At 35.6% G+C, this 57671-nt stretch carries 56 protein-coding genes (1 of these 56 running past the window's edge); 30 read left to right on the top strand and 26 right to left on the bottom strand.

The window, feature by feature from the left end; genetic code table 11:
* A protein-coding gene (gene katG / locus CC99x_RS12840; RefSeq protein WP_102134524.1) for a catalase/peroxidase HPI crosses the window boundary here: on the top strand, positions 1 to 1846 show its 3' portion. 377 nt of this gene lie to the left of the window's left edge; only the last 1846 of its 2223 coding nucleotides appear in the window; the start codon falls outside the window, past its left edge; it ends in the stop codon at positions 1844 to 1846.
* Positions 1847 to 1957: 111 nt separating this feature from the next.
* Here katG and CC99x_RS12835 read toward each other — a convergent pair whose 3' ends face one another.
* The 4 genes from CC99x_RS12835 to CC99x_RS12820 are packed head-to-tail and all read right to left on the bottom strand — an operon-like array spanning position 1958 to position 8331.
* Positions 1958 to 3829: a hypothetical protein gene (locus CC99x_RS12835; RefSeq protein ID WP_057625407.1), complete on the bottom strand. Its 1872-nt coding sequence runs from the start codon at positions 3827 to 3829 to the stop codon at positions 1958 to 1960.
* Between the two features lie 11 nt (positions 3830 to 3840).
* A complete protein-coding gene (locus tag CC99x_RS12830; RefSeq protein ID WP_057625408.1) occupies positions 3841 to 4530 on the bottom strand; it encodes a hypothetical protein in 690 nt (229 codons plus the stop codon).
* Positions 4527 to 5642 carry a hypothetical protein gene (locus CC99x_RS12825; RefSeq protein ID WP_057625409.1) on the bottom strand — a complete coding sequence of 372 codons (1116 nt, stop codon included), beginning with the start codon at positions 5640 to 5642 and terminating at the stop codon, positions 4527 to 4529. The genes CC99x_RS12830 and CC99x_RS12825 overlap by 4 nt, the downstream gene beginning before the upstream one ends.
* On the bottom strand, positions 5635 to 8331 hold the full coding sequence (locus CC99x_RS12820; protein ID WP_057625410.1) for a hypothetical protein: 2697 nt from the start codon (positions 8329 to 8331) through the stop codon (positions 5635 to 5637). The genes CC99x_RS12825 and CC99x_RS12820 overlap by 8 nt, the downstream gene beginning before the upstream one ends.
* Positions 8332 to 8636: 305 nt before the next feature.
* Between CC99x_RS12820 and CC99x_RS13005 the strand changes: the two genes are divergently transcribed.
* Positions 8637 to 10463: an ATP-binding cassette domain-containing protein gene (locus tag CC99x_RS13005; protein ID WP_057625411.1), complete on the top strand. Its 1827-nt coding sequence runs from the start codon at positions 8637 to 8639 to the stop codon at positions 10461 to 10463.
* A 12-nt stretch (positions 10464 to 10475) separates the two neighbouring features.
* Here CC99x_RS13005 and CC99x_RS12810 read toward each other — a convergent pair whose 3' ends face one another.
* From CC99x_RS12810 to CC99x_RS12790, 5 genes are all read right to left on the bottom strand, one after another.
* Entirely contained in the window at positions 10476 to 11177 is a 702-nt protein-coding gene (locus tag CC99x_RS12810) for a VIT1/CCC1 transporter family protein (protein ID WP_057625412.1), read from the bottom strand.
* A 221-nt stretch (positions 11178 to 11398) separates the two neighbouring features.
* The gene (locus CC99x_RS12805; RefSeq protein WP_057625413.1) at positions 11399 to 11737 is read right to left on the bottom strand and encodes a tRNA-binding protein; all 339 of its coding nucleotides are present in this window, start codon (positions 11735 to 11737) and stop codon (positions 11399 to 11401) included.
* A gap of 90 nt (positions 11738 to 11827) precedes the next feature.
* Complete coding sequence (gene lipA / locus CC99x_RS12800) at positions 11828 to 12829, bottom strand: lipoyl synthase (RefSeq protein WP_057625440.1); 1002 nt, start codon at positions 12827 to 12829, stop codon at positions 11828 to 11830.
* A 237-nt stretch (positions 12830 to 13066) separates the two neighbouring features.
* Positions 13067 to 14911: an ATP-binding cassette domain-containing protein gene (locus CC99x_RS12795; RefSeq protein WP_077065489.1), complete on the bottom strand. Its 1845-nt coding sequence runs from the start codon at positions 14909 to 14911 to the stop codon at positions 13067 to 13069.
* A 251-nt stretch (positions 14912 to 15162) separates the two neighbouring features.
* Complete coding sequence (locus tag CC99x_RS12790) at positions 15163 to 16041, bottom strand: SDR family oxidoreductase (protein WP_057625415.1); 879 nt, start codon at positions 16039 to 16041, stop codon at positions 15163 to 15165.
* Positions 16042 to 16172: 131 nt separating this feature from the next.
* On the opposite strand from CC99x_RS12790, the gene CC99x_RS12785 reads away from it, so the two are divergent.
* Positions 16173 to 16901, top strand: coding sequence for a complement resistance protein TraT (locus CC99x_RS12785; protein WP_057625416.1), 729 nt, complete (start codon positions 16173 to 16175; stop codon positions 16899 to 16901).
* A gap of 38 nt (positions 16902 to 16939) precedes the next feature.
* Positions 16940 to 17167, top strand: coding sequence for a hypothetical protein (locus tag CC99x_RS12780; RefSeq protein WP_057625417.1), 228 nt, complete (start codon positions 16940 to 16942; stop codon positions 17165 to 17167).
* A gap of 72 nt (positions 17168 to 17239) precedes the next feature.
* On the opposite strand, the gene CC99x_RS12775 is transcribed toward CC99x_RS12780, so the two are convergent.
* The 3 genes from CC99x_RS12775 to CC99x_RS12765 all read right to left on the bottom strand — a co-directional run bounded on the left by CC99x_RS12775 (position 17240) and on the right by CC99x_RS12765 (position 20808).
* Complete coding sequence (locus CC99x_RS12775) at positions 17240 to 18376, bottom strand: hypothetical protein (RefSeq protein WP_141651937.1); 1137 nt, start codon at positions 18374 to 18376, stop codon at positions 17240 to 17242.
* A 151-nt stretch (positions 18377 to 18527) separates the two neighbouring features.
* Positions 18528 to 19286: a hypothetical protein gene (locus CC99x_RS12770; protein ID WP_057625419.1), complete on the bottom strand. Its 759-nt coding sequence runs from the start codon at positions 19284 to 19286 to the stop codon at positions 18528 to 18530.
* A gap of 139 nt (positions 19287 to 19425) precedes the next feature.
* Positions 19426 to 20808, bottom strand: a complete 1383-nt coding sequence (locus CC99x_RS12765) for a RimK family alpha-L-glutamate ligase (protein ID WP_057625420.1) — start codon at positions 20806 to 20808, stop codon at positions 19426 to 19428.
* A 397-nt stretch (positions 20809 to 21205) separates the two neighbouring features.
* Between CC99x_RS12765 and CC99x_RS12760 the strand changes: the two genes are divergently transcribed.
* A complete protein-coding gene (locus CC99x_RS12760) occupies positions 21206 to 22669 on the top strand; it encodes a hypothetical protein (protein ID WP_057625421.1) in 1464 nt (487 codons plus the stop codon).
* 23 nt (positions 22670 to 22692) lie between these two features.
* On the opposite strand, the gene CC99x_RS12755 is transcribed toward CC99x_RS12760, so the two are convergent.
* The 6 genes from CC99x_RS12755 to CC99x_RS12730 form a co-directional block, all read right to left on the bottom strand.
* On the bottom strand, positions 22693 to 23313 hold the full coding sequence (locus CC99x_RS12755; RefSeq protein WP_158003235.1) for a DotI/IcmL family type IV secretion protein: 621 nt from the start codon (positions 23311 to 23313) through the stop codon (positions 22693 to 22695).
* Between the two features lie 324 nt (positions 23314 to 23637).
* Entirely contained in the window at positions 23638 to 24465 is an 828-nt protein-coding gene (locus CC99x_RS12750) for a mechanosensitive ion channel family protein (RefSeq protein ID WP_057625423.1), read from the bottom strand.
* Between the two features lie 19 nt (positions 24466 to 24484).
* Positions 24485 to 25567, bottom strand: coding sequence for a cell division protein ZapE (gene zapE, locus CC99x_RS12745; protein ID WP_057625424.1), 1083 nt, complete (start codon positions 25565 to 25567; stop codon positions 24485 to 24487).
* Between the two features lie 3 nt (positions 25568 to 25570).
* Entirely contained in the window at positions 25571 to 25978 is a 408-nt protein-coding gene (locus tag CC99x_RS12740; RefSeq protein WP_057625425.1) for a hypothetical protein, read from the bottom strand.
* Positions 25979 to 25980: 2 nt separating this feature from the next.
* A complete protein-coding gene (locus CC99x_RS12735; RefSeq protein WP_057625426.1) occupies positions 25981 to 27123 on the bottom strand; it encodes a ParB/RepB/Spo0J family partition protein in 1143 nt (380 codons plus the stop codon).
* A complete protein-coding gene (locus CC99x_RS12730) occupies positions 27111 to 28109 on the bottom strand; it encodes a ParA family protein (protein ID WP_158003236.1) in 999 nt (332 codons plus the stop codon). Before CC99x_RS12730 ends, CC99x_RS12735 begins: the two co-directional genes overlap by 13 nt.
* A gap of 293 nt (positions 28110 to 28402) precedes the next feature.
* Between CC99x_RS12730 and CC99x_RS12725 the strand changes: the two genes are divergently transcribed.
* The 4 genes from CC99x_RS12725 to CC99x_RS12710 all read left to right on the top strand — a co-directional run bounded on the left by CC99x_RS12725 (position 28403) and on the right by CC99x_RS12710 (position 32953).
* Positions 28403 to 28561, top strand: a complete 159-nt coding sequence (locus CC99x_RS12725) for a hypothetical protein (RefSeq protein WP_158003237.1) — start codon at positions 28403 to 28405, stop codon at positions 28559 to 28561.
* 1350 nt (positions 28562 to 29911) lie between these two features.
* Complete coding sequence (locus CC99x_RS12720; protein WP_057625428.1) at positions 29912 to 30670, top strand: hypothetical protein; 759 nt, start codon at positions 29912 to 29914, stop codon at positions 30668 to 30670.
* Positions 30671 to 31035: 365 nt separating this feature from the next.
* Complete coding sequence (locus tag CC99x_RS12715; RefSeq protein ID WP_057625429.1) at positions 31036 to 31749, top strand: protein kinase domain-containing protein; 714 nt, start codon at positions 31036 to 31038, stop codon at positions 31747 to 31749.
* A 19-nt stretch (positions 31750 to 31768) separates the two neighbouring features.
* Positions 31769 to 32953 (top strand): multidrug effflux MFS transporter, encoded by a 1185-nt coding sequence (locus tag CC99x_RS12710; protein WP_057625430.1) that lies wholly within the window; start codon positions 31769 to 31771, stop codon positions 32951 to 32953.
* 578 nt (positions 32954 to 33531) lie between these two features.
* On the opposite strand, the gene CC99x_RS12705 is transcribed toward CC99x_RS12710, so the two are convergent.
* Positions 33532 to 35385, bottom strand: a complete 1854-nt coding sequence (locus CC99x_RS12705) for an alpha/beta hydrolase family protein (protein ID WP_057625432.1) — start codon at positions 35383 to 35385, stop codon at positions 33532 to 33534.
* A gap of 143 nt (positions 35386 to 35528) precedes the next feature.
* On the opposite strand from CC99x_RS12705, the gene CC99x_RS12700 reads away from it, so the two are divergent.
* From CC99x_RS12700 to mscL, 6 genes are all read left to right on the top strand, one after another.
* On the top strand, positions 35529 to 35762 hold the full coding sequence (locus tag CC99x_RS12700) for a hypothetical protein (protein WP_141651938.1): 234 nt from the start codon (positions 35529 to 35531) through the stop codon (positions 35760 to 35762).
* A gap of 125 nt (positions 35763 to 35887) precedes the next feature.
* A complete protein-coding gene (locus tag CC99x_RS12695; RefSeq protein WP_057625434.1) occupies positions 35888 to 36364 on the top strand; it encodes a peroxiredoxin in 477 nt (158 codons plus the stop codon).
* A 121-nt stretch (positions 36365 to 36485) separates the two neighbouring features.
* The gene (hemB, locus tag CC99x_RS12690; RefSeq protein ID WP_057625435.1) at positions 36486 to 37496 is read left to right on the top strand and encodes a porphobilinogen synthase; all 1011 of its coding nucleotides are present in this window, start codon (positions 36486 to 36488) and stop codon (positions 37494 to 37496) included.
* A gap of 9 nt (positions 37497 to 37505) precedes the next feature.
* Positions 37506 to 38024, top strand: coding sequence for a GNAT family N-acetyltransferase (locus CC99x_RS12685; protein WP_057625436.1), 519 nt, complete (start codon positions 37506 to 37508; stop codon positions 38022 to 38024).
* Positions 38025 to 38263: 239 nt separating this feature from the next.
* Positions 38264 to 38683: an alternative ribosome rescue aminoacyl-tRNA hydrolase ArfB gene (gene arfB / locus CC99x_RS12680; RefSeq protein ID WP_057625437.1), complete on the top strand. Its 420-nt coding sequence runs from the start codon at positions 38264 to 38266 to the stop codon at positions 38681 to 38683.
* A 116-nt stretch (positions 38684 to 38799) separates the two neighbouring features.
* Positions 38800 to 39207 (top strand): large-conductance mechanosensitive channel protein MscL, encoded by a 408-nt coding sequence (gene mscL, locus CC99x_RS12675; RefSeq protein ID WP_057625438.1) that lies wholly within the window; start codon positions 38800 to 38802, stop codon positions 39205 to 39207.
* Positions 39208 to 39541: 334 nt separating this feature from the next.
* Here the strand turns inward: mscL and CC99x_RS12670 are convergent, their stop codons facing one another.
* Together CC99x_RS12670 and CC99x_RS12665 are read right to left on the bottom strand one after the other, a co-directional pair.
* Positions 39542 to 40387 (bottom strand): IS3 family transposase, encoded by an 846-nt coding sequence (locus tag CC99x_RS12670; protein ID WP_259596692.1) that lies wholly within the window; start codon positions 40385 to 40387, stop codon positions 39542 to 39544.
* The gene (locus CC99x_RS12665) at positions 40384 to 40698 is read right to left on the bottom strand and encodes a transposase (RefSeq protein ID WP_259596534.1); all 315 of its coding nucleotides are present in this window, start codon (positions 40696 to 40698) and stop codon (positions 40384 to 40386) included. Before CC99x_RS12665 ends, CC99x_RS12670 begins: the two co-directional genes overlap by 4 nt.
* 74 nt (positions 40699 to 40772) lie before the next feature.
* Between CC99x_RS12665 and CC99x_RS12660 the strand changes: the two genes are divergently transcribed.
* The 4 genes from CC99x_RS12660 (at position 40773) to CC99x_RS12645 (ending at position 45276) form a co-directional block, all read left to right on the top strand.
* On the top strand, positions 40773 to 41393 hold the full coding sequence (locus CC99x_RS12660) for a hypothetical protein (RefSeq protein WP_057625596.1): 621 nt from the start codon (positions 40773 to 40775) through the stop codon (positions 41391 to 41393).
* 292 nt (positions 41394 to 41685) lie between these two features.
* Positions 41686 to 41865, top strand: coding sequence for a hypothetical protein (locus CC99x_RS12655; RefSeq protein ID WP_057625597.1), 180 nt, complete (start codon positions 41686 to 41688; stop codon positions 41863 to 41865).
* Positions 41866 to 42812: 947 nt separating this feature from the next.
* A complete protein-coding gene (locus tag CC99x_RS12650) occupies positions 42813 to 43961 on the top strand; it encodes an adenosine deaminase (RefSeq protein WP_083477427.1) in 1149 nt (382 codons plus the stop codon).
* A gap of 88 nt (positions 43962 to 44049) precedes the next feature.
* Positions 44050 to 45276: a GNAT family N-acetyltransferase gene (locus CC99x_RS12645; protein WP_057625598.1), complete on the top strand. Its 1227-nt coding sequence runs from the start codon at positions 44050 to 44052 to the stop codon at positions 45274 to 45276.
* A gap of 75 nt (positions 45277 to 45351) precedes the next feature.
* Here CC99x_RS12645 and CC99x_RS12640 read toward each other — a convergent pair whose 3' ends face one another.
* Positions 45352 to 46437: a fatty acid desaturase gene (locus CC99x_RS12640; RefSeq protein ID WP_057625599.1), complete on the bottom strand. Its 1086-nt coding sequence runs from the start codon at positions 46435 to 46437 to the stop codon at positions 45352 to 45354.
* Positions 46438 to 46822: 385 nt separating this feature from the next.
* Here CC99x_RS12640 and CC99x_RS12635 point away from each other — a divergent pair, with 385 nt between their 5' ends.
* The 10 genes from CC99x_RS12635 (at position 46823) to CC99x_RS12595 (ending at position 54428) form a co-directional block, all read left to right on the top strand.
* Positions 46823 to 47416: a DUF938 domain-containing protein gene (locus CC99x_RS12635; protein ID WP_057625600.1), complete on the top strand. Its 594-nt coding sequence runs from the start codon at positions 46823 to 46825 to the stop codon at positions 47414 to 47416.
* Between the two features lie 69 nt (positions 47417 to 47485).
* Positions 47486 to 47914, top strand: coding sequence for a hypothetical protein (locus tag CC99x_RS12630; RefSeq protein ID WP_057625601.1), 429 nt, complete (start codon positions 47486 to 47488; stop codon positions 47912 to 47914).
* Positions 47915 to 48218: 304 nt separating this feature from the next.
* The gene (lepB, locus tag CC99x_RS12625) at positions 48219 to 48962 is read left to right on the top strand and encodes a signal peptidase I (protein ID WP_057625602.1); all 744 of its coding nucleotides are present in this window, start codon (positions 48219 to 48221) and stop codon (positions 48960 to 48962) included.
* Positions 48963 to 49177: 215 nt separating this feature from the next.
* Positions 49178 to 49651, top strand: a complete 474-nt coding sequence (locus CC99x_RS12620) for a pyrophosphohydrolase domain-containing protein (protein WP_077065498.1) — start codon at positions 49178 to 49180, stop codon at positions 49649 to 49651.
* A 15-nt stretch (positions 49652 to 49666) separates the two neighbouring features.
* Positions 49667 to 50191: a transcription elongation factor GreB gene (gene greB, locus CC99x_RS12615; RefSeq protein ID WP_057625603.1), complete on the top strand. Its 525-nt coding sequence runs from the start codon at positions 49667 to 49669 to the stop codon at positions 50189 to 50191.
* 172 nt (positions 50192 to 50363) lie between these two features.
* Positions 50364 to 51818 carry a protein adenylyltransferase SelO gene (locus CC99x_RS12610; RefSeq protein WP_057625604.1) on the top strand — a complete coding sequence of 485 codons (1455 nt, stop codon included), beginning with the start codon at positions 50364 to 50366 and terminating at the stop codon, positions 51816 to 51818.
* Between the two features lie 366 nt (positions 51819 to 52184).
* A complete protein-coding gene (locus CC99x_RS12605) occupies positions 52185 to 52739 on the top strand; it encodes a hypothetical protein (protein ID WP_057625605.1) in 555 nt (184 codons plus the stop codon).
* Positions 52740 to 52742: 3 nt separating this feature from the next.
* Complete coding sequence (locus tag CC99x_RS13070; RefSeq protein ID WP_083477428.1) at positions 52743 to 53069, top strand: GNAT family N-acetyltransferase; 327 nt, start codon at positions 52743 to 52745, stop codon at positions 53067 to 53069.
* 208 nt (positions 53070 to 53277) lie between these two features.
* Complete coding sequence (locus tag CC99x_RS12600; protein ID WP_057625606.1) at positions 53278 to 53652, top strand: XRE family transcriptional regulator; 375 nt, start codon at positions 53278 to 53280, stop codon at positions 53650 to 53652.
* 2 nt (positions 53653 to 53654) lie between these two features.
* Positions 53655 to 54428 carry an RES family NAD+ phosphorylase gene (locus CC99x_RS12595; protein ID WP_057625607.1) on the top strand — a complete coding sequence of 258 codons (774 nt, stop codon included), beginning with the start codon at positions 53655 to 53657 and terminating at the stop codon, positions 54426 to 54428.
* Between the two features lie 103 nt (positions 54429 to 54531).
* On the opposite strand, the gene CC99x_RS12590 is transcribed toward CC99x_RS12595, so the two are convergent.
* From CC99x_RS12590 to CC99x_RS12580, 3 genes are all read right to left on the bottom strand, one after another.
* Positions 54532 to 54831: a hypothetical protein gene (locus CC99x_RS12590; protein WP_057625608.1), complete on the bottom strand. Its 300-nt coding sequence runs from the start codon at positions 54829 to 54831 to the stop codon at positions 54532 to 54534.
* A gap of 420 nt (positions 54832 to 55251) precedes the next feature.
* On the bottom strand, positions 55252 to 56097 hold the full coding sequence (locus tag CC99x_RS12585; protein WP_259596692.1) for an IS3 family transposase: 846 nt from the start codon (positions 56095 to 56097) through the stop codon (positions 55252 to 55254).
* Positions 56094 to 56408 (bottom strand): transposase, encoded by a 315-nt coding sequence (locus tag CC99x_RS12580; protein ID WP_259596534.1) that lies wholly within the window; start codon positions 56406 to 56408, stop codon positions 56094 to 56096. Before CC99x_RS12580 ends, CC99x_RS12585 begins: the two co-directional genes overlap by 4 nt.
* A 78-nt stretch (positions 56409 to 56486) precedes the next feature.
* On the opposite strand from CC99x_RS12580, the gene CC99x_RS12575 reads away from it, so the two are divergent.
* Positions 56487 to 56879: a hypothetical protein gene (locus CC99x_RS12575; protein WP_141651933.1), complete on the top strand. Its 393-nt coding sequence runs from the start codon at positions 56487 to 56489 to the stop codon at positions 56877 to 56879.
* A 6-nt stretch (positions 56880 to 56885) separates the two neighbouring features.
* Here the strand turns inward: CC99x_RS12575 and CC99x_RS12570 are convergent.
* The coding region (locus tag CC99x_RS12570) for a hypothetical protein (RefSeq protein WP_141651934.1) at positions 56886 to 57671 on the bottom strand (786 nt) is incomplete at its 5' end.

The raw sequence follows: 57671 nt of genomic DNA, 5'->3' as shown, positions 1-57671 counted from the left end.
AGACAATGCAAGCCTTGATAAAGCACGACGTTTACTTTGGCCAATCAAGCAAAAATATGGCCGAAAGATTTCTTGGGCAGATCTAATGGTTCTAACAGGCAATGTGGCTCTAGAATCAATGGGCTTTAAAACGCTTGGTTTTGCGGGTGGGCGTGAAGATGATTGGGAAGCTGACTTGGTTTATTGGGGACCTGAAACGCAATTCCTTACCGATAAGCGACACAGTGGCAATAGAGAGCTACAAAAGCCACTTGCAGCGACGGAGATGGGCTTAATTTATGTAAATCCAGAAGGCCCGAATGGCAAACCAGATCCACTTGCTGCAGCCAAAGATATTCGTGAAGCTTTCGGTCGCATGGCAATGGACGATGAAGAAACGATTGCACTTATCATAGGCGGACATACCTTTGGTAAAGCACATGGCGCAGCTAATCCATCAGATTGTTTAGGCCCTGAGCCTGCAGCAGCAGATATTGAACAACAAGGTCTTGGCTGGCAAAACAAATGTGGCAAAGGTAATGCTGGCGATACCATTACCAGTGGTTTGGAAGGTGCATGGTCTGTCACACCCACTGCTTGGAGCACACAATACTTGGATAATCTTTTTGGTTTTGAATGGGTACAAACGAAAAGTCCAGCGGGTGCTATCCAATGGATTCCCAAAGAAGAATCCGCATCAAATCTCGTGCCAGATGCTCATGATCCATCAAAAAGACATGCTCCCATCATGTTCACAACAGATCTTTCTCTTAAATTCGATCCTGTCTATAAAGAAATTGCCAAACGTTTCCATGAAAATCCCAAGGAATTAGAGCTTGCTTTTGCTAAAGCTTGGTTCAAACTCACACATCGCGATATGGGGCCACGTGCACGCTACCTTGGCTCAGAAGTTCCGAATGAAGAAATGATTTGGCAAGATCCTGTCCCTACCGTTGATCATGCATTGATTGATGCCAATGATATTGCAGCACTAAAATCTACGGTTCTTGCGTCAGGCTTAACTGGGCCAGAACTTGTCAGAACTGCATGGGCATCAGCCTCTACTTTCCGTGGTACAGACATGCGGGGTGGTGCAAATGGAGCACGTATTAACCTTGAACCCCAGAAAACCTGGGCAGTCAACAATCCAGTGGAACTAGCAAAAGTACTAAAAAGCTTAGAAGCCATTCAAAAAGACTTCAATGCGAAGCAATCAACTGGAAAGAAAATATCACTTGCAGATCTTATTGTGCTTTCTGGTTCTGCTGCTATTGAACAAGCAGCAAAAAATACTGGATACGATGTACAAGTGCCAATCATGCCTGGACGTACAGATGCATTGCAGGCACAAACAGATATAAGTTCTTTTGCAGTACTTGAACCAACGGCAGATGGATTTCGTAATTACTTTGCCAAAAAGAATACTCGATCACCTGCAGAAATGCTCATTGATAAAGCAAGGTCATTAAACTTAACCGTACCTGAGATGACTGTTCTAGTTGGTGGCCTGAGAGTTTTGAATGCAAATACTAAGCAATCTGAGCATGGTGTATTCACAGAACAACCAGGGTCTTTGAGCAATGATTTTTTTGTAAATCTGCTTGATATGTCCACACAATGGACCAAGTCATCAACTCACGATGGTGTGTATGAAGGTCGCACACGTGGAATAGATACACTCAAGTGGACAGCCACTCCTGTTGATCTTATCTTTGGTTCAAACTCTGAGCTACGCGCCGTTGCAGAAGTTTATGCAGCCGCTGATGCACAAGAGAAATTTGTACATGACTTTGTTAATGCTTGGATAAAAGTTATGAATCTAGATCGATTTGATCTAAGCAATTCCAAGGCAAGCAGCGCATCTTGATCGGAATTAACACAGTACTGTAAAGGCGCTGTGTTAATTTTTCATCCCTCATCTTATATGATGGCGACCTTTAATACGTCGCCATTTTTATTTTTATCATTGTGAGTGATGCTACATATGAATATAGTTAAAAGCATTCGCAGCCTGCTCTAACTCTTGTGTATGTGAGCTACAATTTGAACAACTAAAGCCCCCCATATCATTTCTTTCCAGTAATGTACCATCTGCTAATTGTATGCTTGAAATGACAACTTTAGCAGGTGCATCCCCCTCACTTAGAAATAATGAAGAGTTCCCAAAGTTTGAAGTATTTGAATCATAAAATACATCAGACATATTTATTTTATTGTTTGAATGATACTCTACCAATACAAAATCTTGAGAATAATGCGTAATCCCAGCAGTCATAAAGTGCATAAATGACTGACTAAAAAGATTCATATGATAATCAGTAATTGCTTGCTGTTTTGCCTGAGCAACAACATCATACCAATATGGATTATACCAATTTATATGGCCAGGCGTATTAAAAAGCTCTGGAGTAGAATACAGTATATCTATCGTTGATTCGTGAGAATAATGGCCAATATCATCAAACAATGGAACGGTTAATGGCACGCCTGTATTTGTGTCAAAGATAAAAGGAAATGTTATACCACGAACCTCTCCATCAATTGGATAATATAAAATATCCTGCACATCATATACCACAATATAAGTACTATTATTCAAATAGGGTAATTGTGGATTAGAAAGAGCAGTTGCATAATACCATGGGCTTTTAAAATAATCGCTGGAGGCCAATAATTCTTCTGGTGTTTCAGCAATCACCTCAAAACTAGGATTCATAGAAAGAAATGTGGCTAGAGGATCTATGGTTATTTTAGAAATTTCTTTCTCACCAGAAAATACACTTGGAAAAATACTATGGCTACCATTATCAATAAAACTAATATCCGTATTATTATGAAATAAAGCCTCTTGATTGACAATAAAGTTTTCGGTCAGAAAACTATCTATTGGTTTGATAAAATCAAATCTGAAACGGTGTGACTGAATATTATTTACACCACCCTCAGAATTTGCATCAAAATGATAAGGGTTAATTCTATTAAAAGAATCAACAAAAGCATGATCAACATCAAAAAGAAATTTTTTAAGTGTATCGGGAAAAAGATATTGCTCTTTGATCGCTGAAAGTACGCTCTTGAAATATTCCATTCTTTGGGATATATCAGAGGGATCTTTTATTTGAGCGAATGAATAATATTGACCTCCGACAGTTACCCCTGTCAGCTTCAGTAACTCTGCTATATTTGTAAAATGCTCGTTTTTTAAAGCAGCAGTAAAATCCGGCTGATACATCTTCTGCACAATATTCTGCTCATGCTCGATTAGAAACAGTGCTGCTTTATAAGCGCAATCCAAATTTTTCTCATCTGCAAAAAGCGCTTTCGTTACGCTTGGGTCATTTATTTCAAGGCCAAGCTCATTTGCTATATCATTGGCCTTTTTTGATAGTGAATTATGCCCTACAAATGCATCAAAAATATTATCTGAAACAACACTCATATTGCCGTCAGCAAGATGAAGTAAATTCAATCCTTCAATTCCAATTTCTTGATAGGTTAGATATAAAGGGATTATATTTTCGAAAATAGTTTTGTTTCCCTCAATTAAGCTGTTATAAAGTATTTGTAAATCACCTGTATTGATGGGTGTGTTATTGGTTATTGCACTTGAGAGAAACTCTGATTGTTCAATAATAGCGCCAGAACCTGAGGCAAGAATATTCTTCCCGACTTGATTAGAGGCAATCGCTGCCCCCTGAAACCATAAAAAAGTCGGATCCTTCTTTGATAATTGCCAATACACACTAGTAATGGCTGCATTAGCATGTTGTGGATCATCATATTTATTTATAAATTCCAAAGTCTGATTTTGCTTTTCTTTGAAGACAGCGTATGCTTCAGTTACTTCCATAAGTGAACATCCTATAACCGGGTTGTTTGTTGCAAATTATATATGTAAAAACGAATATTATATTTTGGGATACTCAGATCATCATTGCGCGGGCGAGTAGTATTTCTTTCTACTTGAATATAAGCTTTATATTTATTTTCTAAGCTCCACATATCGTATGCTATATAAAAAGAACTATCTATATCAGGCCTTGGTATCATATGAAACCCTGATGTTTTAGTGCTCATTGATACCCAATGTGCTTTCCTCATCAAGTCTTGCCATTTTTCTAAATACGGCAACAGCTCTGCTTCTGTTTTCCAATTCGCTGGAATAAAATAAGGCGTAAAATTAATACTTTTCCAAACATGCGTCTTTTCATTAAAGCTAATACTCACAAAATAAACTTCATCTGCTATAAATCCTACTTCATTGTCTTCAAGCGTGAATTTATGTGGTTTTAAGTCAATCGGCGTTGTCATAAAACGAATATTTTTATCGTCTAGCTTCATGGCTTGAAAGTGAGTTTTATGGCTAGAGTCTGCAAGAATATCAAAGGCTGTACTATTTTCTTTGACAACAATCCCCACATTGGGATCAGGATTTCCATCAGGCTCATTGCCAATGGGCGTATCTTTTTGGGTTAAGGCGAAGCCCGTCAAGAATAGAAAAAGGCAAGTGAATAAGAAACTCTTCATTAATAAGTGATAATACTTCATCATTTTAAACAACTCTTATATTTTGTTGGGGTCGTTTTCTCTATTGCTCGTGTTTCATCCATTCTTTGTTTGGCTTTTAAGACCATAAAGCCTCCCAGTAATAACAAAGATGCCGGCGCTATCAATGGCGCTACAGCGGCCGATGCAGCAACAGCGCTGGAACCTATCGCGACTCTCGCCAAAGAAGCACCCGAATAAGATGCAGCAGCACTACTCAAGCTTGTAAATCGAGGCGCAAATCTAAGCGCTGCTGTAACACAGGTTATGCCTGAAAGAACACCAAAACTATACTTCTGACGTTGTGCTTGACTCTCTATATTCGGTGTGTCTTTTTTAATACGATTGGTTCCTAAAATATCTAAAAACTCTGGATGTTTACTTCCTGTCGCACTCACAGAGCTTTTTAATAATGTTTCAGATTGCTGGGTAAGTGGTATGGACTCAGTAGTATTTTTCCAATTGAGATAAAGCTCATCTTTTAGCGCTGGGTGTTGAACTAAACAATATTCTCCCATTTCAAATCTTAGAGAATGACTTTGCATGAACAGTAAAATACCTCGAGCAAATTCAATATCTCTTTTGGCTATTGATTTAAATGCGGCTAATGGCAAGGAAGAACAAGAAGAGACCAATTCTTCTATCACATCTCGTATTTGTTCAATGCCAGCATTTTCTAGAACAGTAAAATCAAATTTGTCAAAGGGATCATTCAATGCTTGTTCTTGTAGATGACTTCTGGTTAAAGCAATTAACCCATAAAACAAAAACTCATCACTTGTACTCAGTTTGATAATATTCTCTTGCGTTAAGCGCGTAAGCCATGTTTTTTGACTCATAAGCTCTATTCGGAAAGCTTTAAAAGATTCTACTCTGTCTTTATCGAGTAGTAATCTTTTATTATTCTCCAGCTTAATCATACACGCAATCAGTTTATCAAGTTGCACAACTGAAACCAATCTTTCAATCTTGTTTATAGCATGATTTGCTTGCACTGAGTCATTGGCAACAAGCAATAAATTACATAAGGTATACAGTGAAGATGGAGGATTCTTTTCAATTGCATTAAAAAATTTCTTAGTTTCTTTCTGCGAATTAATCGTCTTTGATTTAGGCACAACGCACCCCTGGTACTGCTTTTGTTGAGAGATTTGTTTTTTTCTCGGTATTTAATTTTTTCTTTTTGGTGTGATTTTTTAAAGCCGGCGCCACTACTTTAGCATTTTTTTCTAAAAAATCTTTGACTCTTTCATTCATTGCAGCATAATCTGAGAACAAATCACCATCATCAAAGCCATTTTGAGTGCATTGTTGTAGAAATCCATCAAAAATCTCAGACCATGGCTGATTATATTGTTTGCTATCTCTAACAATTTTCTCAAATGAAAAATTATCACTTAAAGCTGGATACTTAAAAAGCTCCACATCAGCCTCATCAAAGATATTCTTATTAATGGCTTTCAGATTAGCCATGAGCCATTTTAATCGCAATGTGGCCATTCTAAATGAATAACTTTCCTTAAGATGTGGCGGCAAAAATTTCAGAAAATAAGTCAATCGTGAAGCGCTACCATCATATTGCTCCAGCATTTTACGAACAATATTCTGATTACTATTCTTTTCTCCTCTCACTGTATCAAATCTTTCAAGCCCTTCAAGAGCTTCAAAGTGCTCAATTAATGCATTATCCGGTATTCGTGCAAGTATACTTTGAATATTTTTGAGTTGAGACAGTTTACCTACAAAACTTCGTGCAGCTCGTATTTTTCTTAAATTTTCCTTCCCCCAAATGACAACTAAATTCTTTTGCTCTATAGATAATAATTGCGCATGCTTACTAGGACGCTCATCTAATGTCAAGAAAATATGTTGTTGGATATTGCGCATGAGTTGTCGCCTATTCTCTTCTTCTGCAACCTCAGAGACCCAAGCACTAAGCTCTACAATAGTACAATGCTTCTGCCCTGTTAAAACATCAATAATATTTAGGGCAGCATTTCTTTTGTGATCATCTAATACATAATGCTCTATCAGTGTGCGCCAGCCATTGAAGCTTGGAATATTGCTTTTAAAACCACCCCAAGGTTGATTGAGCTGCGTTTTAAAATTTGTACGACATCTTAATGTATTGCTAAGCAAGGCAGCAGAAAATAGCGAAGTTAAACGAGCACTTTGAGAAAATTTTTTTTGATCTTCAAAACTACCATATTTTTTTACAAAATTGTTTAAATGATTGATTTGTAACTTAGGTATAACGGGTTTTAATTTTGAATCGCAAATATCCTTATGCAAATTTGCCAAGCTTTCAGATAAACGCTCACTAATATGCGTGGCATATGTTTTCAATCGAGCGTCTATTAAACATCTTTGTGATTTAAGCTCTTTTAATACCACTTCATTTGAACGCTTCAACTGTCCCCAATAAACCAATCTACTTAAACCTTTGGTGCGTTCTAAAGTCTTAATCATATTATCAATATTTTTAAGAACAGTCTGAGCGCTTAGTTCAAGGCTGGCAATATTAAAAAAAGCCACATCCATAATACCAGAAGAAAGCTGCGATGAAATAAAACGTTGATTAAGTTTTAAAATTTCCAAAGATTGCTGTATTTCTTGAGTCTTCCAATAGCTCATTTTTTCATGTAGAAACTTCCCTATAGAATTTATTGCCTTTATCCCTACAACATAAATAGGAAACAATGCGATGCCATAGAATAGAAAATCTAAAACAAGTTGCGCTGCCCATCCACCTACTGAAAGACCAACAAAAGTAATAATTGTAGGCGCAAGCCAAAGATATGTGCCAAAAGTCACGACAAAAGCCAAGAACCATCGATAACGCCATATTCTGAAAAGATTCTTTGAAAATGTAGTTGAAAAAATATATTGACTAAATAATGGAGAAAATTTTGCTCTTAACCAAGATTCAGTTTTATCTTTTTCTTGTTTTTCTTTTTTAAATTTTGAGGTAGATGTCAACTGTAAATCTATTTCTATCAAACTCGAAAATTTAGCAATATTTTCTAATTCATTTTTAACCTGTGCAGGTTTTATCGGAACCTTATAAGGTGTTTGACTGATTGGTTCAATAATCCTCTCTAAGTCACTTATTTTGATTGCGCTATCCGTACTCAAATAATCAAAAATAGCAGTCCTGGTATCATCATCTAATGCAGATGATATATTGATGGGAACAGCCAATTTAGTTCTAGACCTACTTAATTTATTTGTTTTTTCAGCAAAGTATAAATAAAGATCATCTACGCGCTTTGGTGTACCAAGATACAAAACTAAATGAGTTTTCAATAATAGACTTGATTGTAATTGCTTTTTAAGACTCAAAAAGATTTGATATTTATTATTCAATTCATCTATTTTTGCTTGATGCCAAGTAAGCATCCAAGCAGGCCTCCAGGCATTATGCAATTTATATCTTTGCAAATCGCTTTGTAATTCTTGTAAAGCCCGCAGAATAGCAAGCTCATAGACATCAAACTTATCTCGTTTAAGCTGCATCAGCTCTTGGCTTGAAAAATCAGCAAAAAGACAAACCTGTTTCCATTGTGTTTTTAAATCCTCCACCTCTTTAGAAAAGCTATTTTCCTCTTCCAATTTCTGCCAAAAGTCTTGGCTATTCAGTTGATTTTTAATGACTGTATTTGCATGCACACGACTGGGCTTTGTGGATGTGATAGATAAGAATTGTTTATCAATCTCAATGACATTTAGGCTTTGATACTGCCATGAAAGGAATGCTTGCTTAAATTTTTCCTTGATCTCATCCGAACGAGATAAATTGGATGCCATTCTTATACTACCTTGTCTAGCACTTAAAAAATTTTAGTTGTTAAGCTCAACTCAAATACGAGTTACTCAACTTTTGTTTAAATTCATTTCTCTTTTAATTTAAAGTGTGGAATTCTCTCATATTTTTGCTACAGCCTACGCAACTAATATTAATTTTTTTGATATTAGAAACATAACATACATTTTTTATATAAATAAATGTGGATTTTTGACTTATAAATGCGTGTAACTCTATAATCCCATCTCAAATTTTTCAAATAAATTTGTTCTTGACTTCCTATACCAAGAGAAGGCTATAAAATCTTGTGTTAAATTTTGAAAAATTAAAAAAAATTGCTTCTATCTTAAAGCCTTATATTGGATTTTCTAAAAAGAATTTAGTCAGAACATCCACCATCTTCGCTATTGTCATAAGCAATATTATTGAAGCAATATTGCTTGTATTTATAAATACATCCATGACAACACTATTTGGTGCTATTGCTACTCCAGGCATTACGTATACAATATTTTTCGGCGCTATTTTCAATAGCTTATTTTACATTGGTCTCTATGCAGCCACATTAGTCATTAAATATGCTTTTTGTGATTATCTCATTGAATCTCTATCTCGCATAATGAGTAAAGAACTTGCTACAAAATGGCTCAACCAACAAAGCTTTTATGGTCTCAAATTTGTATTAACCGATCACCAATCTAAAAAACTAAATATTGGAAAAATACTCAAAGACGATAGCCATGAAATCAGTAATTCTGCAGTGTCTCTAGCAGAAAGTGCATTAAATTCATTTTTTTATTTTATAAATGGTATTTACCATCTTAGCATTATGTCATCCCAACTAACCTTCACAGCACTTGGCAGGAATTTTGTAATACCAGGTTATATGGCTTTAGGGGCATTATGCTACTCCATTTCTTATAATTTTCTGACAGGAAATTACAACCAATCTTTAAAAAATGCAAAAAATTCCAAAAGAAATCAAGAAAATCGTGTTTTAAATCTAGTTGCACATATCGAGACAAATGCAGAAGCCATTGCTTTTCAAGAAAATAATAATAATGAAAAATCTAATATTATCAATAATCTACAAAAATTAATCGATAGGCAACGAATCACAACAATGCTCTCATCAAAGCTAAACATCTTTGAAAGTATTCATTCTAAATTATCAACTGTTTTTGGGCTGATTCTGTCTATCCCAAGTGTTATTAATAATACTCTATCTTCTACAAAAATATTTGAGGTAAATCAATATTTCGAAAATGTGGTCAAATTCTTTACTTGGCAACAAGCAAATATTGAAGATATCCTTGCACTCGAAATATCTATTGATAGAACAAATGAATTTAAAGCGATCATGGAGAAATGGAGTAAAATAAAGGAAGAATGTGTCTTAAAACAGAATTATGGCCAGAACCTTGCACTAGAAAACCTATACATATATACCCCCAATGGCGATACATTAATTGAAAATCTTTGTATCCAGATCCCCAAAAGAAAAGTTACTTTAATTTCCGGTCGATCCGGAGCCGGAAAATCCACCTTACTTCGAACTTTAGCCGGTTTGTGGCCTTTTGCTAAAGGAAATATCACATACCCAGCCTCATCTGATGGATTAAAAAAACAAACCTTATTTATTCCACAAAAGCCTTGTTTTCCCTTCCATAGTACTCTATATGAAGCTGTCATTTATCCTGAGAAGCTAGAACCAACCGTAACACGAATCAATCGAATAAAAAACTTAATGAAGCAATTAGACTTTAGCGACTATTTTCTTAATAATTTAAATACACAAGGTCAATGGGGAAAAATATTAAGCCCAGGCCAACAACAACGCTTAGCCATTATTTCCGCGATTATTCATAAACCGAAAGTACTTTTCATGGATGAAGCAACTTCTGCTCTGGATTGTCTCACCAAACAAAAAGTAGAGCGTTTGATAAAAAAAGAATTACGCACAACAACAATCGTATATGTTGATCACAATCCAAATAGTGTCACCAATACAAAAACCAGTTCATTCACACCATTCTACGATGAAGAAATTAATGTGTACAACGCAAAACCAACCTCAAAACAGTCAGCCTCTTTGAAAGAAGATAGTGGGGAAAAGAAATATTTTAGTCCTTAATATCATTTTTATTTATATCATTGCAGCCCCAAAAATCTTACCCACTAACGCTGTAGCCAGCATAGCAAGCGCTCCCCAAAAGCTAACTCTAATCACTCCCTTTAAAATAGGTGCCCCTCCCACAAAGGCGGCCACGCCTCCCAGCAAAGCAAGAAAAAATAAACATGATATTGTTACGAATACAATGATAGTTTCTATAGGCGCAAAAAACGCCACACTCACAGGAAGACCTGCTCCCAAAGAAAATAACAAAGCAGAAGTAATTGCAGCTTGCATGGGGCGTGCTTGAGCTATGTCTGTGATGCCTAATTCATCTCGCAAATGTGCTTTGAGTGCGTCTTTTTCCACAAGCTGCGTAGCAACTTTCTGCGCCAAATCTTTATCAAGTCCTCTCTCTACATAGATAGAAACGAGTTCTTTAAATTCGTATTCTGGATTTGTCTCAAGTTCCTTTGCTTCTTTTGCAATATCTGCTTTCTCGGTATCTGATTGAGAACTAACAGATACATATTCTCCTGCCGCCATAGACATGGCACCTGCCACAATACCAGCAATGCCCGCAATCATGATGTCTGCGTGTGATGCATTAGACGCCGCTATTCCGGTGATAAGACTGGCCATTGAAACAATACCATCATTTGCGCCTAAAACAGCGGCTCTTAACCAAGGCACACGCCCTATTAAATGATGCTCTAGATGATGTGTATTTCGCATGAAATCCTTTTATTATTATAAATTTTATAATTCTTTTAGTATGTGAGTGCTTATGATTATCTGACCATAATAGCATCTGTATAATTTCATCTTCACTAGTGAAATTATTTACAGCTTCCACATTAAAATTTTTAGTTATTTGCAATATATACAAATCGACAAGAAGCTATGGAGGAGGATTTAATAAAGTGATCATTGTTCAATAACTAGCACTAGATATCTCAATGCAATTTGTTTCCATTTGGCACTTTAGAATCAATGGTCGCGATACAAATAGCATTGTTTTCATCAGAAAATCCAACCAGCAGAAATTCAGAGATAAATCCTGCTATATTCTTTTTATCTAAATTCACACAACCAATAATAGAGCGTCCCAGCAATGCTTCTTGTGTGTAGTTTAAAGTAATTTGTGCTGACGTTTGTAAAATACCTATTTCTGTACCAAAATCTGCCCATATCTTATATGCGGGCTTTTGAGCACGAGGAAAAGCTTCAACTTTAATAATGGTGCCTGATCGTAAGTCTACTCGTGCAAACTCTTCATATGTGATTATTGACATCTTTCTCCCTGCAAGTCTGGCCTATTTCATCCCTCATATAACAAAAAGAAGCTAGAATATCTGGCGCAGCACAAGTCCGCAACATCATACTTACTCATTCATCCCTAAATTATTCTTTGCGAAAATTCGATCTGCACGATAACTCGAACGCACCAAAGGACCTGATGCAACTTCAAAAAAGCCTTTCTCTAATCCTATTGCTCGATATCGCTCAAATTCTTCTGGCAAGACATAACGTTGAATAGGCAAATGGTTCTTAGTAGGCTGCAAATATTGTCCAAAAGTTACCACGTCTACGCCTATAGCACGTAAATCATCCATCGTTTCAATAATCTCTTGCTCTGTTTCCCCCAATCCCAACATTAAACTGGTCTTTGTAATTACGTCTGTTCTATATTTCTTGGCAAACTCTAAAACAGATAAGGTTTGTTCATAACCAGCGCGAGGATCTCTAACAGGGTGTGTCAATCTACGAACTGTTTCAACATTTTGAGCAAATACATCAACACCAGAATCTAAAACAGTCTGTACATCTTTTAGAATACCTTGGAAGTCACCTGTTAAAGCTTCAACTTTTGTTGAGGGCGAAAGTAATTTAATCTGTCGTATTGTGTCTGCGTAATGTGCAGCACCGCCATCTTCCAGATCATCTCGATCAACAGAGGTTAAAACAACATATTGAAGCCCCATAAGCTGTACTGACTTAGCGGTGTTCAGCGGCTCATCTCTGTCCAACCAACCATTTGGATTGCCTGTATCAACAGAGCAGAATCGACAAGCACGTGTACACACATAACCCATTAGCATAATGGTTGCTGTGCCATGCGCCCAGCATTCATTCATATTTGGACATTTTGCTTCTTCGCAAACAGTACTCAACCTATGCTCTCGCACAATTTCACGTACTTCTTGATATTTGGGAGAGTTTGTATATGTAATTCTTAACCAAGGCGGTTTGCGAAGATAGGGCTCTGATGAATGTCCATCATGAATCGTTTGTTTAATTCCATCGCGGATTGCTTTGAATCCTTCTTTTGTAGTGTATTTTTCACCACTTTTGACAACAACAGGCGTAGATACAGGTTTTACCATGGCATAAACTAATTTTTTCATTTTTATATGCCAACGATTATAGCGCAATTGAAAACGCAGCTCATCTTAAATTAAAAAAGTTATCTATACGAATATATAACTAAGACATCAAAAAATTTGTCAGAAAACAAAATATGTTTGACAAAGATATTTCTATAAGCAGGAAAACACGCCTTAGTTACACAGCTCAGCCACCTATATATAAGTGGCTTTTACCATGCTAAACGCTTATTCAAATTACAGACGAACTCTTGAAGCAGGCTTCTTCTTTTCTTGCTGCATTTTAACAAGACCAAAAGATCGTTTACTGACAGGCTGTCTTTGAGGAACACTTGCCTTTAAATTATAATCGAAGAACATATTCTTGGGTTGCACAGCTGCTTTTTTCTGTTCTGTCTGCACACCATGATCTATGGCTATAATTGTTGCGGAGGGTAACTTTTGTTTTAAATATCTCTCAACCAATGCTTTACTCTTTTGATCAAGTGCATTGGTACCTTCATCAATAAAAATAACATCTGGTCGTTTGATGAGAGCGCCAATAATGGCTATCTTTTGCTGTTCACCGCCGCTTAATTTCTTATTCCACTCATCATGAACATCAAGATCTCGGATCGTTTCTTCTCTAAAACCAAAAGCTTTCATCAATTTAATAATTTCAGATCGCTCAGCCTGATTAATCGTATCTTGATTTTTTGTATCTGGGTAGTAAATCGCTTCAAGCAATGTGCCTCTATAGGGGAAGTAAGATTGCTGTGGAATACAATAAACTCGTTGTTCACTGCCTTTAGCACCACTCGGTATTAATATCTCGCCTTGAGCAAAAGGCCATAACCCTGCAAAACAACGAAATATTGTAGTTTTACCGATACCAGATGGGCCTGTAATAACTGTCGCTTTTCCACCTGGTATTTTAAAAGATAAATTATGAAAAATAGCTTCTCCCTGTGGATTGCTCACAGACAGACCCCTCACGCCAAACCCAACTTCATTGTCGTTTAGCTTTAAACCATTTTTCTTCTGAATCTCATCCCATTCTTTCATCATACTATTAAAGGCTTGTATTCTTTGCATAGATACTTCTAAACTTGCTAAATCAGTTGTATTCTCTTTATGCCAACTAAAGAATTTAACAATATTCGCAAAATACTGAGACACAGAAAAAGCTTTAAATATATCAAATTTCCCAGCAATGGCACCAGGCGCTGATAAAATCAAACCAAACATGTAAGCTGTTTTACCAGAAATGTTCTGAGTAAAGCTTAAAATAGATTGAGACAACATACTCGTCTCTTCAACTTTATCAATTTCAGACAATTTTCCTAATAATCGATCACGTTCTTTAGCACCGCCTTTCTTAAGCGCGATAGCTTCAGCATATGTTTCAACATGATGTAAATCAGCAATGTATTCTGCTTGTTTATTGCGGAATGAAGAATCATTGGCAGTCAAATCTTTATCAACATAACCAACAATCACAGAATATATAATTGAATAACCAAATGCCAACATAAGCATATAGCCAGGAACAACAAATGACATTTGAAATACATTCACTGCCAAAGGCGATGATAAATACCAAAGTTGATAGGCACCAACAAAGAAATTGGCAATAGTACTAACAGCAGAAGAAAAGAGCTTGATGGTGGTATCTGATGCCTTTTTCAAATCACTACTTAATACCTCAGCAGGATTAACATTCTTATCGCCTTTATTAATAAACTTGAAGCCATAATAAGACTTTCCATCAATCCATTTTGTAATGAGTGTTTCGCTAAGAGAATGTGTTAATTCCTTGCTTAACCAAGTTGACATAACATGTGTAACCGCATTAAACCCAGCAAAAATACAGGATGGACCAAGGCAACCCAGTACCCCCCATGCAACAACGGAGAACTGGGCACCCGGTTGTATTAAGAGCAATTGTAACGACGTGAGGGCATCATAAACATAGACTATTGAAATAGAAGAAATTATGCAACTTAATGCCACGGCTGCTAGAACGAAAATTCGTTTTGCCCCTTTCCGTCCAAAATTAAAATAAGGAGAGAATAATGAGTAAATCTGATTGATGCTTGCCAAGGGAGCTCTCCGAATAAACTAAACATTTAAATAAAAATTCGTTTGACTTTCTAACTTTAGCCAGATGCACAACGGATTATAGCCAGTTACATCACAACCCACAATAGAAATTGCTCTTTTAGCCTCCGAAACATTCATTATTTTCTGTTAATTTCAGAAAATTTTATATTCTCATTTCCCCCTATTTTCATTGCCTCTCATTTTCTTAGCATTTATATCAATGTATTATCATAGGCAACCAAAAAAGTTTATCAACCAACACAATTTTGGAGCAATGCTCTCAAACCTTCACGATAGCTTGGATATTTAAGCTTTATGCCTAAAGATTGCTTTATCTTTGCATTACTCACTTTTCTATGGCTGTTATAAAATTCTTGTGTCATCGGAGATAATTTCGCCTTCTCAATAGACAGCAACTTTGGCGGAGATACTTTAAGCAACGTTGCCGCGTATTGAATAACCTCATGAGAAGGCGTTGGTTCATCATCTGCTAGATTATATATTTCTCCCATTTGCGGAGCATTCATCGAAGCAAGCAACACTTGTACAATATCTTCTACCTGTATACGTGAAAAATAATGCCCCGCTTTAAAAATACATGAGACCTCTCCCTCAAGCAGCTGTCTCAAAACATTGCGAGAAGGGCCATAAATAGCTGATAATCTAAAGATCTGCACAGGCACAGAAATATCTTCTCCTAATTGCAACCAATTTTTCTCAGCTCCCACTCTCAAGATAGCTCTTTCATTATCAGGCTTAAGCATTGAGCACTCATCAACCCAATTGCCATCATGATCACCATACACGCCGGTTGTTGAAAGATAACCTATCCATTTTAAATGAGGTGCAAGCTCTTTTAAGATATCTGAAAAATCAGCAATAACGACATCCCCTACTTGCCTTACAGGCGGTATAGAAATTAACAAATGCGTTACGCTTTTAAGATTTAAACAAATCTGCGCATAGTCCATATAATCTATCAAGCAAATATTTGATGATAAATATTTATCTCGAATTTCTTGACGTCTTGAAGTGCCAGCTACTTGCCACATAGATAAATTTAACTGGGATGCCAAAAACGCAGCCGTATACCCAAAACCAAAAACAAATAACTTATTTTTCTCAAACATTAATTATTTCTTCCACTGATAATGAAATGACCTCTCAATCAGTCGAGCAACTCATTTCTGTTTAACATTTGTCACTCTTTGCACATCATGGTAGATTGTGCCAGTTTTACCTGGATCCCAAAGAGATAAAAATGAAAATAATTACTCAATTTACAAGTTTAAGCCTCATTTTAGCAACATTATGTGGTTGTGCAGCTACACATACGAGCATTAGCAAAAGAAATTTAGATGTACAAACAAAAATGTCTGAAACGATATTCTTAGATCCAGTTTCTCCACAGCAAAAAACGGTATTTATCCAAATACGCAATACATCTGGCAATAATCAGCTTGATATAGAAAGCCAATTAGCCCGCAATTTATCTAACAAAGGTTATACAATTGTATATGATCCCAAAGTTGCTCATTATTTAATTCAAACCAATGTGTTGCAAGTTGGTAAAGTAGATCTTAAAGAATCACAAGACTTACTATCGGAAGGATTTGGTGGCGGGTTACTCGGCGCAGGTGCAACCGCTGCACTGGGTGGCAATGGAAGAGCAGCACTGGGCGTAGGTTTAGTAGGCGCAGCCGTAGGCGTGGTTACAAATGCTATGGTCAAAGATAACTTCTATACTATTGTTACTGACTTGCAAATTTCTGAACGCACAAAAGAAGGCACTGCGGTAACAGAGACACTTTACGCTAACCTTAAACAAGGTACTGACGCAAATAAAACGGTTAGTTCTACAGAACAAACTGACTGGAAGAGATATCAAACGCGTGTAGTAAGCACTGCCAATAAAGTGAACCTCGAACTTGAAGAAGCAATACCTGATTTGGTTGCAGGCCTATCAAACTCAATTTCTGGCTTACTATAAGAAAGTAACTGAAAACTTTGCTTACCAACGGAGAAACTGTGGAGCATAGATTCTTATATACACAATCTGAACTAGCAGACTTTGGCGCTGATGTGTTATCTGAATATATGGAAAATCCTGGCTGCTGTCATGAATTGATAGACAGGCTTTATTCCGTTGGTCTGAGTATTTTGTATAGATTTTCTGGCACAGATAGAGCAACTCACTCTAGCGATGCATTAAATATACAAACATCACCAATGCAGCCAAAGCATAAACCTGAATAAAAGAGAGGGAATCAATTTCCCTTTCTTTTTACATGCCAAATTATATTTTAAACAACTTATTAAGATATAGTCTTAGTTCAACCTGTTTTGTGTAATATAATTCTGCGTAGACCTTCTATTTTCAAAGAAGCTATCCACACTTTTACTTCGGTTATGACGTTTGAAAACAACCATTGGCTTTTCCATTTTTATTTCATTCAACGCTATAATCGCTGCAGGCTGCACTAACAACATCGCTTTCTGATTTCCATCTGATACATGTTCAACTTTATCCTCACCTAAAGGATAAGATTGCAGAAAACCATTCAAGCGTTGAGATAATCTCATCGACTGCGGATCTTCTATCGAACAACTGTCTGAAAAATCTAAGTCTTTCAGACGTTGAGTAATTTCTATAAGCTCTATTTCTACCTGATCGTCACACAATTGTATGCCTGGTCGTTCTGTCTTCTTAACAGAATGATGACTATTTATTTTTCTGCGAGAAGCTTTCTTTGCCTCTTTATAGATACTATGCGTTTTAATACCGATACATTTCACCACGTCTACTGCTTTATGATAAAGAGAACCACCTATAATATTCACCGTCCAAGGCGCCCATTGATATGCCAAATTACCAACATGCTCTCGTCCTGGAAAATAGCTTATCCAATACATTGGGTTCCATTGCGAGGGAATACCCCACAAAGTACCATAAGCCTGCTCATAAATAACTCTAGCAGCACTCGCAGCAATTGGCCCAGAAAGCCAATGCACTGCAACAATACCTGCAATAGTCAAGCCAACTCTCATCGCTATTTCTGTTTTTGATGTATTACTATGCCTTTGATTCAAATCAATATCTGCAGTATGTAAATAATGCTTCACTCTATTTTGATCAATCTCTCTGCCATGTGCTTGTCCAAAATCAATCAGAAAATGCACAAGATCCTTTTCTGTGTTAATTTTAGACAAATCTTGATTGCGAAGATCGGCTATCAAAGCACCTAATATTTCACGATGGATGCTCTCAGACAATGCGCTCTCTAGCTCATCTTTTATGATGGGGGCAGCATTATCAATTCCAGAACTTATTTCTAAATTACAGATCTCGTCACAAACAGTATAATCTTCATGGTGTTCGTTAAAATTTTTTGCTTCAATATTATTTATAATATCTTGTTTCTTGTTGTCATTAAAAAAGAAGCCCCACATAAATAATGCTCTCATGTATGTAATCACTCACAGGATGTGCAAGTTAACACACCAGATTTGAATTACCCATTTGATAAAGACAATCTGTTCAGAAGAGCCGACGAGCGAGATTTTCACTCGCTCTGCGTATCGTCGCTAGAAAAGAAATTAAGGAGAATTTTAAAAATTACTTAAATATTTTAGGCTTCTTAGCCTTCTCCGCTTGCATTCTCGCTTTCTGACCACTTGCTTGATCCGCTGCTTGCTGTTGGTGTTCTGCTTGACGCATCTGCCAGTATTTTACTTGAGCAGAGTCATATTCAGTCTTGTCTGCCAATGTCTCTTCTCTTATCCCAACAGCAATCGCAAGTCTTTTGCCAAAATATTGTGCATCATTTGCTAAACGACAAGTAGCTGCAAAAAACGATTGTGCAGCGATCACAACACTTTCACAAACCTTTGTTAATCGATCAATCAAATTATGATGTCGTCCCTTAGAGTGCGTTCTAAGGGACTCCATGCTTTTTTTGATAACATCACACTGTTTTTCAATTGTTTCCATTTTATTCTTAAAAGAAGAGGAAAGCTTAATACTAATGCTTGCTTCCTCAATGGGTGATTTTCCTTTGTTGAAGGTTGTCAATCGTTCATCTAATTTTAACAATGCTTGCTCAGGGGTAGGTAAACTCCTTAAACGATCGGTAATTCGTTGTAAAGACTCACAAAGTGCTTTTATTTGATCTTTGCTATATTCAAGATCTCTTCTAAGGATCTCTTTAAATGCCAATAATTCAATTTGAGCTTTTTTAATATACTCCATCGTTTTTGGATCATCAAAGCATGCTGCTAATAACTCATTAAGTTTACTGAAATCCTCAATCAACTTCATTAATGCAACACTTTGCTGTGCTTCATCTAAGATACTATTTTGTGTCTCATGCCCCATGACCATACCCTCTCGATAATTATCAGAAATACGTTGAAGTACTCATGAGGTAGGACAAAAAAAGTGTAAATAAGTTCTGTGGAAATGGGATTTTGTAGATTTAAGAATAATGTTTATATACACATATAGTAGATATTACTCATTTTGACAGCGCAATGCTTGCAACTGTTGGCCTAGCATGGTGTTCTATATATTCCACCAATGTACTAGCAATATCTTTTTTAGTTAATAATTCAATTTTTTTGAATGTAATGGCTGTACTAACATCCATCACTAAACATCTATCTGATGTTCTTAATAATTCAACAGCAGCATATTTCAAACCTAAGATACGCACTGCTCTCACAGCAACTTTTCTTTCTTCAGCAGTTAATTTTAATATTTTTTTAGTTTTTATTTTACTATCACTCATCTTAGTGGTTTCTTGTGCAGCGTCTATCGCTGCAATAACTTTTCCACCTAATACAATGCATCGAATAAGTTTACACATATCCTGTGCTATATATTCTTGAACAATAAAGTTAGTTTTGAGATTACTAAAAACTTGAATTACGGCATGAGCAGCCTTGTTGGTTTCTACCAAAATACTACTCGCTACATAGGCGTTATTAAAAGATTTGATTATCAAAGGCGCCCCATGAACAACCTTAATTAAATCGTCAATATTACTAGGCGCATTCCCATAAGCAGTAATAGGTATACTAATATTTCCTCGGCTGAGTAACTGCTGAACAAGCAACTTATCTCTTGCATTAGAAATTGCTTCAGATGTATTGATACAATAACTCCCAAAACACTCAAGCTGTCTAATAATGGCTAAACCATGTGTCGTAATTGCCTCACCTATTTGAGGAATAATCACGTCATATGCCCTTAATAGCCTTCCCTGATAACTAACGCCTTGCTCATAAGAACCAACTTGTGCATAACATTTTTCAGGATTAATAATATCAACTTGATACCCCTTACTTTCTGCTACAGAAGCAATCCGTGTTGTAGAGTAATGATTAGGCGCTTTACTCAAGATACATATTTTTAAAGCACGATCATGCTTATATGTCTTTATGCTTTCATAAAGCTCAGCCGATAAACTCCCTAATAAAAAAGATTGTTCAGGAACAACAAGTACCTTACCTTCCATTGCACTTCTGCCAATCAGCATTCGATAATTCATTGTTTCTCGATTGGTAAGTGTAATCTCAATCGGCCACTTCTCTTTACCAAATTGCGCCATGACTTGAATCACATATCGCAGTTCAGTCTGACCATTTGAACTGGTAACTTCGCGCTCATCAACCAAACGAGCAACAGAATAGACCTCTATTTCTGGTCTTTCGGGTACAGGGTGAATACCAAACTTTACTTTCTCTATACCATCATCTACAAATTTTTCTACCATAAAGGCATGTAATGCTGAAGTTTTAGCACCAGTATCAATTTTTGCCCTAATAGCAGGTAAGTTTAATTCGGGTAACGCTATCCATTCTTCCCAACCAATTTCAATTAATTTTTTAAACTTCATCGTAACGCCATTTAAATGATATCTATATTTATTTTAGCATGCTAATTGCATTTTTGACTACGTCAACGATTCTCAAAATGTCATACTAATTCAGGCTAATTATACCCAAGTAAGCAGCACAACAAGGCTAAACATGCATCTAAAATCTATTAATGAGAACCATCGTAATAGTATTTTCTATATGCTTATTCCATCCCTCACCAAGAACTCAGCTTACCAACTACATCATTCCTTACGAAATAAAAAATCCCCTGCATTATCAATTATTACCAGCAGATCTTAGGAAATGGATGATTCTCTATCTTTAATATCACTCAATTGCAGCAGAGATCATCCATTGCTGAGTAATAATCATAGGTTTAGGGTGAGATATAGGTGCTACCAACAGAGAGATTTTATGATTGCATTCCATAAAACCAACGACCTTATCGCAAGCGCAAAATCAGACATTCAAGAAGCCCGTATTATTCTTAGTGATCCAGCAAAATTTGGCCAATTAAGCTTCAAAAAATTTCTCAGTATCATTGCGGAACATGAAGATTTAGCGCTTGCAATCTTATCAGATACAGGCATGCAAAATGTTCTGGATGGCTTAGCTTTATCTATTATTGGTAACAAGCATGAGTCTATTGCACGCAAAATCCTAGAAAATCCATACCTTAAAGGAAAACTCTATGCGCCCGATCTCGTTGCACTGGGAAATAAATATGAGTGTATTGCCCTAGAACTACTAGAGGATCCATATTTTTTAGAGCTATTTAGAGAAAACAAATTGAGGGGAGAACACATTGGTCTGTTGGGACAATATTCTAAATTAGTTGCATTAAAAATTCTAAATAACCCAGAATTCATTAGAAATATGGATGGAAGCCATATTGCTCAATTAGGGTTATGCGATTTAGAAATTGCAAACCTAATTTTCACAGATGAGAAACTCTTGTCTAAATTAGACATTGACGATCTCTCAATGATAGGGAAAGCCCATGAATCTATTGCAATAAACATATTAAGTAACCCCAAGCTCGCAAGTTTCTTAGAAGGTGAGAATCTATGTCGTTTAGGTAGGTATCATGAAAATATTGCTGATGCAATATTAAAGAGTGAGCAAGTCAGAGCATTAGGCAACAATATTGGCTTAGCGAGACTTGCTTTAAACAATGTAAACATTGCTATGAAAATATTACACAGCCCTTTTTGGAGTCAATTCTTAGATGGCGTTGCGCTCTCTATTATGGGTGAATCACATGCTGAGATAGCAGAAATTATCTTTGCTGATAATGCGCTGAAATCAAAATTAGATCATCATCAAATCGTTGCACTCAGCAAACACAGCTTAGCAACAGCAGAAAAAATTATTGGTGATACTGAATTATTATCAAAACTGAACAGTTCAGATTTAAAAGTGCTTGGGCAAAATCATGCAAGTATTGCGGCATATATTTTATCAAAATCTGAATTATGGACGAGATTACAGGCAAATGATATCGGTTATCTGGGATTAAAAGACATAAATTTAGCAAGAAAGATATTTGAAAATGATGAATTACGATCCAAAATAGGTGTACATAGCATTGCTGTTTTATGCGCTCAATTCATGGAAATTACTCAGTTTGCTTTGAAAAATAATGATATTTTGAATAATCTGGCACCAGAATATCAATTTCTCCTAAGGCGTAGGCTGGCTTCTGTAGAAGGTGCAGCTCAACTAATAGAGCACGAGGTAGCATTATCCTCTTCTATAACAACACTTTGCTTTTCATTTGATGCCATGTCCACTACCAAGAAAAACCCTGATAGCACACCATCATCAAGTGAAATGGATCCTAAGCCAAGTGCTAAATCAAAATTTGAATATCATTAGTTTATAGTGACAATACATGCATTCTAGCTACCAACCTCGAAGCTAGAAATAGCCACCCCATCTGGTGATATCTGTCCCTTGACTCTGGTAATATGCACAAGCACATTAATTTTCTCTTTCTTAATCCGGCCTAAAACTTTCATCTCAATAAGAAGCGGAATGGTTAAGCGCCAAGTGTAATTTTTTTGCGCATCAACACCTTGGAAGGTTATTTTTGGTATAGATGCAATACTAGACCGAAGGTATAAATCCTGCTCTCTTATTATTAATTCTTGATCTTTCTTTATAAGATAATTCTTTAGATAAGAATTGATAATATCATCTGAAACTTTAGAAAAAGCACCGGGTAAATAAAATTTTCTAACACTTTCAAATTTTTTAAATGTTTGGGCAGTAACTTGATATGTTTTTAAAAGTGCATTAGATGCCCAAAGTATTACTTCGTTGTCATCCATATTTGCTCTATTCAATGGAATATCTTCACCTACTAATGGTATAGATATTTTCGTATCTTGCTTTAGATTTTTTAGAAAATCGCTCTGAGCAATATTAAAATTATCTGTTAATTTAATAAATTTGTTAGAAATCTCTGGTGGACACTCGCCTTTAATTCTTAACAAAAGACTTTCAGCTTTTTCTGTCATTTGAGGTTGTATCTTCTGAGGCACCGTTTTAATGTTTGGCTCAACAAGCAGTAAAAAAAGATAATGCTCATGGATTGCGCCTACACAAATATCAGAAACTGCTTGGTTTGCCCGAACAGTACTTGTCATAGCTATCAATATTAACAGTAAAATTTTTCTCATGAATGTTTTACAGCGAAATGAAGTAATTAAATATACATAAAATTTTAGCATATACCCCTATTGTAAAAATAGGTTACATGTACTTTCTCAGCTAAATAACAATCTTTGCGCCCATAAACGTACATAAGAATTGTAAGATAGCGAAGGCTATATCACAATTTCTTATATTAATAAGGGCTGCTCAGATGCCTGAATCGTTTCTAATAATGTGTTGCGAATGTATGAAGAAATATTTTTTTTATCTTTTATCAAAGAATAGAATTGTATACAAAGCTTGTAGCCTTTTACTTCTCCTTGCTCAAATTTTATATCCAAGGAAGGATTACTCACTTTTTCACGCTTAAGTAATTTATCGTAAAGCCTTTTTTCTTCCGTATTATATGTCTTCTCAATTGTGATAAGGTACTCTTTTAAACCAAGCTCAATGGTAGCCATTACTTGTCTAACATGAGCGTAACTAATACTGAATGGAATAATCACTGTCTCTTCATGAAAAATAAAATCTTCATGATTAAATGTCACAACAGGCTGTAATGTTATTATTGAGTTAGGCAGTTTGACAAGCTTCCCTGTCTTTCTGTAACCCCATTTGGGATCAACTTCTTCTAATGTAAAATAAAATAAACCCAGTATTTTTACAAAGCCTTGATGATGCCCAATTTGAACAAAATCACCCTCACCAAATGAATTACGCAAACTGATAATCAACCAACCCGTTAGATTTAATATATTTTCTTTTTGCGCAATGGTAAGTGCCGCAGATATAAAGCCTATAAATGCTAATATATGCCCAAATCCTTCAACCCATATTTTAGCCAGAATCACAATAATGGTTACGAATAATACATAGCGCAATGTAACTTTTGCGCGCGCCCTCTTTTTATGGTTGCGAATCTTTTTAAAAATAAAGAACTCAAAAATTATATCTGTTGCAATAACAATGGCTATTCCAATCAAGGATTTTATTAAGCTTATATCTAGAAAATTCATAGGCGTCTATTCTCTCTCGTCAAATATGCTCTTGACCTAAATATTCTTTTGATGTCATTTCTTTTAATCTGCTCATTGTCCGTTGATATTCAAATGCTAATTTTTTACCAGTATAGATAACATCATAATTTGTTTGTGCAGAAATAATAAGTGTTACATGATGATCATAAAATTCATCAATCATCATGATAAAGCGTTTTGCAGTATCTTCTTTATATTCATCCATTATTTTGATACCACTAATAATAACGGTACGATATAACTTTGCTATGTCAATATAATCATATTGACTCCTCGGACTCTCGCAAATCTCAGAAAAATCAAACCAAACAATGCTATCAGCTTCCATCACACTTTTAATTTTTCTATCTTGAATGCTAATAAATTTATTATGCTCTCCCTTATTAGGCGCCAAATGATTGAAGTAATTTAGCAAATGTTGCTGCGCACGCTCATCTAGAGGATAATGGTAAATTTGCGCATTTGTAAGGAATAATAAACGATAGTCAATACCATTATCGAGATGAACAACTTGCGTATATTTCTTGATCAATGAAATTGTGGGTAAGAACTTGTCTCTTTGTAAACCATTCCCATATAAATTTTCTGGCTGAATATTCGATGTTGCAATTAACGTAATACCTTGATGAAATAAATGCTCAAAAAAATTAGCCATAATCATAGCATCAGCAATATCGCTTACATAAAACTCATCAAAACAAAGCACTGTAAATTCTTTGCGCCATTTCTTTGCAATTTCTCTTAGAGGATTTTTACTGCCTTGATAAATTTTAAGTTGCTGGTGCACCATCATCATAAAATGATGAAAATGTAACCTCTTTTTCTTTTTAAAGGGTATCGATTGATAGAACAAATCCATTAAATAGGTTTTACCTCTACCAACCCCACCCCATAAATATGCACCTTTAACAGGAGTATCTTTCAAATTTAAAGCCGACAAAAATTTTCTTTTAATCTTCTTTTCTTCTGTAACAAGATTATCAAGAATTGCTTGTAATACATATACAGCATTTTTCTGGGCTGCATCTTCAACAATTTTTTTATGTTGCAAATCTAATTGATAACGATGTATCAGCGTCATATTTTATAACACACCACACCGTATTAATGCAGCTGTTATGGCAACCCGAATGGTTGCACTTAATATATCTTTTCGACCTGAACATTCTTCTTTCAATCTATCAACAATTTTAATTAATATTTCCTCTGCTTCCTTTGTTAAAGTTACTTGCAAAGGCACATTGTTCTTTCTCTCTAACCATTCTTCTTTGATCAGCTCAACATAATCTTCATCATAATACAGATGCTCAATTGCTTGAGAGATCCACTTTCCTTTTTGGTGCCCATTTTTACCATCTCTAGCAAGAAGTTCATTCACTTCTTCTAGCATCTTAACAGGAATGCGTATTGAGAAACGACGTGTAACAGCACCAACTACAATTTTGGGAAGTTTTGATTTCCGTCTAATCGGTGGATTCAATGCTTTTACCATTTTTAACTAGCCTTCTTCATTTGTTCTTTTATTTTTTCCCAAATATGCGTCATCCCTAATTTTTCAGCACCTTCTTGAAACTGCTTTATTTTTCCAGCTTGGATTGCAATATGAATTAATTTCCTTAGCAAATGTATATCCTCTCCTTTAAATACAATTTGCTCATCCTTCTTAGCTGAATTATTTTTCTGAGCAGCCATCTCATTGCTGCCAACGATTCGCTTAACAATGAGTTCTTTACTTTGAAAGCTATTTGTATTTATCTCTTTAAATATTTCTTCAATCCCTTTTCCTTTTAATAAGAGATTACAAATATTAGAAATAGTATCCGCATCGTTATTTTTAATAAGATTATAAGCGTCCTCGGGAGATGTTAAAACCCCAGTCTCAATTGCTTTTATAAAAAGGATATTTTCCTCTTTGCATATTTTTGCGTATTTCTGAGCTTGAGATTTAGAAAGTTTTAGAATATTTGCCAAAGATCGAACAGAAATGGTAGTACCATAATACTGAATTATTTTTCTAATGGCATTAAATTTATCTTTTAATGATAAATCTTCTCTCGCAGAATTTTCTATGTATTGCATTACCGCCTTTTCTTTTGCATCCGGCTCATCAATAATGTTGGCAGCAATATATTGAGCATTCATTACATAATGCGCTAAAGTTCTCCTTTCTCCTGCTAATACAATATATTTACTTGATTTCTCATATACACAGATTGGCTGCATTAATTTTTCTGGCGCGCGAATTGTTGAAGCAAGCAAAGCGATGGAGAAATAATCCTGTATTTTCTGTTTTTTATTCTCATCTCGCTCGAAAAACTGTTTTAATTGCTCCTTAAATTCATCTTGTACTTCATCATCAAATGGCTTTTCAGGAAGCTTGGGGCCAGCAACGATATCTTTGATGTCAATAGCCAACTCTCGAGGATTATTAGGATCAAGTGCAATAGAGGATATAGGTAAATATTTAGCATTCAAAAAATTTATTTTAGAAAGTTGAGCATTGAGGCTTTCAACAAACTCAGCAGCCCCCTTAGCATTCCCTGCGGTCGAAGAACTACTCTCTACCTTATTGGGTGCACGCGCCAAAAGAGGTTTGCGTTTTTTTGATTCTTTCTCAGGTTTCGCTATGCTCGACATGATTCTTTCATCCCTAATGCTTCAAAGCCATCTTCAAACACACTCATAACCTCTTTAATTTCTTTTGTCATTCCCAAATGATGACCAAATATTTTCTTTTCAAGATAAAGACACATCGCTGTTGCTTGAGCACGAGCGGTATCTGTTTTGGGCAGTTGGAATATACTTTTAGGTTTTGCACTAATACCATCTCTTGTTGGAAAAGCGGTTAAAAGGCTTAACCAAGAAGGCCAAGGAAACAGAAAATCTTCATGCCTTTCAGAAAGTTCTGCCAAATACTCTTTATGTAATTTAAGATTTCTCACCTTATTTGGAAGCAAGCCAACCAAATTCAATTGTGTTTCTCTGTCTCTAGAAAAATTCTCCCTTTTTATAGCATTCAACATCTGTGTAATACCTTGTATCGCTTTATCTTCTGGCTCAAAAGGCACAACAACATGAGTTGCTGCATGCAAAGCTGATCGGAACATTACATTTTTGCTAGGCCCTGTATCTAGCAGGAATATATCATATGCATTTTGCACATCTTCCATTTCAAAAAATTCTTTCAATCGTTCTTTGGCATTCGGATTTATTCTGCCATCCTCTTTAGAAATCAGCGCATTATTAATCTCTTCAATACGCACAGGATGTCCACACAACACATCGACTAAACCACCTTTAGCGAAACCGTCATGAATCCATGAAGGGTAAGGCAAAACAGCCTCACCATAAAAAATATCTGCAATAGACGAACGTTCATTAGCACCAAGATCTTCTGAAAAATCAGGATGCTTTTTTATTAAAAACCCAGCCTCATTATCATCATTAATATAATCTACCCCAACAAAATGTTTTGTTGTATTACATTGTTCATCTAAATCAACAAGACATACTCTCATTTTCCGAACAATTGAAAACCATTCTGCTTCAGTGCTTGTAACTGTGGACTTCCCTACCCCACCTTTCTGGTTCATGGTGGCAACAATTGGAATTTGTGTTGGCATATTCTCTCCGCCCATTCATGATGCAATGCAAAAAAATATTTAATGCATACGTATGCATTTAGTATAATCGCTTTTCATGTATATACAAGCCCCTTCTTTCACACAATATTCTATATCTACTCAACCAATACCCTCTTCATTTAAACACAAGCTTAATTTATAAAACTAAGGTGTGTGTCCAGTCACTGGACAATCTATCTAATAGGCATAACACCTATAGCTACACTATATTAATAATTAAATAAACGATCCTCTAAAGAAGCTGTAGCAATAAAATTATCGACGCCTGTCCAGTGACTGGACAAGCCGCAAAGCCAAATCCTTTGGCCACCATTATTCATCATGACTATATTGAAGCCTTAAATCGATTGCTCAAAATTACTCAGCACTCCCATCCTTTCCTCAACAATTCAACACAAATGTGTCTAACGAAAGAATCAAAATATGGCTAGCGCTATAACACAAGGCTGACATTGTTTGATGATGTCCAGTGACTGGACAATTTGATCAAGCCAAGAGCATCATTTACCATATTTTAATGACTCGGAGGCATACATTCCGATCCTTTATTGCCGAGCCACGTGGAGAAAATTATACGCAGATACTCGGTATGCTTTCTGCATTTCTTAATGCCAAACTGTCCAGTCACTGGACAATCTGATAAAACCAAGAACATCATTCCTCATATTTAAATAGCTTGGAAGCAAATACTCTGCGCCTTTATTGCTAAGCCACGCGGAGATGCCCATGTACAGATACCTGGTACACTTTCTATATTTCTTAATACCGCGCTGTCCAGCCACTGGACAATCTGGGTGAAACCAAGAGCATCATTCCTCGCATTTTAATGACTTGGAAGAATACATCCCTATCCTTTATTGATAAGTCACACAGAGAAGATTATGTGCATATATCTTGCGCATACTTTCCTAAATTTACCATGCCAAGCTGTCCAGTGACTGGACAGCTCTCTGCAAATACAAAATAGGCTCATTACCGTATACATTACTCTCAATGAGTAGCAGCTAAAATTTCCAACAACATAGCAATAAGTCAATTCACAAAAATGCGGGCAGGGCTGTCCAGTCACTGGACAATATAAAACATGAAAAGGCTTATAAAAAAAATGACAAATGAGATCAGTAAGAACGGCTTGATGCAGACAATAGATAGCATTAAAACTTCCAAATGATACTCATGCATTTAACAAGCACTATTCACAACAAAGAAGATCGATACCCCAAAAGCAATTGAAATAGCAGCTCGTGTCCAGTCACTGGACAATAACAGATATATCGAATTTAGAATTAATTATGAGTGTTCACTAAAAAAATTCTATCTCATGGTATTGCGATTAGAGTATTCAGAAGAAACAGGTAACTGTTCTGTAATCATATATAAATCTCTATTTATTGTATGAGTAATAATCATTAAAAAATAGTATTGCAATTATCGTATGCATTTTTAAAAAATATAAAAAAATTAAACTTTTGATAATTTTCATAAAATTCTCAAATTTTAGATATTAATTTTATAAAAATTATTGAAATTAACAGGAGATACTTTTGATTTTTTTTTTGAAATTTTGATTTTTTTTCAAAGTCTTATACTATAAAAGTAGAATTTATGAATGCTATATCAGAGGAATATATGATTTAAGGAATTGTAATTAAAAAAATACATAATATTTAAGCCCAGCTGGCACTAGGCTTAAATCATTTAATTCGCTAAGAAGCGAACTGCATACTTAGACTTTATGAGCGTATCAGTTTCAATTCTTGGCGTCAAAGGAGTTTTGCGCCTTGAAATTGCAAGTATCATCTGACACTAAGAAAAAACCACAAATATTAGCCATTGCTTCTAATAGAGTAGAGGAGTGGTTCAATGAATCATGGAAATGGTTAGCACGCCTTAGAACCGCTATATTGATTCGCGTTTCTCATAGAAAACGCTTGTCTACACGCACTATGCGTCATGATCAGCGCCAAGCAATTTCTAAGCTACTTCATGTTTTGCTTCATTATCTTGATCTCAAAACAATGCAAATAGGTTTCTATCACGATGAATCGCAAACCTTTGTTCACTTAACTTTAGAGTTTCTTGCTAAGAAAGCAAATTTACCATTAAGGCGTGCTCAGCGCGCCATGAGTTGGTTATATGAATCTGGATATGTCAGTGGTTTTAGACAATCATCTTTTGATATACAAACCGGCGAATATACTCATAAACCCTCTATTCGAAAGGTCAACGAGAAATTATTATTTGATCTAGGAATAACCACATATGCATTACAAAAGGCACGAAAACGTTCCAGTCAGCAGCAACAAAGAAAAATGCTAACCCGCATTATTCCCAATCAACTTACCTCTACCACTACAAACCAAAATAAAGATTATCTACAAAAAGAAGTCGATCATTTAATAGCGCAATTTACACAGCAATCATCAGAAGAAAGAAATAAAAAAATAGCGCTTCGCCAGTCAAAATTACATAAAATGACACTACTATTTCCGAATTTAAGTCAAAATGAAATAGAGTCTATGCTGCCAGCCTCCTACTAAGATACTTCTATACACAAATCTTTATTCCTAATCTATTTTCTATTTATATACACTCATTTTAAAGAAAGTTATTGATGTTTTCTGACCAATTCCTCTTTTAATCATAAGCAGTCCATTATTACTAACAAGTTATCTCTGTTTATTGTCGCCCTTAAAGCTGATGTATATCTAATAATTAATCATATAAATATAGATTTATAATTTGTTATTAATTATAGTTCGCTCTTAACATAATAATTAATGCCACTCTAACGTATCAGATAATGTGCTAATTCTTTATAATTTCTAAAAAAGCATGTTACTAAAGCATACTCCCTTCACTGTATCAAGTTAACTAAATATTAAAATGAACAAAGGAAACATCAATGGAAAACTCTCGATTTAAGTTAGTTCCCGGGAGGATTTTAGGTCGTAATTATCGAGTACTAAGCTATTTGGGTAATGGCTGGGAAGGAGAGGTTTATAAAGTAGAGGAGTGTAGAACAGGGATCATACGTGCAGCAAAACTATTTTATAAACATTGTTATGATTTTAGTAAACCACATATTTACTACGCTCAAAAATTATACCGTTTAAGAACATGCCCAATTATCATTCAATACCATAATCAGGATGTTGTAACAGTCAAAAAAGAACTTGTAGATTTTTTAATATCAGATTATGTAACAGGGGAAGTATTATCAACTTTTATCAGTAAGCAAAAAAATAAACGACTACAGCCATTCGAAGCTTTGCACTTGTTTTATGCTTTAGTGCAAGGCATTGAACATATTCATTTCCAAGGTGAGTATCATGGCGATCTGCATACTGATAACATTATGGTTATACGCAAAGGACTCAATTTTGAAGTAAAATTGATTGACTTACTACATTTAGGTAGACCAACCCGTGCGAAAATACAGCAAGATGTTTACGATTTAATCCAAGTACTGTATGAAATGATTGGGGAACAAAAATACTACCATATGATGCCAGATTATATAAAAAGCATTATATTAGGAAGAAAGAAAAATTTGATTGCTAAAAAATTCAAGATGGCAGGGCATCTAAGGTTACATATTGAAAATGTAGATTGGTAAGGTTTAGGTAAATAAAAATATGGCTAATGTAAGAGTTTTATTATTTCCGCTATCTTTGGTTTTTCTAGAGATTGCGACTTACTTAGCCAATGATATGTATTTACCAGGATTACCAACCATTGCAAATGAATTTAATGCATCGCAAGATTTTGCCCAGTATACTTTGCTCGTATGGTTTTTAGGCTCATCCTCTTTGCAACTCATAACAGGACCACTTTCAGATAGATATGGCCGTAAAAGTATATTACTCCTTGGTAGCTTATTATTCACTTTCTCATCATTCATTTGTGCAGTGACTGTTGATATAACCATCTTGTTGATAGCTCGATTTATTCAAGGCAGCACAATATGTGCGGTTGTGGTATCTGGGTATGCTGCTGTGCATGAGCTTTACGATTCCAAAAAAGCAATAAAGATAATAGCTATTATGGGGGCTGTAACTGTTTTGGCACCTGCTTTAGGGCCATTAGCGGGAGCTATTATTATTGAAATAAGTAATTGGAGAACAATTTTTTGGATATTATTTATCTGGGGCGCTTGTGCAACTTGTTCTTTAATATTTTTTATGCCGGAAACAAATACCCAAAGGCTTACAATAAATGTCAAAGAAACTATAAAAGATTATCTACGAATATCTTTCAGAAAAAAATTCTTAACGTATATGTTGCCCTATAGCTTTCTGTTACTTGGCTTTATATCTTGGATTGTAGAAAGCCCATTTATTATTTTAGAGACGTTAAACAGAAGTAGTATTGAGTTTGGATGGATACAGGTTCTTGTGTTTTGTGTCTTTATTATAGGTGCCCAGATAACCCGCATTTTGATTGAAAAGACCAGTTCAAATTTTACGATTACAATAGGCCTAACGTTGGCCTGTGTTGGAGGAATACTATTAGCACTGTGTGGTATTGCATATTCTGAACATTTATATTTCATGGTTCTTTGTATGATGATAATTTCACTGGGATCATCTATTGCATTTGGGCCATTAAATAGAGGTGCAATAGATGCGTGCAATGAGCCAATGGGTAGAAGAACGGCCATTTTTTCAACCTATGTATCGTTATTCGGCGTTTTTTCTGTATTATTAGTGACAATATTTAATGATAAGACAATATCAAATCTATCCTTTCTTATCTCTGCAACTATATTACTTGCGAGTGGCATTTATTTGAAAATGAATAGATCATTGATGCAAGACTAGTTAAATTACTAGTGTATCTAGAGAAAAGAGAAGGTGAGGTAATAAGACGACTTAGGTTTTGCTTAAGGTGCAACTGAAGCACTCTTTGTAATCCTGCCGGTGAAACTTAGATTGTCACCATAGGCTTCAGTTGCTATGTTAAGTCTAACAAATTATTTTCAAGTTTCCAAATCATTCATGTAAGCTAGTTGAGGTTTTATTGTATCTGTTAGCTAATCTTGCAATATCTCAAAGAAAGGAATTACTCGTTATTGTTCATATTTTTTTATGAAGACCAAGCTCAGATCTGAGGAAAACATGATTGATGATTTTGTTAAAATAGTTTTTTAATTCTGGAATTTGATCGTTCTTTATCCCCAAAATATTTTTATGAGAGTATAAATACTCGTCCTTAAATAGTCTTAATGCAGTAAATATAATCAGTTCACTTTGTTTAAGTTTGAAAGGGCTGTAATGCCTATCATTCCTTTCCATAAAATAGCTGTTCACCTTATGTAGAAGCTGATTCTTGGTTACATCTTGATTTTCTGAAGAGCCAGATATGAAAGATAGGCATAGTAATAGTACAAACAAAATATTTAAGCTAACTCTAAGACAGAGATAAAAAACTTTCTTTGCTCTTCTAAGGCTGCGACAATATTTTTTGCGTCCCTAAAGCCATGCGATTCTCCTTCAAAAAGAACATATTTTGTTTTAATTCCTTTTTCTTTTAAAGATAAATACATTCTTTCAGATTGTTCTGGTGGAACAATTTTGTCCTCTGTTCCTTGAAAAAAGATAACAGGGCTTGATAATTTTTCTGTGTGATAAATAGGCGATCGATCGTAGTATTTTTGTATAGCTTCAGGATAAGGTCCGATGAGTCTATCTAAATATTTGGACTCAAATTTATGTGTTTCAGTTGCGAGTGCTGCCAAATCACTGACGCCATATGAGCTAGCACCTACCTTAAAAAAAGTGCTAAAAGTTAATGCGGATAATGTTGTATATCCACCAGCACTGCCGCCACTAATGGCAATTTTATCGTGAGCAACTCTTTGGGTCTTGATCAAATACCTTGCTGCTGACACACAGTCTTCAACATCATATATGCCCCAATTTCCTTCTAAACTTAATCTAAATGCTCGACCATAGCCTGTGCTGCCGGCGTAATTAACATCAATATAAGCAAATCCTCTGCTTGTCCAATATTGGATCTGTAGGTTTAAACCTGTAGAGGCGCTGGCTGTGGGCCCGCCATGACTTTTTACTATGAGAGGAGGGAGAGTATCATTATTGAGATATTTTTTATTTTTAGGTGCATAGAAGTAAGCATAAGCAGTCCGCTCTGAAGTGCAAGGGAAAGAAATATGTTCAGGTTTACTCACATAATCTGGATCAATCGAAAGCGTGCCACTGGTTTTGATTGTCTTATATGTAAAATCAGGGTTAAGAGAAATAATCTGTGTTGGGCTCTCAGAATTTCCAGCTATCATAAATAATTTTTTCTGATTGGTTCTTATTTGTGTAAGCTGGGTAAAAGGTAATTCAATTTGTGTAAGGTGGTCATCTTTAAAATGCCATAACTTATTTGTACCACCCTCTGTTGAGATGCATAGGATGTTATTTTGAAAATATACCCAGGTGGACATATTTAAGATCCAAAGAGGTAAGCCTATCTCTGCTTTTATGGAAAAGAGAGGGGTAAGAGAAAGATTTTCTACTTTATATAAATTCCACCAATTTTCTTTATCGCTCACAGTGATTAAATGATTATGTTTGTCCCACTGCGGTTGAAAAAATGATTGATTGGCGTTGTTCGCTTCAATTCTTTGTACATGAGATAATCCTGCATTGCTAAGCTTTGCTATCCATAATTCATTATTATTCCAGGGCATATTAGGGTGATTCCATGATATCCATGCAATATGTGTACAATCTGGGGTAATTGAGATATGTGCATAAAAGTCATGTTTTGAATGTAGAGGTGTAATTTCTCCGCTACTAATATTAATGCAGGCTAAATAATTTATGGGTAATTGATTGGGGGTATGTTGTTCTGCAATAGCGATTATCCCATATGGTGTTATATGTAGATCTGCAAAGCGAGTTCCTGGCTCTGTGATAGCGCTTGGAGGCATTCCTGGTAGCATTTGATAGATTCTTTGGTCTCTATCATTCACAAAATAGAGTATATTCTTATCTACGGTAAAGGCTTTACCGCCATACTCATGTACACGAGTTCGAGCACTATATTCAATGGGTAAGATATCTTTGTTGCTCGCCCCATCTTGGCTGCAAACAATCGCATAACGTCCTTGCTCTAAAGGGCGCATTTCAGACCAATAGATGTCATTGCCATCAACGACAAGATCTTGGAAGCTAATAAATTGGCCTGCGACCATTGCCGCATCAATGGGAGATTCCCAGTTACCAAAAGGAGCAGTTATCATGAGTTACCTTTTTATAAAGAATGCTAAATAATAAATACGCTATGACATGAGCTAGATTTTTGCATAAAAATCCGCTAATTGACAAAAGCCAGTGCTCTTTGCAAGAATGCTTTCTTATCTTTTTATTTTGAGAGTAAATGAAAATGAAGGAATTGAATATCAATGAGATTAATGAAGTATCAGCAGGAAGCGTTCTAGGTGTTTTGATTTACGGTACGGTTGGGTTTTGGGTTGGTGGTTTTACTGGTTTTTGTATGGGTGTTTGGCCTGCTATTCCAGGTTCTATCTTGGGTATGACAGTTGGTGCTTATTTAGGAACAGATGCTGCACCACAAGTGATTATCATCAAAGAATCTGATTATGTTACACCCTATTAGTAATACCTCTGTTCTTGGTCTTGGTATCAAACAAATTATTGATATTCTCCTAGTAAATTTTCTTAAGTCGTTAGACTCTGCAAAATGATGGAAAGATCTAGAATTGTATAGGAGACTGAGAAAAAATGAAAAAGATAGAAGAGAACAAAACGTGTCCAAATTTTTCCTTTATTTCCACTGATAAAGAAATTTCCCAATTGAAGGATTTTAAGAATCAAATAGTCGTTTTGTATTTTTACCCAAGAGATAATACGCCTGGTTGTTCTTGTGAAGCGGAAGATTTTAAGAAAAGCTATAAAAAATTTCTAAGCTATAATGCGCAAGTGATAGGTGTATCTAGAGATGGGTTATCTAGCCATGAGAGATTCATCGAAAAATTTAAATTACCATTTCCGTTAATCTCTGATTCTAATGAAGAAATATGTCATTTATTTGATGTTATTAAAGAAAAGAATATGTATGGTAAAAAAGTCATGGGTATTGAACGATCTACCTTTTTAATTGATGCATCAGGCAAAGTACGACGAATTTGGAGAAAAGTTAAAGTAGATGGACATGTTACGGAAGTTTTACAGGCAGTTAAAGATTTACAACAAAAATAGCGTGAAAAATAAAGCCATCAAAAATGTTGGTTAACTATCTTTTTTGTTTGCTTTAATCCACTATATTTAATGATATACTGAGTCGCTTTAATTCCAATATTAACCTCAAGAGTAGTAATTTATGAGTGCAGATTTTGCATCGTCCCAAGGGAATTTCCCTAATGTTCGGCTTCGTAGACTAAGACAGTCGCCGATCATTAGAAATTTAGTGCGCGAAACAGAGTTGAATATCAACGATTTTGTTTTGCCTTTATTTGTTAAGCAAGGTGTAAATCGAAGAGATCCTATTTCTTCTATGCCGGGGCATTTTCAATTAAGTCCTGATAATCTCTCTGCTGAGATAAGGGAATTGGAGAGTTTAGGTATTTCTTCAGTGATTTTATTTGGGATCCCAGGTGGGAAGGATGCTCATGCATCAGATTCTTATTCTGATAATGGTATAATTCAACAAGCTACGCGAATCATTAAAGATGTCTCACCTAATATGCTTGTCATCAGCGATATTTGTTGCTGTGAATATACTGATCATGGGCATTGTGGCGTAATAGAAGAAAGAGATGGCAAGAAAGATGTTTGCAATGACAGAACGCTTGAAATTCTAGCTTTGCAAGCTGAAAGTCATGCAAAGGCAGGGGTCGATATTCTTGCTCCCAGTGGCATGATGGATGGCCAAGTAGTTGTCCTAAGGCAAGCGCTTGATTTGTCTAATTATCAACACATTCCTATTTTAAGCTACGCCGTTAAATATAGCTCTGGACTTTATGGGCCATTTCGTCAAGCTGCAGAAGGTACCCCATTGTTTGGTGATAGAAAGAGCTACCAAATGGATCCCGCAAATGCAAATGAGGCACTTCGTGAGGCCGCTCAAGATATTGCAGAAGGTGCTGATATGATAATGGTGAAACCAGCACACACATATTTAGATGTCATTCACCGTATTAAGCAAAAATTTCCAGAAATACCAATGGCGGCATACCATGTGAGTGGTGAATTTGCCATGATTAAAGCAGCTGCGGAAAGAGGCTGGATTAATGAAAGGCAAGTAGCACTAGAGGTCTTAACAAGTATTAAACGAGCAGGCGCAGATATTATTATTAATTATTTCGCCAAAGATCTAGCTAAATTTCTTTAAGGTTAAACCATGAATGTTGATGTTACCATTCGAAATGCTGAGCCTGATGATAATAAAGTTTTATTTCAACTTATCTATGATTTAGCAGAATTTCAAGGGATCCAAGATAGACTCACGATTACTGAACAATCCCTTAATGAATTCCTATTTTCTCCTAATGCAAACTCAACAATTGTTGTGGCGCTGATTGAAGAGAAAATTGTTGGTTTTACGCAATACAGTATTATGAATATTAATCGTCTTTATCAAAGCACACCTGCTTTATATATTGATGAAATGTATGTGCTCCCAGAATTCCGTAATCAAAATATTGGAAAGAAACTATTTCATTTTCTTGCTAAAACTGCGGCTGAGAAAAAATACAATCGGTTGGAGTGGTGGGTAGTACAAGGTAACACGCAGGCAGAAGATTTTTATTTAGGTTTGGGCGCTATTGCTTTCCCTGAATATAAAGTTTGGAGGCTCAAGAAAGAAGAGCTCCAAAAACTTTCTTCTTTAGCCACCTCTTCTACACAGTGCACTGAATAGAAAACACAGAGTTTATTTTGTAGCATTCGTCGCACAGAGATGTCTGATTTTAAAGATCAGGCATTTCATGTCGTTCTATCTATGTCGCCACACTATAGAGTCTGAGCAATGCACTTAAATCCATTTGTTGAGAATATGACATTTAGTGGAAAAACAACAACCCAGAATGTGTTGATCAACAAACTATTTTTCAAAAATGAACCAAGGCAAACCTCTGGTGATAAATATAGAAATCGACCATGCTGAAAATATCAAACAAAATATATTTACCGCTTAAAGAAATAGAAATAACAGCAATAAGAGCACAAGGTGCAGGCGGACAAAATATTAACAAAGTATCAACGGCTATTCATCTACAATTTGATATTAAACATTCATCCTTACCAACTATCTACCAAGAAAGGCTAATGGCCTTAAATGATTATCGAATTAATCAAGCAGGGGTGATTACAATCAAAGCCCAACGCTTTAGAAGTCAAATAAAAAACAAAGAAGATGCCTTAGGTAGATTAGCTATTTTAATAAAAAAAGCTCTGATTATTCCAAAAAAAAGGAAAAAAACGAAGCCAACAAATGCTTCTAAAGAAAAGAGGCTGAATAGTAAAACTAAACATGGAAAAACAAAATTGCTGCGCACAAAGAAAAATATAGATTTTTAATCTTTATTAAAAATAGCCGAAAGTATTACTGAAAATTAATACGGTCATAGCAATAATATCAAAATGGATGTTAAAATAATCACCTAATATAAGCAACCAAGCAAAAGGATAAGGCAATGCTAAAAGGATTTAAAGAATTTGCAATGCGTGGCAATGTTGTTGACATGGCAGTAGGTATCATTATCGGCACCGCATTTGGCAAAATTATTACTTCATTTGTTAATGATGTTATCATGCCACCGATTGGTATGCTTTTAGGCAAAGTAGATTTTTCACACTTATCTATCGTATTGCAAGCAGCAACAGCAGAGCAAAAAGCAGTTGCAATCAACTATGGCACTTTCATTAATACGGTACTAGATTTTCTAATTGTCAGCTTTGCTATCTTTATTGTTATTTCACAGATGAATAAACTTTATAAGAAAAAAGAACTTGCACCTACAACAAAAGAGTGTCCCAAATGCTACTCTCAAATCAACATAAAAGCAGTACGCTGTTCTGCTTGCACAGCTGATCTCGCATAAAAATCTTTACAAAATACAATACATTTGTTTTACTGCATATTTTTAAAGAATGCAGTAAAACAAATGACACATATATTAATTCTTCCTTTAAGCTTGCTGGTAAAAACGAACCCTATGGCTACAGTTGCTGCCTTTCGTGGCCTAGGGATTGGATTGCATAGCATGATATGGAATTGGCGCAAAACAATTCAATGTATCGAGAAATATAAATCTGGGTTACTTCATAATGATCAATTTATTGCTCAACTGAAAGTAATTTATCCCAAATTGAGCCTTGTTGCTGAGCCTGCTATTTGGGAGGCTTTGACCTGCCCCCCATTCAGTGGACACCGAACTACGCAGCTAATACGGCTCTTTCTACACTATCAGGTGTTTGATAGTCCAGCGTTGAGTGCAAACGGATACGATTATAGAACACTTCGATGTAATCAAAAATAGCTAATTTTGCCTCATCACGTGTTTTAAATTTGCAGTGATAGACAAGCTCTTGCTTTAAAGTGCCAAAGAAGCTTTCAGCAACGGCGTTATCCCAACAATCAGCCTTACGACTCATACTGTGAACCATTCCATTATTTTTAATAACTTCTTTAAAAGCGTGGGAAGCATATTGAACACCTCTATCAGAATGGAATAGAAGAGCCTTAGAACAATCAACTTGTTTTAGTGCCATCTCTAACGCAGAAACAGCCAAGTCAGCTGTTATGCGCTCACCCATGGCCCAGCCTTTGACCTTTCGTGAGCACAGGTCGATGACTGTCGCTAAATAAAGCCAACCTTGTTCAGTCCAAATATAGGTAATATCGCCAACCCAGGCAATATTCGGCTTTATCGCAAAGAATTTGCGCTCTAACCGATTTGGCTCGATTGGCAGCTTGTGGTTTGAGTTGGTTGTGGCTTTGAATTTTCTCTTTACTTTGGGGAACAGCTTTAATTCTTTCATTAAACGGCTTACCTTTTTATGATTACAATCGATACCTTCGTTTTTAAGTGCTTTCTGCATGCGTCTGAAGCCATAGCAACATCGACTCAGCAAAAAGATAGCGTTCATCCTCTCTTTTATAAAAGTGTCATTACACTCAGGTTCGACTGGTCGGTTTTTCCAAGCATAATACCCACTTCGGGAGACCTGCATACATTCGCAGAGCAAAACAACATCATAATGATGACGTTCTTTCTCTATGAATTTGAATCTTTCTTCGGGTCGTTCGCGAAGTAGGCTGTAGCCTTTTTTAAAATGTCGCAGGTATCCCTTAGGCGTTCATTTTCCTTGCGTAGCTTCAACAGTTCTTCATGAAGTTGCTTTAAATCAGGAGTTTCATCCTTGACCTCAGGGATATTTTTGTCTTTTTTAGCCTTGGATATCCAGTTATAAAGCGTTGACTCAAGAATGCCGAGATCTTTCGCTGTCTTTGAGGTGGGTTGTTCGGAGGTCAGTGCTAGCTGCACTGCTCTTTGCTTAAATGACTTATCATACTTCTTATACTTGGACATACACGTCTCCTAACTGATATTTAGTTTATCAAATTAGGTGTCCACAGTCAGGGGATCAGATCACTTGGAACAAAATGTGTACAGTAGAGACATTTGGAAAAGAAGGCTTCTCTCAGTTGGAAGCCCTTAAACAATCTGGTATTTCCGTTTATATTTTCAGTCGAACAAATCCTGCTCACGTTGATCGCATCCAAGCTCAGCTTGGCACAAACATACCTGGAAAAGCATTTTATTCTTATGAGCATCACAATACAAAATGCACACTCATTGATTCTTTAATGCATGAGATAAAGACAGAATTCCCCAATGCGCAGCCTAAAGATATACAGTATTACTATAAAGACGTAGAACAAGGGCCTTTTAGCAAACTCTGGTGGCTCCCACCATTACGATGGTTATTGTCTCCACTGGGAATGTGGTTCCATAGAAGCGCAGTTAATCATGTGTCTAATTTGAAGAAAGAATCCCAGTCAAAAGGCTATAATCTATTACCTTTTAATTTCAGAACCACACCTGCTATTACTAAGCAGCTGGAAAAATTGGGGTGGCTCAAATCTGATTCAGACAAACCCGATATATCTACGAGTCCAAACTTTCTTGTGCGACGTTCGGCTAGAATTGCTCAACAACAACGGAAAGATGAGAAATCTCTTATTGCACAAAAAATACCAAAGAAAGAGAGAAAAAGCATGTAACACTATGAAGCCTTCAACTTCATAATGTCTCCCGTTGATAAAACTGAGTGTGTTCCTTGTGAGCACACTCCTTAAGCCATTACATAACATAGATGTATCTTAAATCTTTTTACTGCCATAAAGACTTCGTTTCTATCTCTAACACAGTTCTAAATATGCCTTCCAATAATAATCATAAATTTCATATAGTTATAATAATGTTAGCTCTAATTGTTAAATTGGCTTGACAACGGCCTTATTGTATGTGAATATTCGCTCACATTCTTTAACACAATCGTAGAGAGAGAGAAAAATGAGAGCATTAGATACTCAGGAAATAAATGTTGTCGCAGGTGGCTGTGGCCCAGGTATGTTTGACGGTCTAGCAGAAGCAGTTACCCTATTATTTGGAGTAAGCGTTGGCGCAGCCTTTGTTGTGGGTATAGCAAGTGTTTATGCCTATCAATACACGTCTACATATTTTAAAAATTAAAGGCTATTTGTGATAAAAATTTTGACACTGACTGCAAAGGTTAGTGTCAAAAAGACTCTTAAAAAAGATTTGAAGATTTGAAGATTTGAAGATTTGAGATATTTTGCAACCGAAGCGCTGTTGTAATCCTGCAGATATATTAATCTGTTCTTCAGTTGCGCGCGAATCATATCATATAACTTTCTTTGCTGCACACATACTAACGAAAATAATTAATAAATCTTTATCACATACCCGCAAGCATGCAATGACATATTTTCTTTTATTTCATATTTTTACATGGAAAAATCAATAATTTTTTACGAAATCACAGTAAAGACATGCTTTCTAAAAAAAATTGATAATAGAAATAATAATGATGGAAAGAATGATAATTTATTATTAGGTTAATAATTAACTGCAATCCCTAGACAATATTTCAGAGATTAAAAATACACATTCCACTGATTTAAGAAATTATGTGATGATTAATATTGTATGGCATATGGTATGCAGAAATTTTTTCTTGACAAAAAAAAGCAAACTGATACGATAGCCAGTTTTTTATAAGATGGATGGGCATTGGATAGCAAAAAAAATATGTTAAATCTAAATATTCAGCTATTTTAAAAAAGTATCTTTTCAGTTTATATTCGCTGCCCACTCTCGGCTTAAGAGTGAAATACATCTATCCTCAAAATCTTATCAATACTTTCTCTCCACTCTAAAATCTTTACCACATATAAGCTGCAAGATGATCCTGCATGTATCCACAGATCCATTAAAATAAACTAAAGACATTTATGTCTGAAGAGAACATCGTTGGAATTGACTAGATCAGTACAAGAGACTATTCTTAGAGCTTCTAAAATAGTTATTTGAGATACTTTATAATAAGATTGCAAGATATAACTATAGCGGGCACAATCAATTCTTAATCTACAAAATAAGGATAGTTGGAAGATTTTATGGGTACAATAAAGAGTAAAATATTTTCTTTCTCAAGCGCAATAGCTTTGGCTGCTGTGATCACACAATTTACATTTTCTGAGATCAGCCTAGCTGCAGATACACCAGCCGCCCATGTGGCAACAGACAATGTAACCGTTGTTCAAGATTCTCTTATTCAGCGACTACCAAAAGCAGAACTGCATTTGCATATTGAAGGAACTTTAGAACCCGAGATGATGTTCAAACTTGCAGAAAAAAATAAAATTAAAATCCCATTTAGCACACCAGATCAAGTGAGAAAAGCATATGAATTCACAGATCTACAATCATTCCTAAATATTTATTATCAAGGTACAGATGTTTTACAAACGAGTGAAGATTTCTTTGATTTAACTTGGGCATATTTAACAAAAGCACATAAAGATAATGTAAAGCATGTAGAGATATTTTTCGATCCACAAACGCATACTCAACGAGGTATTCCGTTTAAAACAGTCATAACGGGCATTCAGAAAGCACTTGATAAAGCTAAAGACGAATATCAAATGAGTTCTTATCTTATTATGAGTTTCTTAAGACATCTGTCTGAAGAAGATGCTTTTAAAACACTTGAACAAGCTTTACCCTATAAGAATCAAATCAAAGCTGTTGGTTTAGACTCAAGTGAGGTTGGAAACCCACCAGAAAAATTCCGCAGAGTATTTGAAGCGGCGCGTGAAGAAGGATTCTTAACTGTGGCACATGCCGGTGAAGAAGCACCACCTGAATATGTATGGCAAGCAATTAACTTACTAAAAGTAAAACGAGTAGATCATGGTGTACAATCTATTAAAGATCCAAAGCTCATGAAATATCTAAAAGATAATAAAATCCCAATAACGGTTTGCCCACTATCAAACATTAAGCTGCGCGTCTTTGATACAATGAAAGATCACAATTTAAAACAATTGCTGGAACAAGGAATTGTTGTCACCATCAATTCAGATGATCCAGCATACTTCGGCGGCTATCTTAATAAAAATTATGAGGCTTGCAAAGAGAATCTACCTTTAACAGATGAAGATTTAGTCACTTTGGCAAAAAATAGCTTTAATGCTAGCTTTTTACCAGATGCTGAAAAAGAAAAATATATCAAAGAAATTGATAAAATTGTTATTGCTCAATAATCAGATAAGGGGGCATTGCCCCCTTTTTTCATCATGCATTTTTTAGGCTTCTGCTTCTCTGCTCAATATATTATTTTGGTGTTTTTTGATGAATATTTACTCTCTTCAGCAAATTGAAACGCCCAGACTTAGTATTCGTCCTATACAAATGGGGGATGAAATTGGCTTAAGCAAAGCAATCAATAGCTCACTGCCCACATTACAACGCTGGATGCCTTGGTCTAAAGATCCCAGCTTTAAAACAACACAAGCTTTTGTTCAGCAGAGTGTCAACGCTTGGCAAGCAGAACAATCACAAGAATTCCCAATGGTAGTGATTCACAAGGCAGATAATAAAATCATTGCTGCTTCAGGATACAATGAAAAAAGCGATCTAAAAAAATCCTACTATGAAGTAGGTTATTGGATTGATACACACTATCAAGGACAAGGCTTTGTAACAGAAATAGCAAATGCTTTAACACGATATGCACTCATTGCCCTCAATGCGAATCGTGTACAAATTTGCACACAGGAAGAAAACGAAAAAAGTATTGCCGTTGCCTATCGTTGTGGTTATCAATTGGATGCTATTATGCAGAATTACTGTATTGATTGCCTAAGTGGATTAGCTGCCAACTCGCTGCTTTTTTCTTGTTGTGATATTACACAATTGCCATCACTTGATATAACTTGGCAGCATAAAGAAAGACCAAAAATTCCTTATGTGAAGGCTATAACTCCCTTGGATAACCAACCACCCAAAGCTTTACCAAGACTCAGCACGCAGAATCTAAAACTTTTACCCCCTCATATTACGAATGCAAATAAGCTCTATGCGGCCGTTATTGGATCCTTGACTGAGCTCAGCCCTTGGTTTTCTTGGGCAAGCGCAGATTTGACATTACCCAATATCGAACAGCATCTTCACGAAGGTGCGCAAGCAGCCAGAGATATTTATTCACATGATCATTTGTTTTATATTGTTTGGGATCACAATGGTGACAGCATATTGGGAGAGGTATGGCTTAAGATATTAGATTGGTCATATCCTGCATCTATTATGATCAATTATTGGTTTGATACACAGCATATTGGCAAAGGGCTTGCCACTGAAACTATTGCTGAGCTTGTGAAATATTCATTTTCTGAATTAAAAGCAAGGCGAGTACAATTGCAAATAGCCACAAACAATACTCATAGCATACAATTGGCAAATAGGCTTGGATTCTCTCATGAAGGTACATTAGCGAAGCATACCAAAAATTTCGTCACTCAAGAGATAAGCTCTTCGGAAATGTTTAGTATAACTACCTTAAGAAACCTAAAAGCATGAGTTTTGAAGAAGACAGAACAGAAGGGCGCTTATAGACTTAGAGTTATAAGCGCCAAATGAGGAAGAAAAGGATACTTATGATGTTAGATTGGCAGGCTGAGGGCCTAAAAGCTTTTTAGCTTCTTCAAAAGTCATCCATACCTTATTTTCAAAGTCATATAATTTACATTGTTTGAAAATATCACAAACATATCCCCATTTAAAACGATATTCATGGAAGTATTCACCATACTCTTTTTTCAATGCTTGGGCTGCTTGAGGTATGTGATAAAAAGGAATACGAATATCAATATGATGTGGGATATGCGTCATAATATTGTGCAATAACATCTTAGAAAATTGAGAACAATGAACGATGGTACTGCAATATAATGCTCCCACTGTATGAGACCATTCATTTTTAAGATCAAAGAATGGAATATCTGGATGTGTATGGTGCAAATATACAATCATCGCAATGTAGTAATTAAACACAATAAAAGGCAATACTACACCACAAATAATACCAATGATGCCACCCGCAAACACATATGCTAAGGCAGAGGCTACTATAGCATATAAAAGAGAAAATATTTTTCCATTACGGTAATAACGACGTTGTTGGTTGTCCTTACCTGGATTGAATAACAACATCCCCTCCCACCAAACACGTCTCAAATAATGAAACGCACAAGTAAAAAAGTTACGTTCTATTCTATAAAGTACACGCTGAAAACCAGAAAGCGCTTGATATTGCTGAGGTGTAAGAGGGCGCCAAATCCAATCAATTGGTGAAAATGAATTGAAGCCATGATGCACTTTATTATGGCCATATGACCACATACGGTAAATATTTAAAGAGGGCAGCATAAATATTGTGCCCAGCACTTCAGCTACTTTGCTGCTTTTAAAGAGCGCACCATGAGCCGCATCATGTGCCCATACAAACATGGTCGCAGTAGCCACACCTGAGATCAAACCACCGAGCAGCTTTACTATTAATGACGAGCTGCTAAAGACTAAAACCATTCCGAGCAAAAAGATGGAGAGATCAACGCCATACCAAAACAGTGTTTTACTCAAAGAACGTTTGTAGCATCCCTGTGGGATCACTTTACGTACATCAGCAGTTTTAATACTTTTTACATGCGCACTTAAGTGCTGTGGATCTGCTGTTCTCACAAAGGTATACCTCCGACATTAAACTCAAATACTGAAAATCAGTCATTAATATATAGAATCACTAAAACAATCAGAATAAAATACATGAATATAAATTTAGATATCTGAAAAGCGGTATTTTGAATGCAAATATTTAATATTGTTTTTTAGCCAATTAACTTAGTGAGTTGACCGCTGCTCAGATGATACACCCATTACTTAAGAACGCAAGAAATTAAGTCACTTTTTCGACTTTGCGCCATAATAAGAGCATATGCACCTATTGTTAGAGAATATTTACAATTAGTTTTGATATCTAACTTTTAGTAAAAAATAAAACTACCCAAATCATCATGGACTATAGATATAGAACGATTCATCAGCAGAAGACTTTGTAGAATAAATTATGAACAAACAATTCTCTCCAGCCTGCGATAGAAATAAAGATTCCATTTTAGAGATCTTAAGATCATTGCTAAAAGATAAATCTATGATTTTTGAAATTGGCACAGGTACTGGACAACACGCAGTTTTCTTTTCAAAAAATCTTTCCCATCTTCAATGGCAAACCAGTGATTTAATTCACAATCATGCGAATATTAAAATGTGGTTAGAAGAAGCAAAATTATCTAACGTATTGCCTCCCGTTATTTTTGATGCAAGTATTGATAAAATACCAAGCCATGATTATGATGCTGTTTTTACGGCTAATACCTTTCATATCATGGCGTGGCCACAAGTCTGCTGTTGCATTGAAAAGGTAGGGCAATGCCTGAAAAAAAAGGGATTATTTATTATTTATGGCCCTTTCAATTTTAATGGTCAGTATACCTCACTCAGTAACGAATGCTTTGAACAGCAGTTAATAGATAAAAATCCAAACATGGGCATCAGAAATTTTGAAGACATAACTCAACATTGCTTGACCTCGCAAATGCGGTTTATAGAGAAATACCCAATGCCTGCTAATAATTTTATATTAGTATTTCAAAAGAATTAGATTTCTTATAAATTAGGCATAAATAAAACTTATGGCGCCATATAGCGCTCACTATGACAGGGTTATTAAATGAATGTTTATGAATATATCAAACAGGAAGTCATGATAGAAGGTGATCTTTATTTTCCTGTTATTTCTGAAAGCAATTACAACACAATGGCGATTGAAGTATCAAAAGAATTAAAAAAAATAGCTAGTGAATTTCTGATTCTATTAAGAGATTTAAACCGAACTGAGTTCGAATGTTATGAAATATTTTTTAACCAAATAATAAAATCATTTGATAATTTAGATAGATTCAGAGAAAACATTGAAAATTGTCATTCTTTACGTTTGGGAGGATATGGTGGATTGAGTGAACGGATAGTAATAGAACCATATGAGAATTACACAAAATTTTACGATAGATTTAAAATTCTTCGTAAAAAATGGACGGTGGTAAGTACAAATGGTTGGCTAGCGACCAGAAGCTTGATAAAAGACCCTATTATTGAATAACACCATGCTTATATTTAGTTAACTAATCTGGCCCTCGGAACTCAGTAGTACGCACCCCGATAAATGATGAAGCAAATTTTGATATTTATGGATTCCATATTCCCCCAAGAGATTTTGTCTTGCCTCACTGAAGAGGGGAAATTGAAGGGCTTACTTACCCCCCCCTAGGGATCGATTTGAACAATTTCAACAGCAGCATGCACTGGATAAAGATACTGCAAGAGACAAAGGTAAAACTCAAGCTCTTTAGGTAAACGTATTAAATTATATGTGATAGAAAAAATAAATTTTGCAAGGAAATAATATGCTTTTTGAGTTACTACCAGCTGTATCTAGCGCTTTAATTCTCTCTCTATTAGCTCTCATTATATGTCTCGCCATAAATATTATTTTATTTATAGCTAAACGCTTTCAAGGTAAAAAATCTAATTACAAAGTGCCGTTGCTGAAGTCATTTTGTTATATTTTTCTAATTTCATTCTCCATCATCTTTCCTCTTAAATATTATTTTGGGCCCTTTAGAATCGCACATGACCTTATGTCTCCAAACTTATTAAGAAATGACATAATTACAATTAAAAGGCCTAACAAAAACGATACTTTTAAAGCGGGAGATTTAATTCTCTTTATCTTTGATGATCCTATCACAACATACACAACACGGATCATTGGAGTAGCAGGCGATGTGATAAATTTTCACAATGGGAAGATTTGGCTCAATGGAAATCTATTAGAGCAGCCTACTGGTCAACAAATGAATATTGATAATACTACATTTGATGTTTATTATGAGTCCGTTAATAATAGGCAATATAATATCCTAAAAAATACTATAGAAAAAAATAATTCCTACTCTCAAAAAATTACTGTTCCTGATGGAAAATTTTTCTGCTTGCTTGATGCCAGATACTTCTATAATAGTGCGTTTACAACCCCATGTTTGATTGATGAAAAACAAATTTTTGGTTATATCAGAAATATATTGTGCTCATGGGATAGCAAGAACAATCAATTCCGTCGGGATAGATTTTTTAAGGTCCCTGATTAAAATATCTGATAATAACAAAGGACAAGTAAACACCATCAAGTTGCTAATCGCTTAATTTATAGTAAAGTATAAGGTTTCTCGGCACTCACCCGACCTTATTCAGAAGAGATATTTAAATTTAAGAAAAGACATAAATATTTTATGACTAACTAAGTAGGTGGATCCTTCCATTTATCTATATAGTTAGACTTTAGATAATACCAGGAGTTATAAAAGTGAAAAACACAGGATTTAAGCATGTTGAAGAGTTTCACAAGGCATTTGGACACCCAGTTCACAAAAAGCCGACTGAAGCGGATATTAAAACCGTAAAATTAAGACTTTCTCTGATTCTTGAGGAATTTATTGAATTAAGTAAAGCTTCTCTAGCTGAAAACAATGACAATGTAAAACAACTCATAGATACACTCAATCTTGCGCAGAAGCAAATTCAGTCTCTAGAAGAAGCTGACAAAGCGCTGGATCTGATTGAAATTGCTGATGCATTAACCGATATCAATTATGTTACTTATGGTGCTGGACATTGTTTTGGATTAAATTTGGACTCTTGTATGGAAGAAGTTCAAAAATCAAATATGAGCAAACTGGGTGAGAATGGCAAGCCTATTTATAACGATATGGGCAAGATAATGAAGGGGCCTAATTATAAAGAGCCAAACTTGAAGAAAGTGCTTTTTGAAGAATCATAGTCTTGTATTGAGTTTATGAAAAAAAATCTCGAAAATAAATCTACTGTGCGAGAAGCAGGCGTACCTATAAATTCAAAAACCTATATGACGCCTGTAGGTTACTCAATCTTAAAAAGTGAATTAAATGATCTCGTACAGAAGGAACGCCCAACAGTCGTTGAAACCGTCAGCTGGGCCGCAAGTAATGGTGATCGCTCCGAAAATGGCGATTATATTTATGGTAAGAAAAGATTACGAGAAATTGATAGGAGAATACGATACTTATCAAAGAGACTTGAAAATGCCCAAATTGTTAACTCAGACTTACAAAAAGAACAAAAAAAGATCTTCTTTGGCGCTACGGTCACTTATAAACAACAAGACGGAATAACAAAAACAATCACTATTGTTGGCATTGATGAAGCTGATATGGCAAACAATAAAATAAGCTACATTTCACCCGTTGCAAAAGCATTAATGAAATCTGAAGTCGGTGATATTGTTGAAGTCAATACACCTCAAGGCCACTACACATTAGAGATAATTGAAATAAATTATTGAATAATACATGAGGCTGATAGAAAGAAAAGTGTGCGTTGCAAGGAGGGGGCCCTTGACTGTCAAATTGACATCTAATTTGAATTTCATTGAGTTTTTTAATTAGAGCGCTATCCAATAATATAATCAAATTTGATATAATTTGAATTATTAGTACTAAAAATACCAATATTTTATGCGCGCAACCTTTAAAAGTACCTATGCCTCGTTGCCGGATGAGTTCATCTGTATTACCAAGCCTGAAATCGCAGCATTTCCAGAAATACATCTATACAACGATAGTTTGGCTAAAGCATTAGGCTTATCGTACTTAAGCAAACAACAAATATTAACTTACTTTTCAGGCAATGAACCCATTCCTGGGATAGAGCCCCTCGCTTTAGCATATGCCGGACACCAGTTTGGTCATTATGTCCCATTGTTGGGGGATGGTCGTGCCCATTTAGTCGCTGAGCTTACAACACCTAATCAAGAACACTTTGATGTTCAATTAAAAGGCTCTGGTCGCACTGCTTTTTCGAGGAGAGGGGATGGTAAATGCCCTCTTGGGCCAGCGCTAAGAGAATTCTTAGTCAGTGAGTTTATGCATGCTGTTGGCATACCAACTACCCGTTCCTTAGCTGTTATTGGAACAGGAGAATTAGTGAGTCGTGAAAGGGCGCTACCTGGTGCGATTTTAACTAGAATTGCAAAAAGTCATATCAGAGTGGGTTCATTTGAATATGCTTATCATTTAAACGATATTGATCTTCTACAAAAACTGGCTGATTATACCATTTTAAGGCTTGATCCAGATTTAGCCGATCATCCTCAGAAATACTTAAGTCTGCTTAAACGTGTCGTTAACAGACAAGCCGTCCTTATTGCACAATGGATGAATATTGGGTTTGTACATGGGGTTATGAACACAGACAACATGACGCTGTCTGGTGAAACAATAGATTATGGTCCGTGTGCATTCATTGATGACTTTGATATTGATTCTGTCTATAGCTATATCGACTCTGGTGGACGTTATGCTTTTGGTCAACAGCCATCTATAGCGTATTGGAACCTTAGACAACTATCTCAAGCATTAAAACCTCTTATAGACAAAGAGATTGCAAATCAAGATGATGAAATTACTAACGTATTAAGAGGCTTTGAAACTAGTTTTAATCATAATCTACAGCAGGGCATTAGCAACAAGTTGGGTTTCATTTCAAAACAAACGGAAGATGAACAACTGGTACAAACGTTATTTTTCAATATGCATCAGCACCAGTTAGACTTCACCTTGACGTTTAGAGAAATAATGTTGATATTAGAAGGCAAAAATCAGGGTGATATTTCATTTTTAAAAATTGATGCTTTACAAGAGTGGTTTGCTCAATATAGCTGTAGGCTTAGCAAGGATTACAATCACATTATTCAAGCTGTTGAAAAAATGAGGAAGCATAATCCTTGGATTATTCCAAGAAACTACCTTGTAGAAGATGTGATTGAGGCAGCCATCCTCGGTAACATGCAGCCCATCAAAACCTACTTAATGGCACTACAGAATCCTTTCCAAGAGTATACCCTTAATGATGCCTTTGCTAGAAAACCAATACAGCAAGAGTTAAATGTTCAAACATTTTGTGGTACTTAATAGAGCACTCGCAGAATACCCATCGTAGAGATACGTGATGATCAATTTTTCGTTCTGTGACATATAGAGACAAACGAATGAATGGGTATCAACGCTTGCGGCTTGGTACAATGAAGAGCATATGCATAGCTGGATTAAGTTTATGCCCCCGCGGTACAACATCGTGGAAGAGATAAGGAAATAATAAAAAACAGAAAAAATATGTATGTATTAGCGTATCAAAAAAATCCTATTCGATGGGTTAATGGCATACATAATTAAATAAGCAGCTTAGATGTCAACCAGGGGATATCCTTGAATATTCAGAAGACTCAAGCTTAAAAAGCTCATTATTAAAAGAAGTAATATTAAAATAAGGTAGTGACAATGAAAGATTTAAAAAAGTTCTTATTCTTTATAATCCTAATATATTTATCTGCTTTTGAGGTTATTGCTATACCACCATCAACAGAGTTCACACATCGCACATATTTTCAAAAAGCTGATGAAGTTTTAAAAATGATGGGGATAAAAAAACTGCAAAAAAGAATAATTGAGATTTCCCAAAAAGACACCGCTTATAAACGAGCAGAACTTAAGTCAAAGATTCTTAAAGCTAATTTAAAAAACATGACTGAAGCAAAAGCAGATGTGTTAGCAGATAAAGCTGTGAATATATGGAATGATACATATTTTCATCAAGCATCTTATGACCAAATGAAGCTACTGGTAATTTATAACGTATTAGATAAAGTGTCTGAAGATGATCTTGATAGTTTAAAACATGCATTAAGTGAAGTGCCTGTAAATGAACCCAAAAATAACGACAAACAAACTTACATGAAATTATATCAAGCTGCAAAAGATGCTTCCATGAATGCATCAGTTGAAGCAGCAAATACATTTGCTTATGCATTCGTTAAGTTATTAGAGAATAGCTAAACCATATTTGGTATCGTATCTTATGAAATCAGAAAAGAGATATGTGAGATTATTATCTTTGAGGTATTTGATAAATTCAAAGGGATTGGCGCAAAAATTCTTGAATCTTTAAAGGAACTAGCAAGGGAAAAAGGATGCAAGCAAATATATCTCATGACAACAAATGATAATTTAGATGTGTTGAGATTTTATCAGAAACGAGGCTTTACTATTTCAGGTATCTATATTGATTCTACGAAGAAGTCGAGAAAAATTAAACCATCTATAGGATTAACCGGGAATTTTGACATTCCTGTATGTGATGAAATTGATCTTATATTAGAGATATAAGATCAAAGCCTATGAGTGAATCAAAAAAATAGTACATTTCGGCAATAAATTGCATAGTACTAGTATTCTATGCAATTTAAAAAATCGTTTAAAAACAATTAAATATAAAATAAGTTTTTCCTTTTTTAAAATTTAAGCTTCCATTATTGTTTCATAAGAAATAAATATGCTATATTATTTCATATGAAACATATGCTGGGGTCTTATCATGAAGCCTGATCCAAATAATGTAAATACACGTGATGTTTTGAACAAAGCAGTTAGAAATGCTTATTCATATTTGAATTTATCTCAATCTGATTTAAGCAAAATTACTGGTGTAAGCAAGCCACAAATTAGTCGTTTAATTAAAAATGGCGCCTCATGCATTAATGAAGGTACTAAAGAGTGGGAATGTGCCCTTCTTTTTATACGATCTATTAGGGGCTTAGAAGCAATTATTGGTGAAGATCCGAGTCAAGCCCATGAGTGGCTCTACCACTATAATCGTCACCTTGGTGGTACGCCTATAGATATGTTAAAGAATATTCAAGGTTTAAATGAAGTTGTTCAGTATCTTGATGCTATGAGGGGACTTACCTAGGTATGGAACTACCAAATGAACTAAAAGATAATCTCAAATTTTCAGATATATCTATTAATTCATATCGAATTGTAGAAGATCAGTCGAGATCAACGACTAGAAAGCTTGTAGATACCCTAGAAGAGCACGATGCTTTAGAACGCTTGATTGATGAGAATAAACCAAAAATGAAGTTATATAATGATGGAGAGTACTTTAAAAACCTGCATTACTTATTAATGACTCCTTTTAGATATCCTCCTTTAAAGTGGGGCTCACGTTTCGGCTTAAAGCATGAGCGAAGCATCTTTTATTCGGCGGCTTCTATTGATACAGCAATGGCTGAAAAAGCATTTTATTTACTAGCATTTTTAAACGCTAGTGATGGCAATATTGGTGGTAAAACGAAAAACCTTACATCATTTAAAGCACATATTAAGAGTCAAAGATATATTGATTTGTGCAGCTCTTTATTTAAAGAGCATGAAGGAAATATATCTTCAAAAGTAGATTACAAGTTTTCTCAGAGTCTAGAGCATGAAATGAGAAATAAGGATGTGGAATGTTTTCGCTACATGTCTGCTAGAGATCCTATTAGAGGATATAATTATGGCGTATTCTCTCCAAGGGTTTTATCAAGAAATAGTGACTTGGATAAAACTTTTACATACTATAATTGTTATTTTTCCAAAGATATTGTTGAGTTCACATATAAAAATAAATTCAACCAAGAAAAACGGGTTTTTCCAAAAGCCATATTTTTAGTAGATGGCTCCCTACCTCGACCAGTTGACTGATGCAAACATCGCATATTTCAGATATTCTATCCAATTTAATATCTTGTGTGTTTTGGTAAATTAGCTGATTGCACTATCCTTGTGCAAAGTTATGTATCTTAGTTTAGCAGGCACCCATAAAAATATAAGCATGGCCTCCTTGTACAGCCTGCGCTTGAAATGAAGCGCCATTAAAACAGAAAGTGTTTTGTGTACCATCAAATAGCACTTCCCCAGTTGAAGCATCTATAACCTTATTAGGATAAGCATGGAAATTTCCCATAAGATTTTTACTGCTATCTGTGACCGTGAGAACAAATCCTGGACCAAACGTCATTCCATTCGGACCATAACTAAATGGGCCTTGCATTAAGGCCATAGCTCCTGCCACACAATTTGCTTCTGAATTTGAAATTATACGCATGTTTTCTCCAATAATATTCTTGAAGGTCAAATGATAATATATTTATCGGTTATTTAAAAAATTAATTTTATAGCTTCCGATTGTATATATAAATTATTTAAGGTGATGTTGCTTTAAATTTAGAGATAAGAAGTATGAATACACCTACTTCCTATCTTGTATTGTCGTGTTAATGCTCCATATTGAAAAGGAACGCCTAGTCCGACTACTGCTTAACGCTTTGAAAGTGAGAGTATTTCGGGCGCTTGCTCCGTTTAAAAAATAGGCAAGATAATAGACTTATAATGTGTATATACCCTGTATTTCAAAACAATTAATACAGTACACATCCTCTAACACATAGAATTAAGATAACACATATAGTCTTTAATCGCCTGTATTCGTACTATATGACCTGCCCCCCATTCAGTGGACACCGAACTACGCAGCTAATACGGCTCTTTCTACACTATCAGGTGTTTGATAGTCCAGCGTTGAGTGCAAACGGATACGATTATAGAACACTTCGATGTAATCAAAAATAGCTAATTTTGCCTCATCACGTGTTTTAAATTTGCAGTGATAGACAAGCTCTTGCTTTAAAGTGCCAAAGAAGCTTTCAGCAACGGCGTTATCCCAACAATCAGCCTTACGACTCATACTGTGAACCATTCCATTATTTTTAATAACTTCTTTAAAAGCGTGGGAAGCATATTGAACACCTCTATCAGAATGGAATAGAAGAGCCTTAGAACAATCAACTTGTTTTAGTGCCATCTCTAACGCAGAAACAGCCAAGTCAGCTGTTATGCGCTCACCCATGGCCCAGCCTTTGACCTTTCGTGAGCACAGGTCGATGACTGTCGCTAAATAAAGCCAACCTTGTTCAGTCCAAATATAGGTAATATCGCCAACCCAGGCAATATTCGGCTTTATCGCAAAGAATTTGCGCTCTAACCGATTTGGCTCGATTGGCAGCTTGTGGTTTGAGTTGGTTGTGGCTTTGAATTTTCTCTTTACTTTGGGGAACAGCTTTAATTCTTTCATTAAACGGCTTACCTTTTTATGATTACAATCGATACCTTCGTTTTTAAGTGCTTTCTGCATGCGTCTGAAGCCATAGCAACATCGACTCAGCAAAAAGATAGCGTTCATCCTCTCTTTTATAAAAGTGTCATTACACTCAGGTTCGACTGGTCGGTTTTTCCAAGCATAATACCCACTTCGGGAGACCTGCATACATTCGCAGAGCAAAACAACATCATAATGATGACGTTCTTTCTCTATGAATTTGAATCTTTCTTCGGGTCGTTCGCGAAGTAGGCTGTAGCCTTTTTTAAAATGTCGCAGGTATCCCTTAGGCGTTCATTTTCCTTGCGTAGCTTCAACAGTTCTTCATGAAGTTGCTTTAAATCAGGAGTTTCATCCTTGACCTCAGGGATATTTTTGTCTTTTTTAGCCTTGGATATCCAGTTATAAAGCGTTGACTCAAGAATGCCGAGATCTTTCGCTGTCTTTGAGGTGGGTTGTTCGGAGGTCAGTGCTAGCTGCACTGCTCTTTGCTTAAATGACTTATCATACTTCTTATACTTGGACATACACGTCTCCTAACTGATATTTAGTTTATCAAATTAGGTGTCCACAGTCAGGGGATCAGATCAATATTCAGATAAAGATTGACTGAAAATTTATTTGCTTTCATAATATATTACTTAAAAATACAGCATGATTTACAGTTTGATAGGAGTATTCCAATGGCAATGTCTGGTCCAGTTAATGAAGAAGAAAGAAAATTGTTTGCAACGATCTTTAGAATGAAAGGAAAGGAAGATAAAAGACAAGCTCTTTCTGAACTCAGTTTAGATCAAAGGGCTAGATTCTTTGATTGGAGCGAACAATTGATTGCTAAGATGAAAGAAGCCCAGATCCTTAAGGCTAGAGCAGAAGCGCTTGAAAGACAGAGAGAGCTTGTGTTTACTCAATACGGTCAGAAAATCTCCAAAGAGTTACAACAAACGACTGCTGATGCTGTAGTTATTGAGCCTAAGTCAAAATTTTCACCTCAATAACATCTTCTATCTAAGCGCTGACAATGAAGATTTTTTATCGTCAGCGCTTGCAGGCCTAAATTCTTGGGCAAAATCATCTTTTAAATCCATTAGCTCATCTTCAAGAAAATCTAAATCTTCAATGCCTTCTAAATCTGATGAGAATAATTTAGCCTCGCCAACTATATCCAATGCTGCATTGACTTCCTCAATGCAAATATTTGCACGCTCTTTCGTGGCATCCAAATCATCTCCTAGCGCATGCGCAGCACTATTTCCTTCTTTAAAACAGGATAGATCTTGGATCAGATCTGCAATATCATCGTGCAAATTATCTGGATTTATACCAGCAAGTAATGCTTCAGCTGCAACAATTTCTTTCTTAAGAATCGCTTCTTGCTCTTTAAGTATTGCTAATTTCGAGCTTAATTCAGAATATTCTGCGGCTAAAGCAAGGTCTTCTTTATCTAGCCGTGCGATTTTTTTGGTGTCATTATAAAGCATCGTTACCATGCCATTTGCTCTGCTCTCATCAAGTGTTGAGCCGGCGCGAATAGCTGCTTTTTCTGCGTTAATTTCAGAACGTCTGTTTACAATCTGTTCTTGTCTATCTAAAATTTTTGCCTCATCTGCTCTTATATCTCTTTCAACTTTGTTGAACTTTCTTAATATATTTTCTGCAAAAGTATTTTTTTGTTCTTCTGTACACCCCTCAAGAATTGGTTTCCCATTTTTTCCTATGATTGAATCCATTTCTTTAGCAAGGTTTTTCCCGTAATCTTTGAATACCTCTTCTCTTTGTTCTTCAAGCAT

It is taken from the genome of Candidatus Berkiella cookevillensis (assembly GCF_001431315.2).
In the GTDB taxonomy this organism is placed as follows: domain Bacteria; phylum Pseudomonadota; class Gammaproteobacteria; order Berkiellales; family Berkiellaceae; genus Berkiella_A; species Berkiella_A cookevillensis.
This window is presented reverse-complemented; position numbering and strand designations above follow the sequence as displayed.

Coding starts and splice junctions, on each gene's coding strand:
- CC99x_RS12735 (WP_057625426.1), bottom strand. CDS start 27,123: ATGTCGAGCATAGCGAAACCTGAGAAAGAATCAAAAAAACGCAAACCT.
- CC99x_RS12740 (WP_057625425.1), bottom strand. CDS start 25,978: ATGGTAAAAGCATTGAATCCACCGATTAGACGGAAATCAAAACTTCCC.
- CC99x_RS12765 (WP_057625420.1), bottom strand. CDS start 20,808: ATGAAGTTTAAAAAATTAATTGAAATTGGTTGGGAAGAATGGATAGCG.
- CC99x_RS12630 (WP_057625601.1), top strand. CDS start 47,486: ATGAATGTTTATGAATATATCAAACAGGAAGTCATGATAGAAGGTGAT.
- CC99x_RS12785 (WP_057625416.1), top strand. CDS start 16,173: ATGAAAATAATTACTCAATTTACAAGTTTAAGCCTCATTTTAGCAACA.
- CC99x_RS12830 (WP_057625408.1), bottom strand. CDS start 4,530: ATGATGAAGTATTATCACTTATTAATGAAGAGTTTCTTATTCACTTGC.
- CC99x_RS12790 (WP_057625415.1), bottom strand. CDS start 16,041: ATGTTTGAGAAAAATAAGTTATTTGTTTTTGGTTTTGGGTATACGGCT.
- arfB (WP_057625437.1), top strand. CDS start 38,264: ATGCTGAAAATATCAAACAAAATATATTTACCGCTTAAAGAAATAGAA.
- CC99x_RS12810 (WP_057625412.1), bottom strand. CDS start 11,177: ATGCGAAATACACATCATCTAGAGCATCATTTAATAGGGCGTGTGCCT.
- greB (WP_057625603.1), top strand. CDS start 49,667: ATGAAAAAAAATCTCGAAAATAAATCTACTGTGCGAGAAGCAGGCGTA.
- CC99x_RS12730 (WP_158003236.1), bottom strand. CDS start 28,109: ATGCCAACACAAATTCCAATTGTTGCCACCATGAACCAGAAAGGTGGG.
- CC99x_RS12715 (WP_057625429.1), top strand. CDS start 31,036: ATGGAAAACTCTCGATTTAAGTTAGTTCCCGGGAGGATTTTAGGTCGT.
- CC99x_RS12655 (WP_057625597.1), top strand. CDS start 41,686: ATGAGAGCATTAGATACTCAGGAAATAAATGTTGTCGCAGGTGGCTGT.
- CC99x_RS12645 (WP_057625598.1), top strand. CDS start 44,050: ATGAATATTTACTCTCTTCAGCAAATTGAAACGCCCAGACTTAGTATT.
- CC99x_RS12820 (WP_057625410.1), bottom strand. CDS start 8,331: ATGGCATCCAATTTATCTCGTTCGGATGAGATCAAGGAAAAATTTAAG.
- lepB (WP_057625602.1), top strand. CDS start 48,219: ATGCTTTTTGAGTTACTACCAGCTGTATCTAGCGCTTTAATTCTCTCT.
- CC99x_RS12760 (WP_057625421.1), top strand. CDS start 21,206: ATGATTGCATTCCATAAAACCAACGACCTTATCGCAAGCGCAAAATCA.
- CC99x_RS12600 (WP_057625606.1), top strand. CDS start 53,278: ATGAAGCCTGATCCAAATAATGTAAATACACGTGATGTTTTGAACAAA.
- CC99x_RS12650 (WP_083477427.1), top strand. CDS start 42,813: ATGGGTACAATAAAGAGTAAAATATTTTCTTTCTCAAGCGCAATAGCT.
- CC99x_RS12770 (WP_057625419.1), bottom strand. CDS start 19,286: ATGGGGCATGAGACACAAAATAGTATCTTAGATGAAGCACAGCAAAGT.
- CC99x_RS12685 (WP_057625436.1), top strand. CDS start 37,506: ATGAATGTTGATGTTACCATTCGAAATGCTGAGCCTGATGATAATAAA.
- CC99x_RS12805 (WP_057625413.1), bottom strand. CDS start 11,737: ATGTCAATAATCACATATGAAGAGTTTGCACGAGTAGACTTACGATCA.
- CC99x_RS12695 (WP_057625434.1), top strand. CDS start 35,888: ATGAAAAAGATAGAAGAGAACAAAACGTGTCCAAATTTTTCCTTTATT.
- mscL (WP_057625438.1), top strand. CDS start 38,800: ATGCTAAAAGGATTTAAAGAATTTGCAATGCGTGGCAATGTTGTTGAC.
- CC99x_RS12590 (WP_057625608.1), bottom strand. CDS start 54,831: ATGCGTATAATTTCAAATTCAGAAGCAAATTGTGTGGCAGGAGCTATG.
- CC99x_RS12755 (WP_158003235.1), bottom strand. CDS start 23,313: ATGACAGAAAAAGCTGAAAGTCTTTTGTTAAGAATTAAAGGCGAGTGT.
- CC99x_RS12700 (WP_141651938.1), top strand. CDS start 35,529: ATGAAGGAATTGAATATCAATGAGATTAATGAAGTATCAGCAGGAAGC.
- CC99x_RS12595 (WP_057625607.1), top strand. CDS start 53,655: ATGGAACTACCAAATGAACTAAAAGATAATCTCAAATTTTCAGATATA.
- CC99x_RS12775 (WP_141651937.1), bottom strand. CDS start 18,376: ATGAGAGCATTATTTATGTGGGGCTTCTTTTTTAATGACAACAAGAAA.
- CC99x_RS12665 (WP_259596534.1), bottom strand. CDS start 40,698: ATGTCCAAGTATAAGAAGTATGATAAGTCATTTAAGCAAAGAGCAGTG.
- CC99x_RS12750 (WP_057625423.1), bottom strand. CDS start 24,465: ATGAATTTTCTAGATATAAGCTTAATAAAATCCTTGATTGGAATAGCC.
- CC99x_RS12835 (WP_057625407.1), bottom strand. CDS start 3,829: ATGGAAGTAACTGAAGCATACGCTGTCTTCAAAGAAAAGCAAAATCAG.
- CC99x_RS12710 (WP_057625430.1), top strand. CDS start 31,769: ATGGCTAATGTAAGAGTTTTATTATTTCCGCTATCTTTGGTTTTTCTA.
- CC99x_RS12605 (WP_057625605.1), top strand. CDS start 52,185: ATGAAAGATTTAAAAAAGTTCTTATTCTTTATAATCCTAATATATTTA.
- hemB (WP_057625435.1), top strand. CDS start 36,486: ATGAGTGCAGATTTTGCATCGTCCCAAGGGAATTTCCCTAATGTTCGG.
- CC99x_RS12660 (WP_057625596.1), top strand. CDS start 40,773: ATGTGTACAGTAGAGACATTTGGAAAAGAAGGCTTCTCTCAGTTGGAA.
- lipA (WP_057625440.1), bottom strand. CDS start 12,829: ATGGTAAAACCTGTATCTACGCCTGTTGTTGTCAAAAGTGGTGAAAAA.
- zapE (WP_057625424.1), bottom strand. CDS start 25,567: ATGACGCTGATACATCGTTATCAATTAGATTTGCAACATAAAAAAATT.
- CC99x_RS12610 (WP_057625604.1), top strand. CDS start 50,364: ATGCGCGCAACCTTTAAAAGTACCTATGCCTCGTTGCCGGATGAGTTC.
- CC99x_RS12635 (WP_057625600.1), top strand. CDS start 46,823: ATGAACAAACAATTCTCTCCAGCCTGCGATAGAAATAAAGATTCCATT.
- CC99x_RS12580 (WP_259596534.1), bottom strand. CDS start 56,408: ATGTCCAAGTATAAGAAGTATGATAAGTCATTTAAGCAAAGAGCAGTG.
- CC99x_RS12705 (WP_057625432.1), bottom strand. CDS start 35,385: ATGATAACTGCTCCTTTTGGTAACTGGGAATCTCCCATTGATGCGGCA.